Origin of the sequence: Actinomyces gaoshouyii, assembly GCF_002072175.1 — a bacterium.
GTDB lineage: Bacteria > Actinomycetota > Actinomycetes > Actinomycetales > Actinomycetaceae > Actinomyces > Actinomyces gaoshouyii.
In genome coordinates, this window is record NZ_MVIV01000001.1 from 57672 (window position 1) to 114924 (window position 57253).

47 protein-coding genes and 2 riboswitches (2 of these 49 only partly in view) are annotated in these 57253 nt (G+C 72.4%); of the genes, 16 read left to right on the forward strand and 31 right to left on the reverse strand.

What is annotated here, in order from left to right; all coding sequences use genetic code 11:
* A protein-coding gene (locus tag B1H50_RS00210; protein WP_080461800.1) for a malate dehydrogenase crosses the window boundary here: on the reverse strand, window positions 1-896 show its 5' portion. Its footprint begins 94 nt before the window's first position; 896 of the gene's 990 nt are visible here — the first part of the coding sequence; its start codon is at window positions 894-896; its stop codon lies off the left edge, out of view.
* Between the two features lie 202 nt (window positions 897-1098).
* On the opposite strand from B1H50_RS00210, the gene B1H50_RS00215 reads away from it, so the two are divergent.
* Together B1H50_RS00215 and B1H50_RS00220 are read left to right on the forward strand one after the other, a co-directional pair.
* Window positions 1099-2910 carry an ABC transporter ATP-binding protein/permease gene (locus B1H50_RS00215; RefSeq protein WP_080461801.1) on the forward strand — a complete coding sequence of 604 codons (1812 nt, stop codon included), beginning with the start codon at window positions 1099-1101 and terminating at the stop codon, window positions 2908-2910.
* Window positions 2907-4760, forward strand: coding sequence for an amino acid ABC transporter ATP-binding/permease protein (locus B1H50_RS00220; RefSeq protein WP_080461802.1), 1854 nt, complete (start codon window positions 2907-2909; stop codon window positions 4758-4760). Before B1H50_RS00215 ends, B1H50_RS00220 begins: the two co-directional genes overlap by 4 nt.
* A gap of 26 nt (window positions 4761-4786) precedes the next feature.
* Here B1H50_RS00220 and B1H50_RS00225 read toward each other — a convergent pair whose 3' ends face one another.
* From B1H50_RS00225 to B1H50_RS00245, 5 genes are all read right to left on the reverse strand, one after another.
* Window positions 4787-6136 (reverse strand): dicarboxylate/amino acid:cation symporter, encoded by a 1350-nt coding sequence (locus tag B1H50_RS00225; RefSeq protein ID WP_080461803.1) that lies wholly within the window; start codon window positions 6134-6136, stop codon window positions 4787-4789.
* Between the two features lie 149 nt (window positions 6137-6285).
* Entirely contained in the window at window positions 6286-6663 is a 378-nt protein-coding gene (locus tag B1H50_RS00230; protein WP_229657887.1) for a DUF3017 domain-containing protein, read from the reverse strand.
* Between the two features lie 105 nt (window positions 6664-6768).
* Window positions 6769-8556 (reverse strand): bifunctional phosphoribosylaminoimidazolecarboxamide formyltransferase/IMP cyclohydrolase, encoded by a 1788-nt coding sequence (purH, locus tag B1H50_RS00235; RefSeq protein ID WP_080461805.1) that lies wholly within the window; start codon window positions 8554-8556, stop codon window positions 6769-6771.
* 27 nt (window positions 8557-8583) lie between these two features.
* Window positions 8584-8673, reverse strand: a riboswitch (ZMP/ZTP riboswitch).
* 153 nt (window positions 8674-8826) lie between these two features.
* Complete coding sequence (gene prfB / locus B1H50_RS00240) at window positions 8827-9945, reverse strand: peptide chain release factor 2 (RefSeq protein ID WP_080461806.1); 1119 nt, start codon at window positions 9943-9945, stop codon at window positions 8827-8829.
* Window positions 9946-10026: 81 nt separating this feature from the next.
* Window positions 10027-10944 carry a LysR family transcriptional regulator gene (locus B1H50_RS00245; protein ID WP_080461807.1) on the reverse strand — a complete coding sequence of 306 codons (918 nt, stop codon included), beginning with the start codon at window positions 10942-10944 and terminating at the stop codon, window positions 10027-10029.
* 73 nt (window positions 10945-11017) lie between these two features.
* Between B1H50_RS00245 and B1H50_RS09485 the strand changes: the two genes are divergently transcribed.
* Window positions 11018-11449, forward strand: coding sequence for a CBU_0592 family membrane protein (locus B1H50_RS09485; protein WP_080461808.1), 432 nt, complete (start codon window positions 11018-11020; stop codon window positions 11447-11449).
* A 129-nt stretch (window positions 11450-11578) separates the two neighbouring features.
* On the opposite strand, the gene B1H50_RS00255 is transcribed toward B1H50_RS09485, so the two are convergent.
* The 7 genes from B1H50_RS00255 to B1H50_RS00285 are packed head-to-tail and all read right to left on the reverse strand — an operon-like array spanning window position 11579 to window position 16504.
* Window positions 11579-12127 carry a pilus assembly protein TadG-related protein gene (locus B1H50_RS00255; RefSeq protein ID WP_080461809.1) on the reverse strand — a complete coding sequence of 183 codons (549 nt, stop codon included), beginning with the start codon at window positions 12125-12127 and terminating at the stop codon, window positions 11579-11581.
* Window positions 12124-12603, reverse strand: coding sequence for a peptidase T4 (locus tag B1H50_RS00260; RefSeq protein WP_188640685.1), 480 nt, complete (start codon window positions 12601-12603; stop codon window positions 12124-12126). The genes B1H50_RS00255 and B1H50_RS00260 overlap by 4 nt, the downstream gene beginning before the upstream one ends.
* Window positions 12600-13073 (reverse strand): TadE family protein, encoded by a 474-nt coding sequence (locus B1H50_RS00265; protein WP_080461810.1) that lies wholly within the window; start codon window positions 13071-13073, stop codon window positions 12600-12602. Before B1H50_RS00265 ends, B1H50_RS00260 begins: the two co-directional genes overlap by 4 nt.
* Window positions 13063-13329 carry a hypothetical protein gene (locus B1H50_RS00270; protein WP_233129469.1) on the reverse strand — a complete coding sequence of 89 codons (267 nt, stop codon included), beginning with the start codon at window positions 13327-13329 and terminating at the stop codon, window positions 13063-13065. Before B1H50_RS00270 ends, B1H50_RS00265 begins: the two co-directional genes overlap by 11 nt.
* A gap of 51 nt (window positions 13330-13380) precedes the next feature.
* Complete coding sequence (locus B1H50_RS00275) at window positions 13381-14310, reverse strand: type II secretion system F family protein (protein ID WP_080461811.1); 930 nt, start codon at window positions 14308-14310, stop codon at window positions 13381-13383.
* Complete coding sequence (locus B1H50_RS00280; RefSeq protein WP_080461812.1) at window positions 14307-15158, reverse strand: type II secretion system F family protein; 852 nt, start codon at window positions 15156-15158, stop codon at window positions 14307-14309. The genes B1H50_RS00275 and B1H50_RS00280 overlap by 4 nt, the downstream gene beginning before the upstream one ends.
* Window positions 15158-16504, reverse strand: coding sequence for a CpaF family protein (locus B1H50_RS00285; protein WP_080461813.1), 1347 nt, complete (start codon window positions 16502-16504; stop codon window positions 15158-15160). Before B1H50_RS00285 ends, B1H50_RS00280 begins: the two co-directional genes overlap by 1 nt.
* Window positions 16505-16789: 285 nt before the next feature.
* Here B1H50_RS00285 and B1H50_RS00290 point away from each other — a divergent pair, with 285 nt between their 5' ends.
* Window positions 16790-18073 carry a phosphotransferase gene (locus tag B1H50_RS00290; protein WP_229657886.1) on the forward strand — a complete coding sequence of 428 codons (1284 nt, stop codon included), beginning with the start codon at window positions 16790-16792 and terminating at the stop codon, window positions 18071-18073.
* A 69-nt stretch (window positions 18074-18142) separates the two neighbouring features.
* On the opposite strand, the gene B1H50_RS00295 is transcribed toward B1H50_RS00290, so the two are convergent.
* Entirely contained in the window at window positions 18143-21538 is a 3396-nt protein-coding gene (locus tag B1H50_RS00295) for an ATP-dependent helicase (protein ID WP_080461814.1), read from the reverse strand.
* Window positions 21535-25116, reverse strand: coding sequence for a PD-(D/E)XK nuclease family protein (locus B1H50_RS00300; RefSeq protein WP_229657885.1), 3582 nt, complete (start codon window positions 25114-25116; stop codon window positions 21535-21537). Before B1H50_RS00300 ends, B1H50_RS00295 begins: the two co-directional genes overlap by 4 nt.
* Before the next feature lie 233 nt (window positions 25117-25349).
* Here B1H50_RS00300 and B1H50_RS00305 point away from each other — a divergent pair, with 233 nt between their 5' ends.
* Window positions 25350-25565, forward strand: coding sequence for a DUF3107 domain-containing protein (locus tag B1H50_RS00305; protein WP_080461815.1), 216 nt, complete (start codon window positions 25350-25352; stop codon window positions 25563-25565).
* A 61-nt stretch (window positions 25566-25626) separates the two neighbouring features.
* Here the strand turns inward: B1H50_RS00305 and B1H50_RS00310 are convergent, their stop codons facing one another.
* Window positions 25627-26307: a ferritin-like fold-containing protein gene (locus B1H50_RS00310; protein ID WP_080461816.1), complete on the reverse strand. Its 681-nt coding sequence runs from the start codon at window positions 26305-26307 to the stop codon at window positions 25627-25629.
* A 363-nt stretch (window positions 26308-26670) separates the two neighbouring features.
* Here B1H50_RS00310 and B1H50_RS00315 point away from each other — a divergent pair, with 363 nt between their 5' ends.
* Window positions 26671-28362, forward strand: a complete 1692-nt coding sequence (locus B1H50_RS00315) for a DEAD/DEAH box helicase (RefSeq protein WP_095532441.1) — start codon at window positions 26671-26673, stop codon at window positions 28360-28362.
* A 74-nt stretch (window positions 28363-28436) separates the two neighbouring features.
* Here the strand turns inward: B1H50_RS00315 and B1H50_RS00320 are convergent, their stop codons facing one another.
* A complete protein-coding gene (locus tag B1H50_RS00320) occupies window positions 28437-29279 on the reverse strand; it encodes a PHP domain-containing protein (RefSeq protein ID WP_080461817.1) in 843 nt (280 codons plus the stop codon).
* A gap of 129 nt (window positions 29280-29408) precedes the next feature.
* Between B1H50_RS00320 and B1H50_RS00325 the strand changes: the two genes are divergently transcribed.
* On the forward strand, window positions 29409-30542 hold the full coding sequence (locus tag B1H50_RS00325; RefSeq protein WP_080461818.1) for a Gfo/Idh/MocA family protein: 1134 nt from the start codon (window positions 29409-29411) through the stop codon (window positions 30540-30542).
* 83 nt (window positions 30543-30625) lie between these two features.
* Window positions 30626-32248 carry an aminopeptidase P family protein gene (locus B1H50_RS00330; protein ID WP_080461819.1) on the forward strand — a complete coding sequence of 541 codons (1623 nt, stop codon included), beginning with the start codon at window positions 30626-30628 and terminating at the stop codon, window positions 32246-32248.
* Between the two features lie 160 nt (window positions 32249-32408).
* Here B1H50_RS00330 and B1H50_RS00335 read toward each other — a convergent pair whose 3' ends face one another.
* Window positions 32409-33179 carry a YflT domain-containing protein gene (locus B1H50_RS00335; RefSeq protein WP_080461820.1) on the reverse strand — a complete coding sequence of 257 codons (771 nt, stop codon included), beginning with the start codon at window positions 33177-33179 and terminating at the stop codon, window positions 32409-32411.
* Between the two features lie 740 nt (window positions 33180-33919).
* Here B1H50_RS00335 and B1H50_RS00340 point away from each other — a divergent pair.
* The 3 genes from B1H50_RS00340 to B1H50_RS00350 are packed head-to-tail and all read left to right on the forward strand — an operon-like array spanning window position 33920 to window position 37025.
* On the forward strand, window positions 33920-35212 hold the full coding sequence (locus tag B1H50_RS00340) for a magnesium transporter MgtE N-terminal domain-containing protein (RefSeq protein ID WP_080461821.1): 1293 nt from the start codon (window positions 33920-33922) through the stop codon (window positions 35210-35212).
* On the forward strand, window positions 35205-35837 hold the full coding sequence (locus B1H50_RS00345) for a DUF1003 domain-containing protein (protein ID WP_080461822.1): 633 nt from the start codon (window positions 35205-35207) through the stop codon (window positions 35835-35837). Before B1H50_RS00340 ends, B1H50_RS00345 begins: the two co-directional genes overlap by 8 nt.
* 45 nt (window positions 35838-35882) lie before the next feature.
* Window positions 35883-37025: an Mrp/NBP35 family ATP-binding protein gene (locus tag B1H50_RS00350; protein ID WP_080461823.1), complete on the forward strand. Its 1143-nt coding sequence runs from the start codon at window positions 35883-35885 to the stop codon at window positions 37023-37025.
* A 265-nt stretch (window positions 37026-37290) separates the two neighbouring features.
* On the opposite strand, the gene B1H50_RS00355 is transcribed toward B1H50_RS00350, so the two are convergent.
* Entirely contained in the window at window positions 37291-38067 is a 777-nt protein-coding gene (locus tag B1H50_RS00355) for a Sec-independent protein translocase family protein (RefSeq protein WP_080461824.1), read from the reverse strand.
* Window positions 38068-38274: 207 nt separating this feature from the next.
* Here B1H50_RS00355 and B1H50_RS00360 point away from each other — a divergent pair, with 207 nt between their 5' ends.
* Entirely contained in the window at window positions 38275-38910 is a 636-nt protein-coding gene (locus tag B1H50_RS00360) for an O-methyltransferase (RefSeq protein ID WP_080461825.1), read from the forward strand.
* Between the two features lie 282 nt (window positions 38911-39192).
* Here the strand turns inward: B1H50_RS00360 and B1H50_RS00365 are convergent, their stop codons facing one another.
* Both B1H50_RS00365 and B1H50_RS00370 read right to left on the reverse strand, forming a co-directional pair.
* Window positions 39193-39360: a DUF3117 domain-containing protein gene (locus B1H50_RS00365; protein WP_017177161.1), complete on the reverse strand. Its 168-nt coding sequence runs from the start codon at window positions 39358-39360 to the stop codon at window positions 39193-39195.
* A 116-nt stretch (window positions 39361-39476) separates the two neighbouring features.
* Window positions 39477-40229 (reverse strand): LOG family protein, encoded by a 753-nt coding sequence (locus tag B1H50_RS00370; protein ID WP_080461826.1) that lies wholly within the window; start codon window positions 40227-40229, stop codon window positions 39477-39479.
* Between the two features lie 151 nt (window positions 40230-40380).
* Between B1H50_RS00370 and B1H50_RS00375 the strand changes: the two genes are divergently transcribed.
* Window positions 40381-42126 carry a phospho-sugar mutase gene (locus tag B1H50_RS00375; RefSeq protein WP_080461827.1) on the forward strand — a complete coding sequence of 582 codons (1746 nt, stop codon included), beginning with the start codon at window positions 40381-40383 and terminating at the stop codon, window positions 42124-42126.
* Here B1H50_RS00375 and B1H50_RS09845 read toward each other — a convergent pair.
* The 6 genes from B1H50_RS09845 to B1H50_RS00405 form a co-directional block, all read right to left on the reverse strand.
* Entirely contained in the window at window positions 42086-43606 is a 1521-nt protein-coding gene (locus B1H50_RS09845; protein ID WP_095532442.1) for a metal ABC transporter permease, read from the reverse strand. The genes B1H50_RS00375 and B1H50_RS09845 overlap by 41 nt on opposite strands.
* On the reverse strand, window positions 43606-44403 hold the full coding sequence (locus tag B1H50_RS00385; protein WP_080461828.1) for a metal ABC transporter ATP-binding protein: 798 nt from the start codon (window positions 44401-44403) through the stop codon (window positions 43606-43608). Before B1H50_RS00385 ends, B1H50_RS09845 begins: the two co-directional genes overlap by 1 nt.
* A complete protein-coding gene (locus B1H50_RS00390) occupies window positions 44400-45605 on the reverse strand; it encodes a metal ABC transporter solute-binding protein, Zn/Mn family (protein ID WP_080461829.1) in 1206 nt (401 codons plus the stop codon). The genes B1H50_RS00385 and B1H50_RS00390 overlap by 4 nt, the downstream gene beginning before the upstream one ends.
* A gap of 90 nt (window positions 45606-45695) precedes the next feature.
* Window positions 45696-46880 carry a mannose-1-phosphate guanylyltransferase gene (locus B1H50_RS00395; RefSeq protein WP_080461830.1) on the reverse strand — a complete coding sequence of 395 codons (1185 nt, stop codon included), beginning with the start codon at window positions 46878-46880 and terminating at the stop codon, window positions 45696-45698.
* Window positions 46881-46899: 19 nt separating this feature from the next.
* Entirely contained in the window at window positions 46900-47985 is a 1086-nt protein-coding gene (locus tag B1H50_RS00400) for a YihY/virulence factor BrkB family protein (protein WP_080462059.1), read from the reverse strand.
* 41 nt (window positions 47986-48026) lie between these two features.
* A complete protein-coding gene (locus B1H50_RS00405) occupies window positions 48027-48581 on the reverse strand; it encodes a 2'-5' RNA ligase family protein (RefSeq protein ID WP_080461831.1) in 555 nt (184 codons plus the stop codon).
* 135 nt (window positions 48582-48716) lie between these two features.
* Here B1H50_RS00405 and galK point away from each other — a divergent pair, with 135 nt between their 5' ends.
* Both galK and B1H50_RS00415 read left to right on the forward strand, forming a co-directional pair.
* The gene (gene galK / locus B1H50_RS00410) at window positions 48717-50030 is read left to right on the forward strand and encodes a galactokinase (RefSeq protein ID WP_080461832.1); all 1314 of its coding nucleotides are present in this window, start codon (window positions 48717-48719) and stop codon (window positions 50028-50030) included.
* Window positions 50031-50358: 328 nt separating this feature from the next.
* A complete protein-coding gene (locus tag B1H50_RS00415; RefSeq protein ID WP_080461833.1) occupies window positions 50359-53187 on the forward strand; it encodes an MSCRAMM family protein in 2829 nt (942 codons plus the stop codon).
* An 89-nt stretch (window positions 53188-53276) separates the two neighbouring features.
* Here the strand turns inward: B1H50_RS00415 and B1H50_RS00420 are convergent, their stop codons facing one another.
* Window positions 53277-54122 (reverse strand): exodeoxyribonuclease III, encoded by an 846-nt coding sequence (locus tag B1H50_RS00420; protein ID WP_080461834.1) that lies wholly within the window; start codon window positions 54120-54122, stop codon window positions 53277-53279.
* 247 nt (window positions 54123-54369) lie between these two features.
* Between B1H50_RS00420 and B1H50_RS00425 the strand changes: the two genes are divergently transcribed.
* Complete coding sequence (locus B1H50_RS00425) at window positions 54370-54636, forward strand: acylphosphatase (RefSeq protein WP_229657901.1); 267 nt, start codon at window positions 54370-54372, stop codon at window positions 54634-54636.
* Between the two features lie 33 nt (window positions 54637-54669).
* Here B1H50_RS00425 and B1H50_RS00430 read toward each other — a convergent pair whose 3' ends face one another.
* From B1H50_RS00430 to B1H50_RS00440, 3 genes are all read right to left on the reverse strand, one after another.
* Complete coding sequence (locus tag B1H50_RS00430) at window positions 54670-55578, reverse strand: bifunctional methylenetetrahydrofolate dehydrogenase/methenyltetrahydrofolate cyclohydrolase (RefSeq protein ID WP_080461835.1); 909 nt, start codon at window positions 55576-55578, stop codon at window positions 54670-54672.
* Complete coding sequence (gene glyA, locus B1H50_RS00435; RefSeq protein ID WP_080461836.1) at window positions 55575-56885, reverse strand: serine hydroxymethyltransferase; 1311 nt, start codon at window positions 56883-56885, stop codon at window positions 55575-55577. Before glyA ends, B1H50_RS00430 begins: the two co-directional genes overlap by 4 nt.
* A gap of 45 nt (window positions 56886-56930) precedes the next feature.
* Window positions 56931-57017, reverse strand: a riboswitch (ZMP/ZTP riboswitch).
* Between the two features lie 175 nt (window positions 57018-57192).
* Window positions 57193-57253 carry the final stretch of a CobW C-terminal domain-containing protein gene (locus B1H50_RS00440; protein ID WP_080461837.1) on the reverse strand. Its footprint extends 1157 nt past the window's final position, so only the last 61 of its 1218 coding nucleotides appear in the window; its start codon lies beyond the right edge, outside the window — the gene reads right to left on this strand; it ends in the stop codon at window positions 57193-57195.

Sequence of the window (57253 nt, forward strand, 5' to 3'; positions counted from 1 at the left end):
AGGCCCTGGACGATCTTCCACTCGCCGTTCTCGGACGTGCAGGGGAAGGAGGAGATGAGTCCCTCGGGCACGCCGTAGGAGCCGTCGGACATGATCGAGGAGGAGGTCCAGGAGTAGCCCTTGACGCCCAGGCACCAGTCGCGAACGTGGTCGATCGCGGCCGAGGCGGCCGAGGCGGCCGAGGAGGCGCCACGGGCGTCGATGATGGCGGCACCGCGCTTGGCGACAGTGGGGGTGAAGTCCTCCTCCACCCAGACGCGGTCGGCGAGCAGGTCCGTGACGGGCCGGCCCTTGACGGTGGCCTGGGTGAGGTCGGGGTACTGAGTGGTGGAGTGGTTGCCCCAGACCGTGACCTTGTCGACGTCGGTGACGTGGCAGCCGGCCTTCATGGCGAGCTGGGCCAGGGCGCGGTTGTGGTCCAGGCGGGTCATCGCGGTGAAGCGGGAGGCCGGGACGTCGGGGGCGTGGGAGGCGGCGATGAGGGCATTGGTGTTGGCCGGGTTGCCGACGACGAGGACCTTGATGTCGTCCGCGGCGCCGGCGTTGATCGCCTCGCCCTGGGGACCGAAGATGCCGCCGTTGGCGCTGAGCAGGTCGGCGCGCTCCATACCGGCCTTACGGGGCATGGAGCCGACGAGGAAGGCGATGTTGGCGCCCTCGAAGGCCTGCTTCGCATCGTCGAAGATATCGATGGAGCCCAGCGCCGGGAAGGCGGAGTCGAAGAGTTCCATGGCGGTGCCCTCGGCGGCCTTGATGGCCGGGGGGATCTCGAGCAGGCGGAGGTTGACCCGCTGGTCCGGGCCGAGGAGGGTGCCGGAGGCGATGCGGAAGAGAAGGGCGTAGCCGATGTTGCCGGCGGCACCGGTGATCGTGATGTTCACGGGGGCGTTGGCCATGGGGTCTCCTTTGATTTCAATCGGGTGTGATGGGGACGGTACTGTGGCGGGACCGCCGCAGTACTGTCACCGCACTGTTGCGGCACTGGCCGCGCTCGGCCAGCCGTATGGGACGAGCCTACGAGCACCGGGCCCCATGAGGGCGGGACGATGGGGGTGCGATTCTGGCACTCACCCTATGACCCGCAGCACAATAGCCCGTATGCCCGTCTTCTCCGGCCCAGGCCCCTCCCCCACGCGGATCCCGCTGGCGACGCCGTCGTCCAAGCGGGCCAACTTGGCCTCCTTCTGCCTGACCGTCCTCGCCTCCCTGGCGCAGGGTTGGTCGCTCATCTCAGCCGGCCGGGCGCTCGGCGCCCTCATCGATGGCACGACCCCGGCAGCACTGCTCGCCTCGGCGCTCCTGTCCGGCACGGCCTCGGCCCTGGCGGCGGCAGGGGCGCGGGCGGTGTCGCTGGGCAGCGCTGCCCGCGAGGAGGCAGCTCTGCGCCGCAGGGTCCTCGCCCACCTCATGGGGCTCGGCCCGGCCCGCGCGGCCCGACAGCGCACCGGGTCGACCGTCTCGGTGCTGACCGACGGCGCCGAGCGAGTGGCCCTGTACCGGCAGACTTTCCTCGCCCCAACGATCGCAGCGGGGCTCGCCCCGGCCCTCGTGCTCGCGGAGCTGGCCATCGCGGTGGACCCGCTCCCCTCCACTGTGCTGACCCTCGCCGTCGTCGGCGTGCCCACGCTCATCATCGGCTTCCACAGAACACTGAGATCGTCGTCCTCGGGATCGCGCAGGAGCCGAGCGCGCCTGAGCGCGGAGTACCTCGACGCCATCCAGGGCCTGACCACCCTCACGCTAGCCCGCGCGGCGCGGCGCACGCACGAGCGGCTGTGCGAGGCCGGGGAGGGCAACCGTCGCGCGGTCATGCGCCTGCTGGCCGGCAACCAGCTCGTCATCCTGGTCACCGACTCCCTCTTCTCCCTCTTCCTCATCTCGGTGGCCGCGGTCAGCGCCGTGGCGCGACTGGGCTCGGGGGCCATCGGCGTCGGCGACGCGCTGGCGATCGTGCTGACCTCCTTCGTCCTGCTCGAGCCACTGGACCATGTGGGGGCGTTCTTCTACGTCGGCATGGGAGGCCAGGCCAACCAGCGGGTCATCCGCCGCATCCTGTCCTCCTCGGACCGGAGCGGCGCGGCGGCGCTGGGAGGGCCACGGCAGGCGGACGCGACGGGGGCTCGGGAGCCTGCGGGGCAGTCAGGACTGTCCGGGGCCCCGGGGGCGGGTCCCTCCGGGGCGATCCGCCTACGAGAGGCGAGCGCCGCATGGGGGCGCGCCGAGGTGCTCCACGGGATCGACCTCGAAGTGGCGCCCGGCGAACACGTGGCGGTCGTCGGTCCCTCCGGCTCGGGCAAGTCGACGCTCACGGCCCTGCTGAAGGGCGATCTCCTTCCCTCGGGTGGTGCCGTGGAGGTCGACGGCGAGGCGCTGGCCCCGGGGTCGGGAGCCGCCGAGCAGGAACGGGTCCGCGCCGCGAGCGCCCTGGTGGCGCAATCCACCTGGCTCTTCTCCGGCACCATCGCCTCCAACCTCCGGCTCGCGGCGCCCTCCGCCGGCGACGATGAGCTCTGGGAGGCGCTGACCATAGCCAATCTCGCCGAGGAGGTCCGGGGTATGCCCCAGGGCTTGGCGACCCGTGTGGGAGAGCGGGGCCTGGGACTGTCCGGGGGCCAGGCCCAGCGCGTCTCCCTGGCTCGGGCGGTGCTCGCCGACCGGCCCGTCCTGCTGCTCGACGAGCCGACGAGCCAGGTGGACCTGGCCGGGGAGGCCGTGATCATCGAGGCGATCGAGCGGGTCTCCAAAGGGCGCACCGTCATCACGGTCTCGCATCGCGCCGGCGCGCTGAGCGGGGCTGATCGCGTCATCACCATCGAGGGCGGGCGCCTCATCGCCACCGAACCCGGAGCGCGGTCGGGTACCGGGGCGGCCCCTGAGGCCGGACACGGGGCGGGAAGGGGCGAGCGATGAGCACGGGCGCGAGACGCGCGCGAGGCGCCCCGGGGGCACAGGACGCCCTGAAGACGCAGACCGGCCCTGGCGGAGCCACCGAGGCTGCCTCCACCCCGCCCTCCCCGCCGAGCCGCCGCGCGCTCATCGGCTGGCTCCTGAGCGTGACGCGGCCGGTCCTGGCGCCCCTGGTGGGCTCAACGCTGTGCCGCATCGCCGAGCTCCTCCTGGGCTGCGCCATCATGGCGATCGGCGCGGTCGCCGTCGTCCGCACGGGCGCGCAGGCCGCCTCCGGGGCTCCCATCGGCATCCCCTGGGACCTGGCGGGGCAGCTCGCGCTCGCCTCCCTGCTCAAGGCGGCGCTGCGCTACAGCGAGCAGTTCCTCGGGCACTTCGTGGCCTTCAAGGCCCTGGAACTGCTGCGCGGCGAGATCTTCGCCGCACTCATCCCCCGTGCCCCGAGAGTCATGCTGGAGGCGCGCTCAGGGGACCTGCTGGCGCGCGCCACGAAGGACGTCGACCGGATCGAGGTGTTCTTCGCCCACACCTTCGCCCCCGCCGTCAGCGCCGTCGTCGTGCCCCTGAGCGTGGTGGGCGTCGTCGGGGCGACGACGTCCTGGCCCGTGGCCCTGACCGCCCTGATCTTCCTCGCCGGGGCGATCGGGGCCGTGCCCGCGCTCGGGTGGCGGGCGTCGCTGGCCTCCTCGCGCGGGGCAGTGGCGGAGCGGGCCGGGCTGACTCAGCACGTCACGGACTCCATTCAGGGAATGGCCGAGGTAGTGGGCTACGGGCGCGTGGACGAGCGCCTCGAGGAGATGGGCGCGATCGACCGCGCCATCCAGACCGCCGGAGCCCCGGCGCGGCGCTGGACGTCCCTGCGGCGGGGCGGCGTCCAGCTGCTCACGCTCCTGGGCCCTGCCGCGATGATCCTCGTGGGCGCCGACGACGTGCGGGCGGGGGCCTTCTCCGCGGCCGCCCTGGCGGGAGGCGTGGCGGCAGTGGTGCGCCTGGCCGAGACCGCGCGGGGGGTGGAGGAGTTCGCCGCCGCGCTCACCACCTCCTTCGCTGCGGCCGAGCGGGTGTGGGCCACCGCCCACTCCCCCATCGAGGTCGTGGACGGGCAGGAGGAGCTCCCCCGGGCGGGCTCCCATGAGCTCGTCTGGGAGGGTGTCTCCTACGCCTATCCCGACTCGCCGGGGCTCGCGCTGGAAGGCGCCTCCGTGCGCGCGGCGGCGGGCCGGTGGACCTGCCTCGTGGGGGTCTCGGGCTCGGGCAAGACGACGATGGGCCAGTTGGCGCTGCGCTTCGACGATCCCGCGGCGGGCCGGATCCTCCTGGACGGCGTCGACATCCGGGACCTGAGGGGTGACTGCCTACGCCGCGAGGTGGCGCTGGTCAGTCAGAGCGCACACCTGTTCCGGGCCAGTGTCCTGGACAACCTGCGGCTGGCCGCGCCGGGCGCGAGCGAGGAGGAGGTGCGGCGGGCCTGCCAGGACGCCGGGATCCATGACGACATCATGGCCCTGGAGTCCGGTTACGGCACGATGATCGGCGAGCGCGGGGCCTCGCTGTCCGGCGGCCAGCGCCAGCGGCTCGCGCTGGCCCGGGCGCTGCTGGTCCAGCCCGGGGTCGTCGTCCTGGACGAGTTCACCTCGCACCTGGACCCGGCGCTCGACGCCCGGGTGCGCTCCCGCGTGCGCAAGCGCCTGGCGGGCACGACGGTCGTGGAGATCACGCACCGCCTGCAGTGGGTGGGCGAGGCGGACCACGTGGCCGTTCTCGACGGCGGACGCGTCGTTGAGCAGGGCGCCCCCGCCGCGCTCATGTCGGCCGGCGGGGAGCTCGCCAGGCTCATGGCCCGTCAGGCGTGAGGAACGGCTGCGGCCCCGACTCGGCCTCAGTCACCGGGATTGCCCGCGGCGGCGCTGGAGGCGGCCAGCTCCTCGGGGCTGACAACACCCTCGACGCTCACGCCGTCGAGGTAGGCCATGCCGTCGAAGGCGAGCTCACGGGCGTTCTCCGGGTCCCCCTCGTGGCCGAGGCGGCCATCGGCGAAGCGGTCGATGGTGATGGCGATGGCCGCGTCGCCAGTGACATTGGTGGCGGTGCCGAAGGAGTCCATGGCGATGTACGTGGCGAACATGAGGCCGACCTGGGCGTCGTTGAAGCCCAGCATGGAGGCGATGAGGCCCGAAGCCGCGGCGATGGCGCCACCGGGGACGCCGGGGGCCGCGACCATCGTGACGCCGAGCATGAAGATGAAGCCGATCCACTGGGCGGCGCTGATCGTCAGGCCCTGGGTGAAGGCGATGGCGAAGGCGAAGGCGAAGATCTTCGACGTCGAGCCGGCCAGGTGGATCGTGGCGCACAGGGGGATGACGAAGGAGGCGACGGCGTCGGACACGCCCAGCTTCTTGGTCTGGCGCAGCGTGACCGGGATGGTCGCCGCGGAGGAGGAGGTGCCCAGGGCCGTCATGTAGGCGGGCAGCAGCGTGAGAATGGCCTTGAGCGGGTTCTTGCGGCCGATGGCCCCGGCGGCGGTGTACTGGCAGGCCAGGATGACGACCTCGAGGACGAGAACGACGACGACCACGCGCACGAGGGTCCTCATGACCGCCCATGCCTCGCCCGTGTAGGCGAAGTTGAGGAAGATGCCGAAGATGTGCAGCGGCAGGAGGGGGATGATGATCGTCTCGATGAGGCGGGTGATGATGGCGCGGAACTCGATGAATCCCTTGCGCAGCACGCCGCGGGGCACGAGCGAGAGGCCGATGCCCATGACGAAGCTGAGGATGAGGGCGGTCAGGACCTCCACTGGCGGGGCGATCTCAAGAGTGAAGAAGCTCTCCAGGGCACTCCCGGGCTCGGAGACGTCGCCGAGCATCACCCCGGACAGGAGCGAGGGGAACAGGGCCGCGCAGGTCGCATAGGTGACGAAGCCCGCGAAGAGGGTGGAGGCGTACGCGACGGCGGTGGTGACGCCCAGCCACTTGCCGGCCCCGCGCCCGAGGTCGGCGATGGCCGGGGTGACCAGGCCGATGATGATCAGCGGGATCGCGAATTTGAGGAACTGGCTGAAGACCGCCGAGAAGGTGGCGAAGCCGCGGCCAACGGGGGCGGGGATGATGGGGTGGCCGCCCACGCGAATCGAGCCGAGGGCCACGGCAAGCAGGATCGCGACAATCACCCACAGGAGAATGCCGCCCTTCATGCGGCACTTGCGCGCGACGGGCTGTGCGTTGGACATGTTGGGGCCTTCCAGATACCGGGGGATCGCCGCGTGAGCGCGATAACCGTGACAGCGGGGCAGAATCGCATAGTCGGGCCTGCGCGGGCCGGGGCGTCTGCCATCCGGGATGGGATGCCGCCCGGTTGGCACCCTCCGGCCCGTAGGCCTCAGCCGGAAATGCGCGGGAGGTCCGCGTAGGGGGCCAGTACGAGGAGCGCCAGGGCGAGCAGTGCCCCGAAGAGGACGTCGAAGAGCCGCGAGCGCGCGGAGATCCAGGTGCCCTGGGGACGCTGGAAGCGCATGACGACGAGGGTGAGGAGCAGGGCCACCAGCGCGATAACGCCGAGCCGCTGGTGCCCCAGCAGGCTGCTGGCGGGAACGACGGTGAGGCTCACCGCCACGGTGACGACGCCGGCGATCCGGTAGGTCTGATGGGCGCGGCTGCACGGTGGAGCCACGCCCCGTCGGGGGCGCTCATCAGCGGGTCCCGCCGAGGACCCGCCCGTGGTGCTGGCGCCGGCGGCGCTGTCCCGCTCCTGGCTCACGCGCCCACCCTATCGCCCGTTCCGGTCGCGGCCCGGCCGCACCGGGCCGCGCCAGGCCGAACTGGGAGCGGCGGGTCCTGTCATGCCGGGGCGGGCGCCACGGCCTCAGTGGAAGAAGTGGCGCCGCCCGGTGAGGTACATGGTCACGCCCGCGGCCTTGGCTGCGGCGATGACCTCCTCGTCGCGGATGGAGCCGCCGGGCTGGACGACTGCGCGCACACCGGCGTCGATGAGGACCTGCAGGCCATCGGCGAAGGGGAAGAAGGCATCGGAGGCGGCCACGGCCCCCCGGGCGCGCTCGGGGGCGGAGCCGGTGAGGATCTGGGCGGCGTCGCCCCCGCCGACGGCCCCGGTCTGCCCGGTCGCGGCGGCGGGCGCCGCGGCGTCGCCGGTGGAGCGGGCGCCGAGCGTGTTGGCGCGCTCGACGGCCAGGCGGCAGGAGTCGACGCGGTTGACCTGGCCCATGCCCACGCCCACGGTGGCCCCGCCGGAGGCCAGCAGGATGGCGTTGGACTTGACCGAGCGGATGGCGCGCCAGGCGAAGCGGAGGTCGGCGAGGGTGGCCTCATCGGCGGGGCGGCCGGCGGCGAGGGTCCATGCGGCGGGGTCGTCGTCACCGGCCTGATAGGCGTCGCGCTCCTGGATGACGGCGCCCCCGGAGATCTGCCTGATCTCCCATCCCTCGCGCTCGGGCGCCTCGACGGCGAGGATGCGCAGGTTCTTCTTGGCCCTGAGGATCTCCAGGGCCTCGTCCTCGAAGGCGGGAGCGACCACGACCTCGGTGAAGATCGGCTTGATCTGATGCGCCATGGCGGCGGTGACGGTGGCGTTGGTGGCGATGACGCCGCCGAAGGCGGACACGGGGTCGCAAGCATGGGCGAGGCGGTGGGCCTGCGCGACATCACCACTGGGGCTGATGGCCACGCCGCAGGGGTTGGCGTGCTTGATGATGGCCACGCAGACCTCGCCGTCATGGTCGTAGGCGGCGCGCAGGGCGGCGTCGGCGTCCGTGTAGTTGTTGTAGCTCATGGCCTTGCCGGACAGCTGCCGGGCCTTGGCCACTCCTCCGCGCGCCCCCGGGGCGGTGTAGACGGCGGCGCCCTGATGGGGGTTCTCGCCGTAGCGCAGGGCGGCGAGGCGCTCGTAAGCGGCACCGACGTAGGCGGGGGGCGCGGCCGGGCCCTCGGCATCGGCCGCACTGCCGGGGCCGGCCTCTGCGCCGTCGGCCTCGGTCTGCTGAGCGAACCAGGTGGCGACGGCGGCGTCGTAGGCGGCGGTGCGGGCGTAGGCGGCCGCGGCGAGGCGGCGGCGCTGGGCGAGGGAGAATCCGCCATCGGCGATGGCCTGGACGGCCTCGGCGTACTGGTCGGGGGAGGTCAGGACAGCGACGCCGGGGTGGTTCTTGGCGGCGGCGCGGACCATGGAGGGACCGCCGATGTCGATCTGCTCGACGCAGGCGTCGAAGGGAGCGCCGGAGGCGACGGTGGCAGTGAAGGGGTAGAGGTTGACGACGACGAGATCGAGGGGGGCCACGCCCAGGGAGCCGAGCTGGGCGAGGTGGTCGGGCTTGCGGCGGTCGGCGAGGATGCCGGCGTGGATGCGCGGGTGGAGGGTCTTGACGCGGCCCTCGAGGCACTCGGGGAAGCCGGTGACCCGCTCGACGCCGGTGACCGCGATACCCGCGGCGGCGATGGTGGCGGCCGTGGAGCCGGTGGAGACGATCTCGACGCCGGCGGCGGCCAGGGCGGTGGCGAGCTCGACGAGACCGGTCTTGTCGTAGACCGAGACGAGCGCGCGGCGCACGGGGACGATATCGGGATTGACAAGTCCCTCGGTGGGGACGTGGGCGGTGGGCACGGTGGTCGAGGCTGCGGGGGCCGGTGAGGCGGTCACAAGGGGCTCCTGTGGTTCCGGGGGTCGGCGGGACGCCCAGGCGGGCGACGTCCCCTCCACATGGGGCGGCGGCCACTCCCCGGTGGTGCCCCACCCTCGCCAGTCGCGACCAGTCCCAGGCTAGCGCGCTCCCGCCCCGCCCCGCCACATCACGCCGAGGCCGGTCGAAAATAGGGGCGAGACCGGTTCCCCGCACCCTGCCAACCGGTCTCGATCACTATTTCGACCGGTCTCGGGTTAAGAGCGAAGGACAGGGGCACGGGGCGCGGATCAGTCCTCGGTCTGCTCCTGCTGCTTGCGCCAGCGGATGCCGGCGTCGATGAAGCCGTCGATGTCGCCGTCGAAGACGGAGTCGGGGTTGCCGACCTCGTAGTTGGTGCGCAGGTCCTTGACCATCTGGTACGGGTTGAGGACGTAGGAGCGCATCTGGTCGCCCCAGGAGGCCTTGATGTCCCCGGCGAGCTCCTTCTTCTTGGCGTCCTCCTCCTGCTGCTTGAGCAGGAGGAGCCGGGACTGCAGGACACGCATGGCCGCCGCACGATTCTGGATCTGCGACTTCTCGTCCTGCATGGAGACCACGAGGCCCGTGGGCAGGTGGGTGATGCGCACGGCGGAGTCGGTGGTGTTGACGGACTGGCCGCCTGGCCCCGACGAGCGGAAGACGTCGATGCGGATGTCGGTCTCGGGGACGTCGATGTGGTCGGTGGACTCGATGAGCGGGATGACCTCGACGGCGGCGAAGGAGGTCTGGCGGCGCCCCTGATTGTCGAAGGGGCTGATGCGCACGAGGCGGTGCGTGCCGCCCTCCACCGACAGGGTGCCGTAGGCGTAAGGGGCGTGGACCTCGAAGGTCACGGACTTCAGCCCGGCCTCCTCGGCGTAGGAGGTGTTGAGGACCTTGACGGCGTAGTCGTGGCGCTCGGCCCAGCGCGTGTACATGCGCAGGAGCATCTCGGCGAAGTCGGCAGCATCGACTCCCCCGGCGCCCGAGCGGATGGTGACGACGGCGTCGCGCTGGTCGTACTCGCCGCTCAGCAGGGTGCGGATCTCCAGGTCGGCCAGGTCCTTGGAGATGGCGGCGAGGTCGGCCTCGGCCTCGGCGAGGATCTCCGCGGCGTCGTCGCCCTCCTCCCCGGCGAGCTCGACCATCGTCCCGAGATCGTCGATGCGCTCGCCCAGCTCCTCGACGCGTTTGAGATCCGCCTGGGCGTGGGACAGGGCGGAGGTGACCACCTGGGCGGCGTCCGGGTCGTCCCACAGATCTGGGGCGGCAGCGGACTCGCTCAACTCGACGATGCGGGCGCGCAGGGCGTCGGGGTCGGTCACCGCGGCGATGGAGGCGTAGGTGTGTCGGAGTCGTTCGATCTGCACGGGGAAGTCAATGGCCACTCGGCAAGACTACAAGACTAGTCGATCCGGGGTCGGGCGGTGGCGGGGCCACGCGTCGCGGCGCGGGAGGCGCCGTCCGCATCAGCCCATGACGGTGCCCAGGGGGATCGTCTGCTCCAGCAGCGCTGCCAGGACCGCGCGCACCGCCGGCCCGGGCTCGGTGCGCGTGGCGCGATGGCGCACGACGAGCTGTCGGGCCCCGATGCCCGGCAGCCGAGTGATGTGCAGGTCATCGGGGATGACGCTGCTGCGCACGGCGAGCTCGGGGAGGAGCGCGTAGCCCAATCCCGCATGGGCCATGGCGAGCACGACGTCGTAGTCGTAGCCCACGTGCCGAGTGGCCAGGGGGACTCCGAGTTGCCTGGACAGGCGGGCGAGCGCGAACGCCCCGGCGGTGGAGGGATCAAGAGCGATCCAGGTGGCGCCGGTCAGGTCCGCCAGCGACGCCGGCACGGCGCTGCCCGGCGGGACGACGACGAGCCAGGACTCATCGAGGATCGGCACATCGCCGAGACCTCGGGGGGCCGGCGGAAGGGCACGGGCGTCGCGCTCCAGGAGGAGCAGGTCGAGCTCGCCGCGGCGCAGGCGGGCCAGGCCCGCGCGCTCCTCGACCTCCTCGATGATGACGTCGAGCCCGGGGCGGTTGACCTCCAGGTCGGCGATGAGGGGCAGGAGGATGGCGCGCACGGCGGTGGCGAAGGAGCCCACGCGGACTGTCCCCGTGGGGCTGGCGCCGTCGAGTCCGGCGAGCTTGCGCTGAGCCTCTGCGAGCTCTCCCTCGATGCGCTCGGCGGTCTCAGCCAGGACTCGGCCCGCCTCAGTGAGCACCGATCCGGTGGGCGCGCGATCCATGAGGCGGGCGCCGGTCTCCTCCTCCAGAAGGCGGACGTGCTGGGACACGGCGGAGGGGCTCATATGTAACGAATCCGCAGCTGCGACCACCCCTCCGGAGCGCTGGACGGCGAGGAGGACGGACATCCGGCGAGGCGACAGGTTCATGAAGTAAAACTACATCCCCTATACAGATACCTGCGATTGATCTTCATCGCGAAGGGGGCCAGGATCATCCCCCGTGACCCATCTCGTTCCCTCCCTCCTGTCCCTGGCCGGTTGGCTCGGCGCCGCCGAGCTCCTCTGGGCGTACGCCCTCATCTCGTCGGGCAAGCTGGCCGGTGATTCCCTCAAGTACCAGGCCCTCAACATCTCGGGCTCGATCATGCTCATGGTCAACTGCGCCTCCTCGGGCGCCTGGCCGAGCGTCGTCGCGAACCTCTTCTACCTGGTGGTCGGCATCAACGTGCTCCTGACCGTCAAGCGCGCCTACATCGCCGGCCTCGTGCGCCGCGAGGCGGCCGCCGTCTCCGCCCGCTGGCAGCGCCCGGGGCTGGCGGGCCCCGCCACCGCCCCGGCCGCACGGGTGCTTCCGGCACCCACGGCCGAGGCGACGGCGATGCCCACTGGTCAGGCGGCGTCGGCCGCCGCTCTCCTGAGCACCGCCGCCTGACCGAGCCGCCCATCGACTGGTGCGCGCTCCGCACCGGGCGGTGCCGCACGCGCCGAACGGTGTGAGCTGCCCGCACCGGTGGGTGCGAATGGCACCGGTGAGCGCGCATCGCGCGGTTCCCTGTCCGTCTCAGGGCCCCGTCGTCGTCCGGGCCGACCCAGTGGCACTGATGTCGAAGCCCTCGAAGGGCAGCAGCCCCCAGGGCAGGACGGGCGGGCGCGAGTGGCCGCTGAGGGTGACGACGGCGATCCTCCCATCCTCGGCGTGGGCATCGCTGACACCCACATCGCTCAGGCCCCCGGCGCTCGCCACTCCCAGCTCGGCCTGGGAGGCGAGGTCGTCGACGGCTGCGCTGCGCACGGAGGCGTCGTCCATGGCCACGGGCGCGGCGGGAAGGCCGCCCGCGTAATAGCCGCCGGGCGCGGTATTGCCCGCCCCCGCCACCGCGGCGGAGTCCGCCATGGCGGTCAGGCGCTTGACGTCCAAGTAGACGGAGGTCACCGACGCGATGCCGAGGATGAGGGCGAGCACGACGGCGATCATGCCGATCCCGAGCAGCATGGCCTGGCCGTCCTCGGCCGCGCAGCGACGGCGCAGCGCCCTGAGGCGCCGTCGCCAGGGGGCGGGCGCCGAGAGCGCGGGTGAGCCCGTGGCGGCACGGGCATTGTTGTGCCTCATCGATCACCCCCTGAGGCCGGGACGCCATTCTCGATAGTGCTCACGGGGCGCACGGCGGAGATCGTGACGAGATCGTCACCGATCCCGGTCGCGGACACGAGCGGCAGGTCGACTCCCACCTCCACGCGCACGGCCCTGGGCCGGGCGCAGGCGGAGTCCTCGCAGTCGAGGGCGAGCGCGGTGGCGGGGTCGTCGTCGAGCCCTTGATCGGCCAAGGCGAGGCCGACGGCGGCACGGGCGCGGGCCGGCCCCAGGCCATCGGCGTCACCCGCGCTGGACTCCATGGCGCGGGCGGCGGAGTCGGCGGCGCTGGCCACGGCAAATGAGGCCGCCTGGGCCTGGGCGAGGGCGACGATGAGGTAGAGGATCGGCACGACGATGACCACGCTCCATCCGATGAACTCGACCGTCGCACTGCCCCGCTCGGCTCCCCCGCCCGGCACGGTGAGCCACCGGGCCCTCGCCAGCCGGCTCATGGCGTCGCGCCCGCTCGGGCGAGGGCCGACTCATCGAGGGCGTGACCGCTCACGCGCAGGCTCCCGCCGGGGCCGAGCAGCCCGAGGACGGGCATGGGTGCGCTCGCCTCGACCTCCACCACGGGCAGACCATCGCGAACCACGCGGCGGACCCGCACATCCGTGACGTAGTCGTCGGCGAGGGCGGCGCCCGTCAGGGCGCGGACGCGCGCGGTAGCCTCCTCCTCGGTGCCTCCCGCCAGCGCGGCGCGCCTGGCGCCCTCGCCCGCGGCATCAGTGAGGACATTGCGGGCGTAGAGCCCCAGCGCGAGCTGGAGGAGGGCGATGGCCACCGCGATGACGAGGGCGCCGACCATGACGAACTCGGCGATCGCCGAACCCTCCTCACCGCTCCCCCGCCCAGGGGCACGGCGGCATCGGGGCAGGCGCGGGACGTCGAGCCGACGCGGGCCGCGGATCTCAAATCGCACCGGTCACCTTGTTCATCGCGGAGGTGAAGATGTTGACGAGCGCGGGACCGGCCACGGTCCACAGGGCGACGACGAGTCCGGCGGTCATGAGCGTGACGAGGACCCATCCGGGGACGTCGCCGCGCTCGGGCGAGAGCGCGCGGCCGGCTCGAACGGCAAGGGCCCTGGCGCGCCGGGCGCAGCCGAGCAGGGCGGCATCCAGTGAGTCGCTCAATCTGGCGGCGGCGCGCCGGACACTGCGGGAGGGGATGCTCATGGTGGTTCCTTTCTTGGATAGGGGCGGGGATTGGGCTGCGGCTCCGGGCGGTCAGATGCCCAGCCGCAGGACGACGAGCCCGGGATAGAGGGCGAACAGGATGGTGATGGGCAGGACGAGGAAGACGACGGGCACCATCTGGGCGATCTCGCGCTTACCGCCCTCCTCGATGAGGGCCCGCCGGGCGGCCTCGCGGGAGTCGGCGGCCTGGGAGCGTAGAACCTCGGCCAGGGGTGTCCCGCGCTCCATCGCCACGGTGATGGCCTCGCAGAGGCGGGACAGGGCCGGGCAGCCGCACCGCGCCTCCAGGCCCTCGAGAGCGGTGGCCAGGACGGTCCCCGAGCGAATATCGGCCAGGGTCATGCCGAGCTCGTCGACGAGGTCCCCGCGCCCTCGGCGGGTGACCCGCTCGATGGCGTCCACCGGCCCTTGACCGGCCCCGACGGCGAGAGCGAGGAGTTCGACGACGTCGGGCAGCTGCGCCTCGATCCTCGCGGTGCGCCGCTTCACGGCGCGCGAGAGCCACCAGTCGCGGGCGGCCACCCCGGCGATCGCCGCGATGAGGGCGCCTATCAGCACAGCAGGAACGCTAATGGGCCGCACGAACGAGGAGATGAGCCCCAGCCCGAGGGCGGCGGATAGGCCCGCGCCCGCCCAGACGAGCTGCTGGACCCTCAACTCGTCGTAAGTGAGGTGGGAGCCGGATCGGGCCAGGCGCCGTCGGACTGAGTCCGCGGACGACCCCATGGACTCCAGAAGCCCGCCGAGGTCGGCAACGGCGGCCAGCAGCAGGCCTGGAACGGTCTTCCCGCCAGGACCGGGGGCGCGCAGGAGCGCGGATCCGCGGGGCCGCTCCTGGACATAGGGTTCGAGACGGGCGACGAGGCCGGGGCGCCGCCGCGACAGGGCCTGAAGGACCAGGACGATGCCGAGCGAGGCGAGCAGGCCGATCAGGCCCCCGACAACGAGATGGTTGCTCATCGCAGCACCCGCTCCTCCTCGGGCAGGCGCCCGATCCTCAGCATGAGGCGGTAGGCGAACGCGCTGGCCATCGCCCCGATGAGCAGGACGAGGGCGCCGCCGCTCGTGGCGTAGGCGGCCGCGGCCTGGGGACGCGTGGACAGCAGGCCCAGGACGAGCCAGGGGGCGGCCACGGCCACCCGCGCGCCATTGACGGTCCAGGACTGGCGGGCCTCGAGCTCGCCGCGGGTGCGCATATCCTCGCGCAGCATCCGGGCCAGGGACCGCATGAGGTCGGCGAGCTCGGTGCCGCCGACCTCATGGGCGAGGTGGAGCGCCTCGATAATCCTGTCCGCGACGGGGTCGGCGAAGCGGGCCTTCAAACGGGCCAGGGACTCGTCGAACCGCGCGGTGGCCGCGTAGTCGACGGCGAAGGCGGAGAACTCGGCGCGCACCGCCTCCGGGCCCCGCTCGGCGAGGCTGGCCAGGGCCTCGGGCAGGCTCATCCCGGCCCGGATCCCGGAGACGAGCGTGTCGACCGCCTCGGGCCAGATCTCGCGCAGACGAGTGCGCCGGGCGCGGGCCCGCGAGGAGATGAGGAGGAAGGGGCAGAGGGATGCGATGACGCCGAAGGCGGCCGCGATGCTCCATGCCCCGGTGGCGCCGAGGAATCCGAAGGCGACGACGGCGCCGGCCCCGAGGCTCCCGGTCACGAAGGCGGCGGGGCTCGTGCGCCCGGCGCCGGCTCGGATGAGAAGGTCTCCCAAGCGCCGGGAGCGCTCGGATCGCCACTGCGGGGGCTCGCTCGTGCAGGCCTGCCAGATGAGGACGAGGCCCAGGCCCGCCAGGAGCCCTGCGATGGCACCCATCAGTGGCCCTCCCGCCCGGCGGGGGCCACGTGGGAAGCCGTGACGGCGGGGCCCGGGGAGGAACGCCGTCGGGCGAGCGCCGCGGTCCCCGGTGACGCGGCGTCGGGGAGGGACGGCGCCTGGTCGACGGCCAGGAGGCGGGAGAGGTCGTGCCCGGCGCGCTCGTAGCGCTCCCGGCCCGGCGGCAGGCCGGTGCCGCGAACGAGGCGGTCAGCCCGGTCGCGGTGGAAGAGGTCGGCCAGTTCGATGACGCCGTTCTCGACCCGGCCCGTGACGGCGTGGATCTCTCGCACGGTGCGGCGGCCGGCGGCGTCGAGGCCGAGGTGAACGACGAGGTCGATGGCGCTGGCGACCGTGGGCATGACGAAGGCGGCGGAGACGTTCTCCCCGGCGAGCAGAGGCAGGGTGCAGATCTTGACGACGGCCTCCCTGGCCGAGTTGGCGTGGAGGGTGGACATGGCCGGCAGGCCGGAGTTCATCGCGATGAGCAGATCGAGGGCCTCGGCCTCCCGGACCTCGCCGATGAGGAGGCGGTCGGGGCGCATGCGCAGCGCCTCCTTGACCAGGCGCCGCAGGGTGATCTCACCGGCGCCCTCAAGATTGGCGGGGCGGGTCTGCATGGCCACGCAGTCGCGGTTGCGCAGGGAGAGCTCGAAGACCTCCTCGCAGGTGATGATGCGCTGCCCGGCGGGGATGGCCCCGGCCAGGGCGCGGACCATGGTGGTCTTGCCAGCCTGGGTTGCCCCCGAGACGAGGATGTTGAGGCCCGCCTGCACGGAGGCGTCGAGGAAGGCGGCCGCCCTGGCCGGCAGGGAGCCGAGGCGGACGAGATCGGTCAGGCGGCCGGCGCGGGCCATGTGCTTGCGGATGTTGACCGCCCAGTGGGCGCCGGTGATGGGCGGGATGACCACGTGGAGGCGCTCGCCGCCGGGCAGCTGCGCGTCGACGAAGGGACTGGACATATCGAGGCGGCGCCCGGAGACGCGCAGCATGCGCTCGACGAGGACGCGCAGGTCGCCTTCGGCCAGGAGGGTGGTGGTCAGCTCGGGGCGGCCCGAGCGGGCCACGAAGACGCGATCCGCGCCATTGACCCAGATCTCCTCGACCTCGTCGTCGTCGAGGTAGCGCTGGAGGGGCCCCATGCCGGCCAGGGCGTCGATGATGTCGGCGGTGGCCGCCTCGGGATCGAGCAGGGGCGGGACGAGTCCGGCGTCAGCACGGGCGAGGTAATCAGCGGAGGCCTCCCTGACGAGACCGGCCAGGGATCCGGGCTCGGAGAGGGGATCGATGCCGCGACGGCGCACGAGCTCGCGGACCTCTGTGTGCAGCAGCGTCGCGGCGTCCATGGGGTTCCTCGGTGGTCGAGCGGGAGGAGGGGCGTCTGGCTCGGGGGACCAGTCGAGGTCAGGGGCCGGCGCTATGGTCGGATCGCGGCTCCGACCTGGGACGATCGGACGCGAACCGAGACTAAGCGAGGATCCGCGCCTCGCGCTACCCCATTCGGCGAACCTGTGGATAACCGCATGGATGGCGGGGATGGTGCTTGTAGGGGCGCCACTGGCCCGCTCACCAGGCGAGCGGGCCAGGCGCGGCGGCTGCGCGAGATGCCGCGCCTCGCCTACGGTTGGGTCATGACGCCCACGGACCCCGCCCCGGACCCGGCCATGGAGATGAACGCTGAGACGAGCGCTGAGACAGGCGCGGGGGCCTCCCCCAGCGCGCCGTCGGGCTCGAAGGGCGAGAGGCCCGGGCACGGGGTACTGCCCGACGGCGAGCAGGCCTCCCCCGAGGACGCCGACGAGGCGATCCCCTCCCCTGAGCGCGCCGAGGTCCCCGAGAGCGCGGGCGCGCCGGAGGGGACGCCGGTCGAGCACCGCTCAGCGCTGGCCTTGGCCGCCATGGCGTCGATCGCGGTGCGGGGCCTGGACCCGGCCCGCCTGGCGCTGCCCCAGTTGGATTCCGCGCATCTGAGGGTGGTCGGCGTCATCGACACCCGGGGGCGCCATTGGGAGGTCCACGAGGCCCTCGACGACCTCACCGGCGCCGAGCTGGTGGCCGAGGCGGAGGTGCTGCGGCGCATCGGCAGGGTCGTGGACGGCGGGCTCCTGTCCTTCGACGTGCCCCGGCCGGCCGGATTCCTCAGGCGCAACGGCGCCTGCATACAGGTCCGCTCCCATATGGCGGGCCGGCCGATCAATCTGATGTCCCTGCACCCGGGGCCGGGATTGTCGGCGGGGCTCGGCAAGGCGCTGGGTGAGCTGCATGAGCTTCCCACCGCCGTCGTGTCGGAGGCGGGTATGCCGGTGCACGACGCGAATGAGGTGCGGGGCTCGTGGCTGGCGCTGCTCGATGAAGCCGCGAGCACGGGCAAGGTGCCGTCCTCGGTGCTCTCGCGCTGGGAGCAGGCCCTGGAGGACGCGGCGCTGTGGCGCTTCCGGCCGGTGGTGGTCCATGGGGACATGGCCGCGGAGAACGTCCTGACCGCCGGGGGCACCGTGGTGGCGATGAGCGGGTTCGGCCAGGCGCATGTGGGCGACCCGGCGGAGGACCTGGCGTGGATCTACTCCTCGGCGCCCCTGGACTGCCTGGACTCGATCGAATCGGCCTACGACCTGGCGCGCTCGGAGGGGGTGGACCGCCACCTGCGCGACCGCGCGGAGTTGGTGAGCGAGATGAGCCTGGCGCGCTGGCTGTTGCACGGCGTCCACTCGGAAGACGAGTCGGTCACTCGGGATGCGGTGGCGATGCTGGAGGATCTGGCCGACCAGGTGGGCGACGATCCGATCGTCGACCATCATGAGCCGCGCCTCGCCTCGGTGCCAACGGACTCGGCGCTTCAGGCCGCCGGTGAGATGGAGGCGGTGACCTCCGAGGTCCCCACGCCCCTGCGGGCCGTGCCCCGCCCCGAGGAGTAGGGGCGAAGAGGCGGGGTTGGAGGATCGCTTTCCTCCCAACCGCTCCGTCGATGGCCGGATTCGTTGGAATCATGCGGTTGGGGCGAGGAGGCCCTCGACGGCATCCAGTGGCAGCAGATCCGCCGGCGTGAGCTCGTCGACCTCACCCAAGTCCACATAGGCGTAGGCGGCGCTCACCCGGTCCACCGCAATCCCCTGGCTGGCGGCCCAGGCATGGACGTAGACACTCAGCTGGCCCACGGGGACGCGGCGGCGCCCCGTCTTCCAGTCGACGATGAGCCAGGAGCCGTCCGGGGCGGCGAAGACGGCGTCGATCCGGCATCGCAGCGTTGTGCCGCCCAGCGTGAGCTCTCGCTCCACCTCGGTGGCGTGCAGGGCGCGGCCCTCCAGGAGGGGCAGGGACTCGGCAGTGGCGAGCCAGCGCTCGACGCGCTTCCGGTCGGCCGGGGGAAGGGCGTCGGGGACGCCCGCATCAGTGAGCGGGATGAGGGCCGCGCGACCCGCGAGGCGCTGGGCGATGGCGTCGTGGAAGACGGTGCCGAGCCGCCCGGCGATCCGTGGCTCGGGCGGCAGGGGGCGGCGCAGGTCGAGGGCGAAGGCGGCGGGATCGGCGCGCAGACGGTCCAGGCTTGTGGCCGCCAGGTGGGAGGGCATGCGCACCCCGGTAAGTGCGTCCTTGGTCCGACGGCGCTCGGCCAGCAGTAATTCGGCCTCGGCCTCCCATCGGGCCACGAGTGGATCCGTGGGCGGCACCGGATCCTCTCCGGCCTGCGGCACGGACGCGCGGCGGGCGGCGTCGACGGCACGGGCGGCCGCGATCCTCGCCGCGCGAGGGCTTCCGGGCCCGGCGGGGTGCTCCACCGGCCACCAGGCTGAGGCGGTGGCATCGTGGAGGGGGTTGGAGGCCCCGTCGCCGAGCTCAGTCAGGCCCGGGCCCCAGACGGTGGCGGGCGAAGCCCCTCCACCGTCGCCCAGGACCTCGGCGAGGAAGCGGGACATGCACCGCGGGGTCTTGCCTGTCTTGACGAAGTGCGATCCGGTGAGCAGCAGGTCGTGGCGGGCGCGGGTCACGGCCACGTAGGCCAGGCGCCTCTCCTCGGCGATGACGTGGCGGCCCAGGGCCCGCGTGTACCGCTCCCACATGTCCTTGACGTCCTCCTTGTCCACGTGCGGGGGCTCCAGGGCCCCCAGCTCGAAGGGCGGCAGCTCGCCGGCGTCGGCGCGCAGGGGATGGGGGAACTCCTCCGTGCTGGAGGTCCAGGAACCCGTCTTGATGGCGCCGTCCTCCTCGGCCTTGCCCCGGTAGGAGGGGAAGGCGGTCTCGGTCATGCCGATGACGGCGACGGCGTCCCATTCCAGGCCCTTGGCGGCGTGCATGGTGAGGAGCTGGACGGCGCCGGGCTCGGGAGCGGGCTCGGGGGCGTCGAGCCCGTTCTCCTCGGATTGGGCGACCTGGAGCCAGTTGAGGAACCCGGCCGGGGTCGGGGCCTCGGTGTCCGCGGCGTACTGCTCGGCCACGGCCCTGAAGGCGTCGACGGCGCGCCGGCCGCCCCACTGGGGGCCCATGGCGGCGATCTCAATATCGAGGTCGAGGGCCTGCTCGGCGATGTCGATGATGTCCGGCAGTGGTAGGTCGAGGGCGGTGCGGACCCGGCGCAGGGCGCGGGCCAGGCGCAGGGCGAGAGCGCGCCCGGCCTCGGACAGGCCCTCGATGGGACCGTCGCCGCCCGGTTCCTCGGCGCGCCGGGCGATGGTCTCCAGTGCCTCGGTGAGCAGCGGTGCCTCGGGGGCCTCCTCCTGGCCGTCGACCGGGGCCCCGGGCAGGGCGGGGTCGGCGATCCCGCCCCGGCGCTCCGCGGGCCGCTGCGGACCGCGGGTATGGCGGCGCGCCAGGGCGTGGAGGGCTCGCAGGTCGGCGGCGCCGATGTCCCCGGCGCTCAGCAGGCGCATGAGGCGGTCCCCCCGCTCGGGGTCCGCGGCCGCGGTGATGAGGGCACGGAGGTCCGCGACCTCGGGAACGCCGAGCATTCCGCCGATGCCGACGACCTCGTAGGGGATGCCGCGCGCCTGGAGCGCGTCGGCGATGGGGAGGAGCTGGGAGCGCGTGCGGGACAGGACGGCGAGCTCGGCGCGCGGCCCCCAGCACCGCGCCATGAACTCGGCTACCTCCTCGGCCTCTGCGAGGGGATCGGACAGGAAGGCGACGCGGACGGCGCCCTCGGCCAGACCCGCGGCCGCGGAGCGGGGGACGAGGCGCGTCACGGGGATGCGCTCCACGGCGGCGTCCCCCGGCTCGGGGCTGCGGTCGCGCAGGGGGGCGGAGATGATGTTGGCGGCATCGAGGATGCGCCGGTCATTGCGCCAGGCGGTGGATAGGGGCAGCACGGGCGTGGCGAGCGCGGGGTCCGCCCCCGCGGCCAGGGCCTCGGTGCCCGCGGGGTTGAAGCGGGCGTGGAAGGAGTCGAGGGCCCCGGCACTGGCGCCGCGCCATCCGTAGATCGCCTGGTTGGGGTCCCCGACAGCGGTGACGCCTCCCCCGGCGAAGAGGCGGGAGAGCAGGAGGGTCTGGGCCACCGAGGTGTCCTGGAACTCGTCGAGGAGGACGGCGGAGTACTGCTCGCCGAGCGCGCGGACGGCGCCGGGGACCTCCTCGACGATCCGGCACGCCAGGGAGATCTGGTCCCCGAAATCGACGAGCCCGTGGCGGCGCTTGTGCTCGCGGTACTCGGCGGCGAGCTCGAGGAGGGCGCGCTGGGTGGCCATGGTCTCCGCCCTGGTCTTGAAGATGCCGGCCAGGCCTCTCACACCGGCGAGTCCCGCGAAGAGGTGCTGGAGGTCATCCAGGCCCTCAGCGGCCTCCTCGACGTCGAGCAGGTTCTCCGACAGGGCGCTGTCGACGCGCAGGACGGCGCGCACGGTGGTGGGGGTGGGGTCGAGGGGCAGTGGCGTGACGCGCTCGGCCAGCATGTCGTCGACGATCTGCCAGGCGCGCGCCGCGGTGATGAGCGTGGCGTCGGGATCGACGCCGATGCCCAGGCCGTGGTCGCGCACGAGTGCGGCGGCGAAGGAGTTGTAGGTGGAGATCGTCGGCTCGCCGAGTTCGGCGGCGGCGCCGTCGGCCTCGGTCGCTCCGGGCAGGAGCCCCGCCTCGGCGAGCTGGCCGAGGCGGGCGGACACGCGCGAGGCGAGCTCGGCAGTGGCCTTGCGGGTGAAGGTGAGTCCCAGGACCTGGTCGGGGCGAACGGCGCCGCTGGCCACGAGGTGGACGACACGCTGACTCATGGTGGCGGTCTTCCCGCTGCCCGCGCCGGCGACGACGAGCAGGGGGGTCAGCGGGTGGGCGATGACCTGGGACTGCTCGGCCGTGGGCGGGGGCAGGCCGAGTGCCTCGGCCAGCGCCCGGGGGCTGGGGCCCGGCCTGGCGTCGGGCTGGTCGGTTCGGCCAGTGGTCCGGGGCTCGCTCATGGGAGCGTCCTCCTCCCCTCGTCGACGGCGGGACAGGCGTCCTTGACGGCGCAGAAATGGCAGTGACGGCCCGTAGTGGCGCGCAGGCGCGGGCCCCTGGCGGCCAGGGCGGCGCCGGCGACAAGGGCGGCGGCCCAGTCCTCGCCGGTCTCGGGGTCGGGGATGGGAGCGAGGGCGGCGGCATCCGGGGCGAGGCGCACGCCGCCACCATTATTCTTGCGCGGCTCGGCACCGAGGAGGACGAGCGCCCCGCCGTCGACCCGATAGCCCAGGGATTCCAGGGCCAAGCGGTAGGCGGTCAACTGCGGGTGGCGGGAGGCGTCTCCCTCGCCCGCGCTCTTGCCGGTCTTGAGATCAATGAGGCGCAGGCGCTGGCCCGTGCCGCCGGGCAGAGGGGCGCCCGGCTCACCGGCCGCGGGAGGGACCTCCCCCTCGATGACCTCGAGGCGGTCGATGCGGCCGCGCAGCCGCACCTCGATCGTCGCTCCGCCAGCGCCGCCCGATGTCGGGGCCCCGCCATCGCCCTGCCCCTCCCCAATGTCCGTGCCGGCAGGCAGCGGCAGGGCGAGGGTGGCGTCGATGGAGCGCTCGACCTCCACCTGACCGGGCACGTCCTCGAGGCGCGCGTTGAGGCGGCGGATCATCTCGCGGGCGCGCTCGGCCTCGAGGGAGCCCATCCAGGTGGACGGGAGGCCGAGCTCGGGCAGGCGCGCCTCGAGGGCCTCCATGAGGGCCTGCCCGCGCAGACCCTCGCGCTGTGCCCGCTCGGCGAGCGAGTGGATGAGGGTTCCGAGCGCCTGAGCGCCCGTGGGCGCGCCGCCGGCGCCGTTGCGCTGGAGGAACCAGCGCAGCGCGCAGGTGGTGAGGCCCTCGACGTCGGAGGGGCTCACGCGCACCGGCTGGCCGTCCGCCACGAGGGGCTCGGTGGAGGTGGGCTCGGACAGTCCGCCCCAGGTGGCCGGATCGGCGCCGGCCACGCCTGCCCCGGCCAGGCGCGCGAGCAGGGCGGCGGCGCGGGCACCCCGCTGGCGCGCCAGCGCCGTGGCCTGGGGCGATTGGGCGGCCAGGAGAGCGTGGCGGAGCTCACCGACCAGGCCGCGCAGGGTGAGATCGCCGGTATCCGGCGCGATGAGCGGGTCGCCGTCGGCATCGGTCAGGGGGCGGCCGGCGGCGACGGCGACCTCGATGAGGAAGGAGGAGGGCGAGTTGTCATCGTCCTGGACGGCGGTGGCGATGAGGCGGCGGGTGGCGCGGGTGAGGGCGGCCAGGAGCATGCGGCGCTCGTCGGCGCGCACCTGGGCGCGGGCGGCGGTGACGTCGAGCGCACCGATGGGGGCGCCGTCGGGGCCGACGGGCAAGCGGCCGGTGGCGGCGTCCACGAGGAGGCCGGAACGGGTGAGGGAGTCGCGCAGGCGCAGATCAGGCCAAGAATCGCGGCCCAGCCCCATGACGGCGACGGTGGCCCACTCGCGGCCTGCGGCGGCGGCCGGGGTGAGAACGGCAACGCCCTCGGGGCGAACCCCGGCGGGGGCCACGGAGTCGGAGGGGAGGACCTCGGCGGCCAGCTCGTCGAGGAAGGCGGTGGCGTGGGCGCCGGGATGCCGCTCGGCCCAGACTTCGGCTCGCTTGAACAGCGCGGTGACCACGTCGAGGTCGCGCTCGGCGGCACGGGCGAGCGGCGCCCCGTGATCGCCCGCCAGCGCGAGACGGCGCCAACGCTCGGCGCAACCCGAGGCGCTCCAGGCCGCCCAGAGCAGCGCCTCGGCGTCGATGCGCCCATCATCCGGCGCCTCCGCGCTCTCCGGCCCGTCATCGCACCGCGGGCCCTGGAGAGCGGCGACGCCGCGCAGGGCCTCGATGATCCGGGCGGCCCGGGCCAGACGCGCGGCCTGCTCGGCCAGGGGCTCCTCGGCGAGCTCCGCGGCGAGATCCCCACCGGCACTGGTGGAGGCGAGGGCGGCGAGCAGGTGCTCGTCCGGGACCGTCCGGGCGGGACGATCCTCGCGCAGACGGCGGCGCAGACGGCGCAGGTCCAGGAGGCTGAGGCCCACGAGCGGGCTGGTGAGCAGGTCGATCGCGGCAGTGCGCTCCGGTGGCTCGCCCACTGCCCCAAGACGACCGTCGACAGCGGCGCGGGACACCCGCAGGAGGGCTGCCGCAGCGGGCTCGGCGCGCAGCAGGACGGCGGGGGCGGAGGCCGCCAGGGGCACCCCTCGCCGCCCGAGCTCGCGGGCGACCGCACGGGCCCGCCCGGCGGAGCGCACGATGACGGCCATCTCCCGCCAGGGCGTGGCGTGGTGGATGTGCTCGGCGCGCAGGGCGCGCGCCACATGAGCGGCCTCCTGCGCGGCGGAGGAGGCGACGATCGGCTCGATCCCCGAGGGAGCGCCGGCATCCCCCGGCCCGGCCGGCGGTGCCCCGCCCGGCACCGGCTCGGTCGTAGCCGCGCCGCCGCCCCGCTCCGGGCTGAGGCTCGGGTGGCGGTGGGTGGCTGATCCCGTGACGGGCAGCCGCCCGGCCTGATCCGCCCACAGGGCCGCGAGCGCGGGCGTGCCGCGGTGCAGGGTGCTCAGGCGCAGGCGGCGCGCCGCGAGCCCGGAGCGGTCCTCGGCGGCCGGCAGAAGGCTGGGAGAGCCGCCGCGGAAGGTCTCGACGGCGACGTCCGGGTCCCCCAGGACCACCACCTGGGCGCGGTGCCCGCGCTCATCGGAGCGGGCGAGTGCGGTCAGGAACCGGGCGGTGGCGGCGGTGCAGTCCTGGTAGTCATCCACGATGACCAGGCCGGGCACGGGCCGGGGGACGGCGACGCCGTCGGCGTCCCAGGAGGCCAGGGCCTCAGCGGCGCGGTCCTGGAGGCGGGCGGTGTCCATGCGGCGGGTATCGGCGCGGCGCTCCGCGGTGGGACGGCCCTGGGCGTCCCAGGTGCGCAGGAGCGCGGAGGCCGGCCCCCACAGGGGGACGTCGAGGGCACGACCCAGCCCGGCGAGGTCGTCGGCGGTGACGCCGAGCTCCCCGGCGCGGGCGAGCAGGTTGCGCAGCTCGGTTCGGAAGGCGCGCGATCCGACGGCCTCGGGCGGCAGGCCGGGCCACTGCTCGGGGCGGATGAGGGAGGCGAGCGCGGCGTCCTCCTCCGCGCCGGCCAGCAGGATCGGGGCGGGCAGCGGGTCCGGGCGCTGAGTGAGGGATGCGGTGAGGATGGTCAGGGCGAGGGAGGCGGGCGTGCGGGCACGGACCACCCCCCCGCCGCGGGCGCCGAGGAGGGATGCGGCGCGTTGGCGCAGGCGGTCCGCGCGGGCGCGCGTGGGGGCCAGGAGGACGGCGTCGGTCCCCCGCCCGACGGCGCCGGCGAGCATCCGCAGGGCGAGGCTCGTCTTTCCGGTGCCGGGGGCGCCGAGCACAACGATGTTGTCCCCGCCGGCGACCGCCTCGAGGACGGCGCGCGCGGACGCATCCGGCTCCGGCAGGGGCTCGGGGGCGGGAGCCGGCAGGAGGCGCGGCGACGCGATGATCGCCGGATTCGCGGCGCTGGCCATACTGCCGGCACTGCCGGTGCTCGGGGTGGCCTCCTGGATCCGCATGGGTCTATCTCACCACGCCTCACCGACACGCATAGGCGCGCGCAAGGCCCCGGCTCAGCGCTCCGGCCCTCCCCCGACCGCGCCCCGTCCGCGCGGCGCGAAAACCGACGCCGCCGGACCCGCGCTGTCGCCGTCGTCGACCACGGGCGCCCTACGATCGGGGCAGCGACGCGGGACCCTTCGGGGCCGCCCGCGCACAATCCGCCCCCCGATCCGCTCTTCAAGGAGTCACCATGCAGGTCAGCCTCGGCTTCAAGCACGCCGCCCGTCAGATCGAGATCGAGACCTCCGCCTCCCACGACGAGGTCCTGGGCGCGCTGTCCGACTCGGCGACGAAGGATGTCGTCCTCACGGATGACCGGGGCCGCAAGGTGCTCGTGCCCGCGGGCTCCCTGGCCTACGCCGAGCTCGGGGCCGCTGAGCAGCGCCGAGTCGGCTTCGGGATCTGAGCCTGCGCCGCCCGCGCGACGCCTGCCGGGAACGGCCCGCCCGCCCGCGATCCTACCGGTCTCAGACGCGCAGCCCGAGGCCCTTCATGCGGCTCGTCATGCCGGAGGACAGGACGGCGCTCAGGCGCGCCGCGCCCTGCTCCCCGCCGGCGAGCTCGGGGAAGCGGGCGAGCATGAGCTGGATCGCGCCGATCTCCTCGCCCGCCACCCGGCGACCCCACAGACCCAGGCGGGCGGCGAGTTGGGGGTCGCCGTCGAGATCGGCCATGAGTTCGGCGGCGGCGAAGGAGCCGAAGCGGTCCTCGGACAGGGCCTCCAGGACGGCGCCGCGCACACGCGGGGGCAGGGAATCGGTCAGGGCCATGCCGAAGTCGACGAGCAGCCCGAAGGATAAATAGGTCTTGACCAGCCGCTCGACCCAGTCGTGGGGGCGCAGGCGATCGTCGACGTCGCCCAGGGAGCCGAGGAAGCGCTCGGCGGCCGCCGGCACGTCCACGCCCTCATCGGCGCCGATGCGGATGATCGCATCGAAGGCACTCACCTTGGCCGCGCTCATGCGCAGCAGCTCGACGCGCAAGGGCATCGCCGGGGCCCTGTCCGCGTCCTTGGCGTAGCGCGTGCAGGCCACGGAGCAGCTGTAGCCGACGACGCCGAGCACGGCGGCCATGAAGGCATCGGGCGCGCTGGGGGCGGGGGTCGGGGGCGGCGGGGCGGGGACCGGGTCAGGAACGGAAGGGCTCATGGGCAAAGCGTAGAGCGAAGGCCCCGCTCCCGCGGCCGCCTTGGCGAAGGCGCGTGATGTGCCCCACCTACCGGAGGCAATCGCCGTCGCATCACCGCCGCGAGGGCGAATGACCGGTAGTCTGCCGACGTCCACGGTTGCCCGGTCGTCCAGCAGCCTGGTCCCGCCTGCCCGCGAGCCGCGCCCAGAGCGCGGCGGCGCCCCTGGCCCCTGAACGGGACACGATTCACGATCGGCTGCCACACATACGACCGCAAGCGCGGCCCAGGGCCCCGCCGGCCCGGGCGGCGGGGCCCTGTCGGCCCGCGCAGGACCCCCCTCCGCGCCGGGCACTGGGCCGCGGTCCACATCCGAAGGAACGTCGTGACCGACGAGAACCCCGTCATCACCAGCCCCGCCGAGGCCGGCTCGGCCGCCAGCGCCCCCAGCCCGACCAGCCCCGCGAGCACCCCCGCCTCGGGCCTCATCGAGACCGCGGGTGCCCACGCCCCCGTCCTGGACGAGGCAGCCCCCGACATCACCGATGAGGGCGCCCAGGCGGACCTGAGCATCAAGTCCTTCGCGGACTTCGGCGTCGAGTCCGAGATCTGCGAGGCACTGGCCGCCAAGGGCATCATCCACCCCTTCCCCATCCAGGCCCTCACCCTCCCGGTGGCCCTGGAGGGCAACGACATCATCGGCCAGGCCAAAACCGGCACCGGCAAGACCCTGGGCTTCGGCATCCCACTGCTCATGGACACCCTGGGCCCCGGTGAGGAGGGCTGGGACTCCGATCCGGCCTCCGGCAGCCCGCAGGCCCTCATCGTCCTGCCCACACGCGAACTGGCCAAGCAGGTCGCCGTCGAGCTGGAGCAGGCCGCGGCCAAGCGCACCGTGCGCATCGTGCAGGTCTACGGCGGTCGCGCCTACGAGCCGCAGATCGAGGCCCTGGAGAAGGGTGCCGAGATCGTCGTGGGAACCCCGGGGCGCCTCATCGACCTCATGGACCGCGCCGTCCTGGACCTCGCCCACGTGACCACCGTGGTGCTCGACGAGGCCGATGAGATGCTGGATCTGGGCTTCCTGCCCGATGTGGAGAAGATCCTGGCCCGCACCCGCGCCGACCGCCAGACGATGCTGTTCAGCGCCACGATGCCGGGTGCCGTCGTCGCCCTGGCCCGCCGCTACATGACTCAGCCGACCCACATCCGCGCCCAGGACCCCGGGGATGAGTCGATGACGGTCAAGTCGGTGGCGCAGGTCGTCTACCGCACGCACGCCCTGAACAAGGTGGAGGTGGTCGCCCGGATCCTCCAGGCCGAGGGCCGGGGCCGCACGATCATCTTCGCCCGCACGAAGCGCACGGCGGCGCGAGTGGCCGACGACCTGGCCTCACGGGGCTTCGCCACCGGTGCGCTGCACGGCGATCTGGGACAGGGGGCGCGCGAGCAGGCCCTGCGCGCCTTCCGCAACGGCAAGGTGGACGTGCTCGTGGCCACCGATGTCGCCGCCCGCGGCATCGACGTCGACGACGTCACCCACGTCATCAACTACCAGTGCCCCGAGGACGAGAAGGTCTACGTCCACCGCATCGGGCGCACGGGCCGCGCCGGGAACGCGGGCACGGCCGTGACCTTCGTGGACTGGGATGACATCCCGCGCTGGCGGCTCATCGCCAAGGGCCTGGGCCTGCCGGTGACCGAGCCGATCGAGACCTACCACACCAGCGCGCACCTGCACTCCGACCTGTCGATCCCCGAGGGCACCACGGGCACGTTGCCGCGCTCCAAGCGGACACTGGCCGGCCTCGACGCCGAGGAGATCGAGGACCTGGGCGAGACCGGCAAGCGCAGCGGGCGCGATGACCGACGCGATCGCCGCGGCGGGGCCAGGGGCCGCGATGGGCGGGGCTCGCGCTCCCGAGGCGGCCGGGGCGGCGGCGCTTCGCGGGCTCCGAAGGACGGCGAGCGCCGGCAGCCCTCCGGGCGCGTCTGCGACGGCGAGGCCCCGCTGCGCGCGAGGAACCGCAAGCGGACGCGCGGCGGCAAGCCGATCGACTCCGCCGGCCAGGACTGAGCCGGGTCGCCGCGGCCAGCGGGCCGCGGCGACCGAATACGGCAGAGGCGGGGAAGGTGCGGGCGCCCCTGGTATCAGGGGGCGACGAGCGGGAGGGTCCCCTCGTCCACGATCCGCTCGAGGAGCTCGGGGGGCATGAGATTCTCCCCGAGTCGATTGGGCTTTCCGGCGCCATGGTAGTCGGAGGATCCCGAGACGCCCAGGCCGAGGCGATCGGCGAGGTCCTGCGCGGCGCGGCGGTCGGCGGGCCCGTGGTCGCGGTGGTCGACCTCCAGGGCGGCGAGCCCGACCTCGGCCATCGCGGCGAAAGTCTCATCGGGCACGAGCCGGCGCTGGCGCTCGGAGGCACGGGGATGGGCGGCAACGGGCACGCCCCCGGCAGCCCGCACGAGGGCGCAGGCCTCGACGGGGTCGAGAGCCCAGTAGGGCACATAGTAGGGACTGGAGACGGCCAGGGGACCGGCGAAGACTGCGTCCCGGTTCTCGAAGGAGCCCGCGGCGACGAGCGCATCGGCGATATGGGGCCGGCCGATGCTGTGGCCGACCGACTGGACGAGCACGTCCTCCCACGTGATGGGGTAGTCGACGGCGATGCGCTCGACCATGTGCTGGGCGCGGGTTCCCCGGGAGTCGCGGGCGTGGGCGAAGGCCTTGGCGAGGTCCGCGTTCTCGGGATCGAAGAGGTAGGCGAGCAGGTGGAGGGTGACCCCACTCGCGGCGCAGGAGATCTCGGTGCCGCGTAGGAGGGTCACTCCTGTGGACTGCACGGCGGCCTCGGCCTCCTCCCAGCCGATCGTCGTGTCGTGGTCGGTCAGGCCGACGACGTCGAGGCCCGCTTGGGCGGCTGCCCGCATGAGCTCCGCCGGGGTGTCCGTGCCGTCGGAGCAGGAGGAGTGGGTGTGGGGGTCGATGCGCACCGGCCAAGTCTAGGAGGGCGTGCCGGGCGGCGCAGGAGCACGCCCGCCGGCGGGGCACGGGCCGGCCGGGTACGCGCCCCGCCGGCCACAGCCGGTGACAGGGCGCCGGCTCAGTGGAACAGTGGGGCCATGAGCACAGCGAGCACCGGCCGTCCCTCCCCCGTCGTCGCATCTGGCGCGCCCCTCCCCCATACCCGCACCGGGCCCTCCGCGAGCGCTGGGCGCCCGGTGCGCTTCGGCGTCGTCGGCGCGGGATTCATCGCCGCCTGGTTCGCCCGCGCCGTGGCCGCCGAGCCCGCCGCCGAGATCGTCGCCGTCACCTCGGCCAGGCCCGAGCGCGCCGCCGCCTATGCCGCCAAGCACGGCGTCCCCCACGCCCATCCCACCCTCGAGGCGATGCTCGCCGAGCACGGCCCGGACTGCGCCGCGCCCATCGACGTCATCTACATCGCCTCGCCCAACTCCCTGCACGCATCCCAGGCGATCGCAGCCTTGGAGGCCGGATACGGGGTGCTCGTGGAGAAGCCCTTCGCCCTGACTCCCGCTCAGGCCCGGGCCATGGCCGTCACCGCGGAGCGCACCGGCGGCTTCCTCATGGAGGCCTGGCAGACCGCCTTCGAGCCCGGCGTCGCCGCCATCCGCTCCGCTTTTCCCCGACTCGGGGAGCTGCGCCGAGCCGCCTTCGTGCGCGAGCAGTTCTCCTCGCGCATGAACGCCTACCGGGCCGGCGAACTCCCCCCGGCCTTCAACCCGGCGCTCGGCGGCGGCTCGCTCATGGATCTCGGCATCTACCCCGTCAGCCTGGCCATCCATCTGTTCGGGCGCCCGGACCGCGTCACCGCCACGGCGCAACTCCTGGACTCCGGCGTCGACTCCCACGGCACGCTCACCCTCTCCTACGGCACCGGGGAGCACGCCGGCCTCGAAGTGGCCTGCCTGCACTCCAAGACCTCCGCCAATGCCCTGGGCAGCCAGATCTCCGGCGAGTCCAGGGCGATCCTCCTCGACCACTGCCAGTGGCCCGAGCGCATCAGTCTCATCACCGCGCCGGGCTCCCCCGAGGAATCCCATGAGGACCTGTCCGTGACGCGCTCGGCCGAGGTGATGGGCCCCCTCCTGGCGGAGGTCTGCCGGCTCGTGAGCGCCGGCGCGCGCGGCTCCGAGCTCCACCCCGTGTCCGCCTCGGTGGCCGCGATCGAGGTCCTGTCCGAGGCCCGCTCGCAGATCGGGGTCCATTTTCCCGACGACGGCGCCGATGCCTGAGCCTGCGGCTTGAGGGAGCACGGCCCGCCCAGCCCGGCCGTCCGGGCTGGGCGGGCGCCTGGCCGCGGTGGGAGGATGCCCCCATGAGCCAGTCCTCCCCCGCTAGCCGCCCCCAGGCGCCCGCCGCCCCCGAGATCACTGCGGGCGCCCCCGCCCCGAAAGCCCCGGTTGTCGCCGGGCAGTCCCTCGCGCAGCGGGGCGGAAACCGCTCCCGCCAGCCCACCAACCAGGCGTTCCGGGATTTCATCGGCTCCGGCTGGGGGCCTCGCCCGGCCGGGCTCCCTCCGCGCTCGGAGGCCGCCGACTGGGCCGTCGCGCGCCGCGCCGCCCTGGGTGCCCAATTCCCCGGCGAGCGCCTCGTCTTCCCCGCCGGCCCCCTCAAGGTTCGCAACAACGACTGCGACTACCGCTTCCGCCCGCACTCCGCCTTCTGCCACCTGACGGGCACCGGCACCGATTTCGAGCCCGACGCGGCGCTCGTCCTGGAGCCCCTCACTCCGCCCGGCGCCCCCGCGCCCGAGGGAGAGCCCACGCATGAGGGCGTCCTGTACTTCCGGCCCCGTGCTTCACGGATCTCCCAGGAGTTCTACGCCGACCCCCGCTACGGCGAGTTGTGGGTGGGGCCGCGTCCCTCCATCGAGGAGGTCGAGGCCGTCACCGGGATCCGCTGCGCCCATATCGATAGCCTCGGCGATGCCCTGGCCAAGGACGCCGGGGCCGACGGCGTGCACCTGCGCGTCATCGCCCAGGCCGATGAGGCCATCACCGCACTCGTGGACCAGGTCCGTCAGGCCTCGGGGCTGGCCAGTGGGCGGGCCGCCACCGAGGTGGACGACCGCCTCCTGGAGGCGGCCAGCGAGCTGCGCCTGCGCAAGGACGCCTGGGAGATCGCCCAGATGCGGGCCGCCGTCGACGCCACGAAGGCCGGATTCGATGACCTCATCCGCTCCATCCCGCGCGCGGTGGGTCACTGGCGCGGCGAGCGCGTGCTGGAGGGGGCCTTCGCCGCCATCGCCCGTGAGGAGGGCAACGGCCTGGGCTACGACACGATCGCCGCGGCCGGGGACCACGCCAACACCCTGCACTGGATCAACAACGACGGCCCCGTGCGCCCCGGCGAGCTCGTGCTCGTGGACGCCGGGGTGGAGATCGATTCCCTCTACACTGCGGACGTCACCCGCACGATCCCGGTCGACGGCGTCTTCACCGGCCCGCAGCGCCGCGTCTACCAGGCGGTGCTCGACGCCGCCGATGCCGCCTTCGCCCGCGCGAACCAGCCAGGCTGCCGCTTCAAGGACGTCCACAGCGCCGCCATGGAGGTCATCGCCGCCCGTCTGGAGGAGTGGGGGCTGCTGCCCGAGGGCGTGACCGCCGCGGACTCCCTGGGCCCCGACGGCCAGTATCACCGCCGCTGGATGGTGCACGGCACGAGCCATCACCTGGGCCTTGACGTGCATGACTGCGCACAGGCCCGCCGTGAGATGAGCATGGACGCGCTACTGGAGCCGGGCATGGTCTTCACGATCGAGCCGGGCCTGTACTTCCGCGCAGATGATCTGCTCGCCCCCGAGGAGCTGCGCGGCATCGGGATCCGCATCGAGGACGACGTCGTCGTTCGCCCCGATGGGAGCGTCGAGCGGCTGACGGCGGGCATCCCTCGCACGGTCGAGGAGGTCGAGGCCTGGGTGAGCGGCCTCATCGCCTGAGGCGCCCGAGCCGCGGGCCGTCCGAGCTCCCGGCCCCGGGCTCGGGCGGCCCTGCGAGGCGGCGCCCATGGCGCCGGCCCGCGTGGGACCCTCGGGGCCGCTCTCCATGCGGGGATGCGCGACATCGTGGGGCGGCCGCTCTCCACGATGGGGCGCCTCGTCAGCGGCGCAGGTAGGGGTCGTGGTCCTCGGGAACCGGAGTCCCGCCCCCACTGGGCCGAGCGGCCCCGCCCGCCTCAGTTCCCCCGGCAGGACCGGCAGCGCCGGAGGCCCCGGAAGTGGCGGCAGCCCCGCCGCCCGAGACCGCGCCGTCGGGCTGGATGCGCACGCCGAAGCGGGGCTGCTCGTCGGGGCGCGATCCGAACGCCGTGGGCCCGTCAGCGGACTCCGCGCGGGCGCGACGGCGCTCCTCGGCGCGGCACGCGGCCTGGCCGCCCCGGCTCAGGTTGCCCGGCGCGTCCGCCAGCGCCCGAGCCGCCTCCTGGACCCGGTCCGCGGCGAGGATCGAGTAGCGCGAGGCCACCACCTGGCTGATGGAGGTGAAGTCCCGGCGACCGCGCGTGAGCGCGTATCCGACCACCTGGAAGAGGATCCCCCACACAACGCCCAGCAGCACGGCGCCGAGGAGCATCGGGGACGTCGAGGCACTGCCGATGAAGTTCATCATGAGGGCGAAGAACACGCCGATCCACAGCCCGGACCCGGCGCCGCTGGCCACCGCCCGCCCCCAGCTCAGGCGGCCGGTGATGCGCTCGACCTGCCGCAGATCGGTGCCGATGATCGACAGCAGTTGGACGGGGAAGCCCTCGTCCGACAGGGAGTCGACGGCGTGCTGCGCCTGCGCGTAGGTGGCGAAGGAGGCGATCTCCTCCCCCTGGGGCAGCGCGCCCCCGCGACCGACGATCGTGTCAGGACCCATCTGGATGCTCATGACCCCATCGTCCCATGCCGACCGCCGCGGAGACGAGCCGGTCCGCCCTCCGTCGCCCCGATCCGCTCTCAGCGACCACGGGGCGGCGGGGGAATATCGGTCCGATGGCGCCCCTCAGGAATCAGCAGCGAGTGAGTGCCTGGCCACTCGATTCCAGTCAGGAGTATTCATCAGACCTCCGCCGCGCCGACCGCGCTCTCGATTCCGAAGAGGCACATGCAAAACCATAGGGTCGACAGCAGGAGGAATAAGCCAATGCAATGCATCACGAACTCGCAACGACCGCATCGCGCCATGGAACCACTATTTACGCGAAGCCATGCCCACAGGTAATCTAGTGGTCGCGAACACAGCCGAAGGCATATGGGGCCATCATGACCGCTCAGAAGAGCGCGCGACTGCGGAATAAAACGGCACTTCAGTTCCTCTGGGGACTCCTTGTGATGAAGATCATCACCTGCTGCATCCGGGGGTTGCCCCTCTCAGCGCTCAGCACATGGGCGGACCTCACAACCTGGATGTACTCGCTTGTTCCAGCCATGATCTTCACCGTCAGCTACTACCGCTTCTCGATAAGCCGTCACAATCCGTCTTAGGGCTCAGGACAGCGCGAGGCGGCGCTGAGTAGGCGAGCGTCGGAGCCGGCGGGCACGAGGATTCGCCGAGGGCTCTTCCAGCGGGCCGTCCTCGCGCCCGCCGGCTCACGGGCCCGCCCTCTCGGATGCGGCTAGGCTGTGCCCGTGGAGAGCAGCAGGGCGCGCAGCGCAAACAGGGTCTTCGTGGCGCGGCTCGTCGGCACGACCGTCTTCGACCCCCTCGGGGATCCCGTCGGCCGCGTCCACGATGTCGTCGTCCTCATCCAGTTGCGCGGCGAGCCCCGGGCGGTGGGCTGCGTCATCGAGGTGCCCGGACGGCGCCGCGTCTTCCTGCCGCTGTCGCGCATCACGGCGATCGAGCCGGGCGCGGTCATCACCACGGGAGTGGTCAACATGCGCCGTTTCGAGCAGCGCAAGGTCGAGACTCTCGTGGTCGGCGAGCTCCTCGACCGCGTCGTCACCCTCAAGGACGGCACGGGCACCGTGGAAATCCGCGATGTGGCCATCGAGCGCGACGCCGGCATGGATTGGAAGGTCACCCGCCTGTTCGTCCAGCGCGCCTCGTCGGGCCCCCTGGGACTGCGGCGCGGGGAGACCGCCATGGTCCGCCCCGACGAGGTCACGGGCCTGGCAGGCGGCATGGAGCAGCAGGGCGTCACCGCCCTCCTGGCCACCCTGGAGGACCTCAGGCCCGCGGATCTGGCCGAGGCGCTGCGGGACCTCCCTCCCACCCGCCGCGTCGAGGTGGCGCGCGAGCTGCCCGACGACCGCCTCGCCGACGCCGTCGAGGAGCTGGGCGATGACGACGCCGTCGCCCTCTTGTCCGCCCTGGAGTCGGCCCGCGCCGCCGACGTCCTGGAGGCGATGCAGCCCGACGACGCGGCCGACCTCGTCGCCGAGCTCCCCCAGCTCAAGGCCAACGAGCTCCTCGAGCTCATGCAGCCCGATGAGGCCGCCGACGTGCGCCGCCTCATGCGCTACGACGAGTACACCGCCGGCGGCCTCATGACCACCGAGCCGATCATCCTGCCGCCCGAGGCGAGCGTGGCCACCCTGCTGGCCCGGGCCCGCAAGGCGGAGGTCCCCCCGGCCCTGGCGGCGGTGGCCTTCGTGTGCCGCCCGCCACTGGAGAGCCCGACGGGCATGTACCTGGGCATGGTCCACCTCCAGCGCGCCCTGCGCGAGCGCCCCCAGCAGATGGTGGGGCGCATCCTGGACAAGGACCTCGGCGCCGTCGGACCCACCGACTCCATCGGCACGATCACGCGCCTGCTGGCCACGTACAACCTCACGGCCATGCCCGTGTGCGATGAGGCCGGTCGCCTCGTGGGCGCGGTGAGCGTGGACGACGTGCTGGACCACCTCATGCCCGATGACTGGCGCGAGGCCGACGACGCCGTCACCGACGAGATGATCGAGAGGAGCGCCAATGCCTGAGCAGCTCGATCAGCCGTTGGACCAGGGACGCGGTCGCCGGCTGCGCGGGCTGCGCCCGCGCCGGTCCTCGCGCTCGGACGCCTTCGGGCGCTTCGCGGAGGCCACCGCCCGCTTCATGGGTTCGCCGAGGTTCGTCCTGTACATGACGGTCTTCGTCATCACCTGGATCGTGGCGAACATCGCCCTGGCGAGTGCTTCCAAGGCCTGGGACCCCTACCCGTTCATCCTGCTCAACCTGGCCTTCTCCACCCAGGCCTCCTACTCCGCCCCCCTCATCATGCTGGCGCAGAACCGCCAGGACGACCGCGACCGCGTCACCGCCGAGCAGGACCGCCAGCGCGCCGAGCGCAATCTGGAGGACACCGAGTACCTCACCCGGGAGATCGCCGCGCTGCGCCTGGCGATGAACGACGTCGCCACTCGTGACTTCGTGCGCGGCGAGCTGCGGGACATGCTCTCCGAGATCCTCGCCGAGGAGCGCGCCATCCGCGAGGAGATCTCCGAGCTCGGCGATGACGAGCACGCCGAGGGCGACGAAGCGCCCGTCCTGGCCGAGACGGCCTCCCCCGAAGGCTCCCACGGGGCCCGACCCTCACCGCCGCTCCCACTCGCCCCCTCCCCCTGATCCGACACGGTGGGCCCAGAGCTGACGAGCCCGTAGGATGAGGGCATGCCCATGCCCACTGAAGAGGCCGTCCGCGATGCTCTCGCCCGCGTCAACGACCCTGAGATCCGCCGTCCCATCACCGAGCTCGGAATGGTGGACTCCCTCGAGATCTCACCAGACGGCGTCGTGAGCGTCCATGTCCTCCTCACCGTGGCTGGCTGCCCGCTCAAGGACACGATCACGGAGGACACCACGCGGGAGGTCGGCGCCGTCGAGGGCGTCACCGGTGTGCGCGTGAGCCTGGGCGTCATGACCGATGAGCAGCGGGCGGCCCTGCGCTCCCAGCTGCGCGGAGGGGCGGCGGAGCCCGTCATCCCCTTCACCCAGCCCGGCTCGCTCACCCGCGTCTACGCGGTCACCTCCGGAAAGGGGGGCGTCGGCAAGTCCTCGGTGACGGCCAACCTCGCCGCCGCCATGGCCGCGCAGGGCCTGAGCGTCGGCGTCGTCGACGCGGATATCTACGGCTTCTCCATCCCCCGGATGCTGGGCTCGGAGCAGGTGCCCACCCAGCTCGATGGCATGATCGTCCCGCCCATCGCTCACGGCGTGAAACTCATCTCGATCGGCATGTTCGTCGATGACAAGCAGCCCGTGGTGTGGCGCGGCCCCATGCTGCACCGCGCGGTCCAGCAGTTCCTCTCCGATGTCTTCTGGGGGGACCTCGACGTCCTCCTCCTCGACCTGCCCCCCGGCACCGGGGATGTGACGATCTCCGTGGCGCAGCTGCTGCCGGGCGCGGAGATCCTCGTGGTCACCACGCCCCAGCAGGCGGCGGCCGAGGTGGCCGAGCGCACGGGTCTCATCGCCACCCAGACCAAGCAGCGGGTGGTGGGCGTCATTGAGAACATGTCCTACTTGACGCAGCCCGACGGCTCTCGCCTGGAGATCTTCGGCTCCGGCGGCGGCCGGGCCGTGGCCGGCTCCCTAACCGAAACGCTGGGCTACGACGTGCCGTTGCTCGCCCAACTTCCCCTGGACATCAAACTGCGCGAGGGCTCCGACACCGGCGTACCGGCGACCATCGGCGGGGGCGGCCGCGCGCCCGCGGACGCCCCCGCCGCCCAGGAGCTCTCGGCGGTGGCGCAGAGGCTGTCCCACCGCTCCCGGGGCCTGGCCGGACGCCCCCTCGGCGTCACCCCCGCCTGATTCTCTCTCTCCCCCCGCACCGAGACCGGTCGAAAACAGCATCGAGACCGGTCGATATTAGAAACGAGACCGGTTCGGGGCGGGTGGCGCGACGCGATCGGGGCGCGCCGGGGCCCCTCGCCGGGCTTCAGCAGTGATGGATGGGCCGAGCGCTGTGGGCTGCGGTGAGAACGCGCCCGGAGGCGCTCATCGCGACCATCGGTGCGGAGCATCATCGCCGACGCACCGTTCCACGGGCTGAGCCCAGTCGAATGACTGAGGGGGCTCAGTCGACGGGCGCTGACGCCGCGGCCACGCGGCTGCGAGAGGCCTCCTTGGCGGCCCGCACGATGTCGCGCGGCGAGAGTGGGCGCGGCGCGCTGGATGCGGCCGCCGACGCGGCTGCGGGATCCTCCACCAGCGAGGCCGGCACGGCCACCGGCTCGGTCATCGGGTCAGCGGTGGGCGCGACGACGGCGGGCTCTGGAGCGGCGGGATCAGCCGTCACGGGCTCGACAGGCGTGGGCTCCCCCGCCGACTCGGCCTCATCCCTCTCCTCGGCACCGGCCGCCGGATCGGCCTGGGACGCCTCCACCTGCGGGAGCTCGGCGGTGGAGGCCTCGCCCTCCTTCACGGCCCGGGCAGCGGCGAAGGCCTCGGCCTTCTTCTCCTCGATCTTGTTGGCCAGGGAGTTCGCCCGGTCCTTGTCCCGAGCCTCCTTGACGGAGGCGTCGATGGCGTCGGTGGTCTCCTTGGCGGCGTCCTTGACCGCCTTGAAAGGCGACTGGAGGTCCTTCTTGATGGCGTCGAGGTCCTCGCCCAGGGCGTCGCGCACGATCTTACGCGGGTCGTACTGGCGCGGGTCGAGGCTGGACAGGTCGAGGTCGGCGAGCTCGGGGCCGACCTCCTCGGCGATCTGCGTCTTGGTGCTCTCCAGGAAGACGCGCAACTGACGGACCATCTGAGTGAGTTTGCGAGTGTACTCGGGCAGCCTCTGGGGGCCGATGACCACGACGGCCACCAGCAGGAAGACCACGAACTCAGATGAGGAGAATCCCAGCACGAGGCGAGTATAGAGAGCGCGGGCCGCGATACCCTCATGCCTCCGCTCCCGGCTCAGCGTGTCCCGGCCCAGCGCGCCGCACGCCACACTCCGGGCAAGACGGCGGGTCGGGCGAGGAATTCCCCATGGTCCTGGGACAATTCGGTTGCCGCGCGGATGGCGCGGCGAACTCGAGCGCACGCTTCACCGCCATGGAAGGGACTCACTGTGAGCGCGGACAAGACTCTGACCTGGTCCTACACCGAGGAGTTCCCCTTCGAGGACGAGGCGACCTCCCAGGCCCGCCTGCGCGGCATCGAGCTCGGCATCTCGCCGGTCTCCCCGGCCACTGGCGCCGCCCTGCGCGCACTCGCCGCGGCCGCGGGCGCGAAGTCCGTGGCCGAGATCGGCACGGGCACGGGGGTCTCCGGACTGTGGCTCATGGCCGGCATGGGCGCCGACGGCGTGCTGACGACCATCGACGTCGAGGCCGAGTTCCAGCGGGAGGCGCGACGGGCCTTCGACGCCGCCGGGTACTCCGGCCACCGCACGCGCATCATCCAGGGCCGGGCCTCCGACGTCATGCCCCGTATGGCGGCGGGCTCCTACGACATGGTGGTGCTCGACGTCGACCCGCAGGATGCCGCCGACCTCCTCCCGGACGCTTTGCGGATGCTGCGCGCCGGAGGGTCGCTCATCATCACCCACGCGCTGTGGCGCGACCATGTGGCCGACCCCGCGCGCCGCGACGCCGTGACGGTGGCCGCCCGAGAGCTGGGCAAGACCCTGCGGGACGCCGACGGGCTCCTGACTTCCCTGCTTCCCGTGGGCGATGGCTTGCTCGTGGCCGTGCGCCGGAGCTGAGGGCGGCTACGGCATCACCCGCCCCGAGGGGCGCCAGCCGCTCCCACTGGTAGGTCCTGCCCGCGCCTGTCGGCGCAAGTGGCACCTCCCGGGGCGAGAGGTGGCTGTCGGGGCAAGACGCACCACTCAAAGCGAGGTGCGCCCTAGGAGCTGACGGAGACGGAAGAAGGACCGCCCCGATCCGGGAACGGTCCTTCTCCTGTGCGATACGGCCATTCGGCCCCTCCGACGGTGGACGGGTGAGCGGCCGACCAGTTCCGGCGCTCGGCGCCGGGGCATGGCTCAGATCTTGACAGTGGCCAGCGCCTCGCTGAGAGCCTTGATCTCATCAGGGGTGATCTCAACGACCAGGCGGCCGCCGCCCTCGAGGGGCATGCGCATGATGATGGCGCGTCCCTCCTTGACGACCTCCAGGGGGCCGTCCCCAGTACGGGGCTTCATGGCAGCCATATGCATCCCTTCCATCGTGCTCGCGCGGTTCCGCCCGCGGTGCTGCCTCTCATTCTAAGGCATGATTCTCGACGGCACGATAAGTAGGACACAAGGCTCACGGTCCGGCGCCCGACTCATTCCGGTGACGTGGGACGGATCCTCTGGGCGCCCGCGACCACGTACTCGACCGCCTCGGCAGCGGTGTCGACGACGCGCAGCAGGTCGAGGTCCTGTGACGCGATCATGCCCGATCCCAGGAGCGAGGAGCGGATCCAGTCGACGAGCCCGCCCCAGTATTCGCGCCCGACGAGCACCACGGGGAAGGAGTCGACCTTGCGAGTCTGAACCAGTGTGATGGACTCGAAGAGCTCGTCAAGGGTGCCGAAGCCACCGGGCATGACGACGAATCCGTCGGAGTACTTGACGAACATCGTCTTGCGGGCGAAGAAGTAGCGGAAGTTGATGCCGAGGTCGACGTACTCGTTCATGGATTGCTCCATGGGCAGCTCGATGCCGAGTCCCACGGACAGGCCGCCGGCCTCATGGGCTCCCTTGTTGGCGGCCTCCATCATGCCCGGACCGCCGCCGGTGATGACGCCGTAGCCGGAGCGGACCAGCCCAGTGGCGATCTCCTCGGCGAGGCGGTAGGCGGGATCTTCCCGCTTCGTGCGCGCCGAGCCGAAAACGCTGATCGCGGGTCCGATCTCCGCCAGGGCGCCGAAGCCCTCGACGAACTCGGACTGAATGCGCAGCACCCGCCAGGGGTCGGCGTGGAGCCAGTCGGAGCGCTCGGTCGCGGAAAGGAGGCTCGCGTCGGAGGTCTGCCGGGGGATCTGCGTCCCCCGCAGGAAGACAGGGCCCTTGCGATAGGTCTGGCGATCAGTCATGCCCGCATTGTGTCATCACGTGTGCGACGAGCCCTAGGTCACAGGTGTTCCATAGCCTCTGACCAGCAACATCAGATGTTGTGGGAGGTGCCACGCATGAACGCCATCACCTTGTCCACTAGAAGGAGAGCCCGACCGGTACGGTCAAGTCATGACCCACTCCCCCAAGGCTGCCCCGACCACCGGGGTTGTCCGTACTACCGTCGCGCAGTGGATCGCCGAGGACCCCGATGAGACCACTCGCGAGGAGCTATCCGAGCTGCTCGCCCTCCATGAGGCGGGGGATCCCGCTGCCACAGCCACCCTCGCCGAGGCCTTCTCCGGTCCGCTGACCTTCAGGAGCGCGGGCCTGCGCGGCAGGCTCGGCCCTGGTCTAGGCAGGATGAACCGGGCCGTGGTCATCCGTGCAACGGCAGGCCTGTGCGCCTATCTGCGCGAGGAGATCGGGGACGGCTTCATCGTCGTCATCGGCTACGATGCCCGCCACTGCTCCGACGTCTTCGCCCAAGACGCCGCCGCCGTGGTCACCGGCGCTGGGGGCCGAGCCCTCCTCATGGACTCCCACTGCCCCACCCCCCTGCTGGCCTTCGCCCTGCGCGCGCTGGACGCGGACGCGGGCATCATGGTCACCGCCTCGCACAATCCCGCCCAGGACTCCGGTTTCAAGGTCTACCTCGGTGGCCGGGCCACCGACGACTGGGACCGCGGCGCACTGATCGCCCCGCCGCAGGACGCGGCCATCAGCGAGGCCATCACCGCCCTGGGCGCCCTGGACTCGATCCCCCGCGCGGACTCCGGCTGGGAGCTCGTCGGGCCCGAGCTGCGCGAGGACTACATCGAGCGCGTAGTCACCGCCGCTCGGACGCGCGCGGCCGCGAGCCTGCGCATCGTCCTGAGCGCCATGCACGGCGTGGGCGGGCGGATCTGCCTCGAGGCGCTGCGCCGGGCGGGCTTCGACGACGTCGTCGTGGTCCCCGAGCAGTTCGAGCCGGATCCGGGATTCCCCACCGTGGACATCCCCAATCCGGAGGAGGCCGGCGCTATGGACCTCCTGCTGGACCTGGCCCGCCAGGAGGGCGCGGACCTGGCCATCGCCCTCGATCCCGACGCGGACCGCTGCTCGGTGGCCGTCCCTGATGAGACCGTGCCCGGCGGCTGGCGCCAGCTCACGGGCGACGCCGTCGGGATCTTCCTGGGCGAGCAGGCGGCCGAGCTGGCGGCCTTCACCGGCACCGGCGTGCTGGCCTCCTCCATCGCCTCGGGCCGGATGCTGCGCAAGATCGCCCAGGACCACGGGCTGGCGCACCGCATCACCCCGACGGGCTTCACCTGGATCAGCCGCGTGCCCGGGCTCGTCTTCGGTTACGAGGAGGCCATGGGCTACTGCGTGGACCCCGCCTCCGTGCGGGACAAGGACGGCATCGCGGCCGCCGTGCGCATGGCGCTCCTCTCATCGGTCCTCAAGGCGCAGGGGCGCTCCCTGCTCTCGCTCCTGGATCGGCTCGCCCAACGGCACGGCCTGCACCTGACCGGGCAGATGAGCATCCGCGTCGACGACATGGCGATCATCGAGCGCATCATGCGGCGCCTGCGCGAGGGAGGGGCCCCCACAAAGCTGGCGGGCTCGCCAGTGGTGGACGTCTTCGACCTCATGGATGGGGCCAGCGACGGCAATGGCGCGCAGTTGCCGCCCGCGGACGGGATCATCATCAAGACCGCCGCGGACGACCGCGTCGTCCTTCGGCCCTCGAGCACCGAGCGCAAGCTCAAGTGCTACTGCGAGGTCGTCATGGAGATCCCCGACGGCGAACCGGTCCCGGCCGTCCGAACCGCGGCCGCCGAGCGCCTGGAGCTCATCAGGGCCGATCTGCGCGAGGCACTGGGGATCCGCGCCTGATCGCCCGCCAGCAGGCCGCCACCAGGTAGACCGCGGCGACGATGGCGGCGATCATGCCGCCCACGGAGAGCCTCAGCGCCACGCCGAGCACGAGGCCCACCAGCGCGCTCGCCGCACCGAGCAGGGGAGCCCCGATGAGGAGCCCGCGCGCGCTGCGCGCCGAGGGCGCCAGAGCGGCCGCGGGGGCGGCGATGAGGGCGATGGGCAGGATGGTGCCGACGGCGGGCACCAGCACCACGATGGTGGAGGTGATGAGGACGAGCACCGCGCCCTCGGCCCAACCGGCTCGCAGGCCCGCCGCGCGGTGGCCCACCGGGTCGAAGGCATGGAAGACGAGGGCCCGATCCGTCAGGGCGACCACCGCCACGGCCACCACCAGGACCGCGCCCACGGCGGCTACGTCCACGCGCCCCACGTTGAGCACGGAACCGGTGAGGAAGGAGTCGATCTTGAGCGGCAAGGGCTTGAACCAGCCGGCCAGGAAGTAGCCCAGGGCCGAACCGATGGTGAGCACGATGCCCGCCGCCGACTGGGGCCCCAGCCCCTCCACGCGTGCCAGCGCGCGCATGAGCGCGGCCATGGGCAGGCACATGAGGGCCGCGCCCACGAGCAGCATGGCGCTCAGCAGTTCGAATCCGGGGCGCCCGTGCCCGAGCGCCGCGGCGATCCAGGTGGCGACGACGACGCCGATGATCGCCCCGGGAAAGGTCGCGTGGGTGAGGGACTCGGTGAAGAAGACGCGGCGGGACAGCAGGGCCAGGGCGCCGACGACGAGCAGCGTACCCACGGCGGTGGAGGCCGAGACGACGACGGCCGCGATGGCCGCGTTGAGGGCCAGGTCGAGGGCGAGGAGCCGGTGGCCGGCGGCCCGGGCCCCCACGGGGTCGAAGGCGTAGGCGACCTGCCCCCGCCAGGTGACGGCCACGAGGATGATCGCCATGAAGCAGGCGATGAGGGCATGGGCGAGCCCGGCGTCGGTGACCTCCAGGAGCCGCCCGAACATGAGGGCCTCCAGCTGCCCGGACATATCCCCCTCGGCCAGGGACAGGATGATGCCCACGGAGAAGAAGCCTGTGAGCACGACGGCGGTACCGGCCTCGGCCCCGCCGCCCCCGGCCGAGCGGCGGGCCCCGGCGATGCGCCCCGAGTGGTGGGTGAGAATGGTCAGGCCTGCCGCCGCGATCATGGCGACGGTGGAGGCCGCGGGGGTGATCGCCTCGATTCCCCAGAAGACGGCGCCGGCCACGATCCCGGGGAAGACGGCATGGACGAGGGCCTCGGCGCTGAACTCCGCGCCCCGCAGGTTGACGAGCACCCCGACGACGCCCGAGACGATCCCCAGCAGGACCACCATGACCAGGGGCCGGAAGAAGAAAGGGGCGCCGGCCAGGGGCACGAGGCCGGGGACACCGACAAGCGCCAGCCGAAGCTGCTCGACAGCGCCGGCCACGAGGGCGGTGAGCGGATCCATGGCGGTCATCAAGCCTCCTCCGCCTTGAGCAGGAGGTCGTCACGACCGCTCGCGCCGGCCCCGTAGGCCCGTTCGATGAGGTCGGGGACGAGGACCTCCTCGCGGGGCCCGAAGGCGATCTGACGCCCGGCGAGCAGGGCCGCCTGCTCGCAGCACTCGCGGGCGATGACGAGGTCGTGGGTGGAGATGACCAGGGCGACGCCGTCGTCCTTGAGGGCGGCGATGATGCGCAGGAGGGCGTCGCGGTTGGGCTGGTCGAGGCCGTTGAAGGGCTCGTCGAGGGCGATGAGCCGGGGGCGGGTGGCGATGCAGCGGGCCACGAGGACGCGCTGCTGCTGGCCGCCGGACAGGGTGCCGAAGCGCCGTCCCACGGCCTCGGCCAGGCCCACGGACTCCAGTGCGGCCAGGGCGCGCCCCCGGGCCTCGCGGCGACGGTCCCCGAGCAGCGGGAGCGCGCCGAAGCGGGCCGCGGAGGCGGTGATCCCCATGAGGACGACATCGAGGACGGTGACGGGGAAGGTGGGGTCGAGATCGGCGACCTGAGGGACGTATCCGATCGAGCCCCTCCGGGCCCGGCCGGGCGCTCTCCCGCAGACCTCGATGCGCCCGGCGGCGACATCGACCATGCCGAGCAGCCCCCGCAGCAGGGTGGTCTTGCCCGAGCCGTTGGGGCCGATGAGGGCGAGCGCGGTACCGGGCCCCACCTCACCGGTGACGCCGGTGAGCGCCACGGTGCGCCCGTAGACGAGGGCGGCGCCATCGCAGCGGACAACAGCGCCCCCACCCTCGGGATGCCCGGGGATCACTGCGCCACCGCCTTGGGAGTCCAGGCGGCCAGCGAGGCGGGGATGGGGGCCACGGTGCCGCCCCAGGCATTGGTGAGCACGGTGATGTTGTGGAGGATGGATCCGATGTAGGTCTCACCGTCGGATCCGGGCTCGCCCAGCGAATCGCCGTAGAGGGCCTCGTCGCCGATGATCGCCTTGACGCCCGCGATCTGGGCCACCTTGCGCACGGAGGCGGGGTTGTTGGAGTTCTCGGCGAAGATGGCCACGGCGCCCGAGGCCCTCACGGCGTCGGCGGTGCTCTGGATCTGCTGGGCCGTGGCGTCCTGCTGGGCGTTGAAGTCGGACAGGGCGGCACCCTCGAACCTCAGTCCGTAGGCCTTCGACAGATAGCCGAAGGCATCGTGGCTGGTGAACAGGACGCGCTTGTCCGCCGGCACGGTCTCGAAGCTGGAGCGGGCCCAGGCGTCGAGCTCGGTGAGCAGGGAGACATAGGCCTCGGTGCGCTCGTTGATGATTGCGGCGCCGGCCGGGGAGGCCTTGGCGAGGGCCTCGCCGATGTTGCGCACCTGGATCATGGCGCCGGCCGGGGAGGTCCAGACATGCGGGTCGAAGCGGAACTCGGCCTCGGACTCGCTCTCCTCGGGGGCGAAGGGCCAGGGAGCGGCGTCGACCTTCTGGCTCCCGCGCTCGACGGTGTAGGGCAGGTCCTTCTCCTTGGCCTTCTGAGCGTCGAGGTCATCGATATCGGCGGCTCCGTAGACGCCGGAGGTGATGACCATGGTGCCCTTGAAGCCGGTGGAGACGACGGCGTCGTCGAGGAAGTGCTCCAGGTCCACCCCCGAGACGAGGAAGAGATCAGCCTCGGACAGGGCCTTGGCCTGCGCAGCGGTGATGTCGTGCTCGTGGGTGGAGGCGTTGGGGGCGAGCAGGCAGGTGAGGTTGATTCCGGCACCGGCCTTGGCGCCTTCAGGGCCCAGGTGGGTGGTGATGCCGTCGGCGCCGGTGCGGTCAAGGGCCAGGGAGTCCGAGTCGGAGGGATTGCCCCCGGTGACGATCTGGGTGACGTAGTCGCAGATCTGGGTGGTGGAGGCGACGACTTTGATGGCTCCGGTCCGGCCGCCCGGGGAGGCCCCGGCGCAGGCGGTGAGAGCGGGGATAGCGAGAGCGAGGGAGGCGAGCGCGATGGCAGCCCGGCGCCCGGGGCTGGGGAGGATTCTCATGAGAGCCGAGAATAGTTTCGGCCACCCGAAGTTCGCAAACCCGAAATTTCTCGCGCGCGCTTCGCGCGGGGCTGGCGGCTCGCGGGCGGCCTACAGCAGGCCCGTCCGGCCGTCCTGCTTGAGACGGTCGACAGCTCCCTTGACGTCCTGGGCGCGCTCCGGCATCGTCACCAGCAGGGCGTCCGGGGTGTCGACGACGATGAGTCCGGGCACACCGAGCAGCACGATCCTCCGCCCGGTCGTCGTGGCGACGATCGCCCCCGAGGAGCCCACGGCCTCGACGTCGGCGGCGGGGCCTCCCTGGCCGGCGCCGTCGAGCACGGCAACGCCCTCGGCGCTGCCCTCGGCCTCGACGGGGACGATGGCGGACAGCGCGTCGAAACCGCCGACGTCGTCCCAGCCCATGGCGGCCGGGACGGTGGCCACTCCCCCTGCGGCGGCGACGGGCTCGGCGATGGCGTGGTCGATGGCGATCCTCTCCAGGCCCGGCCAGACGCGCTCCAGGACCGGCTCCCGCTCGGGGGTGTCCCAGGCGGCGGCGATCTCCTCCACGCCCACGGCGAGCTCAGGGCGCTGGGCGGCGAGGTGGTCGAGGAGGACCCCGGCGCGCACGACGAACATGCCGGCGTTCCAGCGGTACTCGCCGGTGGCGAGGTACTCGGCGGCGGTGGCGGCGTCGGGCTTCTCGGTGAAGCCGAGGACGACCCGGCCCTCGGGGGCCCCGGGCACGGAGGTGGGGCCGCCGGCGTGGATGTAGCCGAAGGCGGTGGAGGGGTGGGTGGCCTCGATGCCGATCGTCACCACCCAGCCGTCCTCGGCCAGCGCCGCGGCCTGGCGCACGGCCCCGACGAAGGCGCCCTCGTCGGCGATCACCTGGTCGGCGGCGAATGAGCCGACGACGGCATCCGGTGTGTGGCGTCGGGCGATGACGGCCGCGGCCAGGCCGATAGCGGCCATGGAGTCGCGGGGGGAGGGCTCGGCGAGGATCGACTCGGCGGGCACGCCCGGCAGTTGCGCGGCGACGGCCTCGACATGGGCGGCGCCGGTGACGATCGTCGTCGTGGCGGCCACGGGCTCCAAGCGGGCGACGGTGCCCTGCAGGAGGGTGCGCCCGGCGCCGGTGAGATCGAGGAGGAATTTCGGGCGCTCGCGGCGACTGAGCGGCCAGAGCCTGGTGCCCGCGCCGCCGGCGGGGATGATGGCGTGGATGGGCTTGCCCTGACAGGTCGGCGCTGCGGCGCGCCGGGCCTCGGCACTGGCGGGGGAATCGGTCATTGGCCCAGGTTAGTGGGGATCAGCCCTCGGGAGGAACGTCCCGGTCGACAGGGCGCCCCCGACCCTCGGTCGGCGCGGGGACGCGCTCCCCGGCCGGCGCGGGCGGCCGGTAGTCGGGGTGCTCCGTGGGATCGACCTCGACGGTGCCGGTCAGGGACTGCCGGGGCCAGGCCAGTGTCTCGGGGACGGACAGGGTCACGTAGTTGGGGCGCGCCCTGGCATGGACCTCATCGGGATGCTCGATGAGGGCGGGTCGCGGGGGGTTGGCGATCCAGGCCGCGACGAGGAGGAGGATGCGGCTGGCCAGGTGCAGCCAGAGGATGAGGATGACGATCGCGGTGAAGGAGGCCAGGAGGGGGTTGTGCCAGCTCGACCCGACGGCGCGCGAGCCGATTTCGCGCAGTGCGCCGAAGGCGAGGGCTCCCAGGCACACGCCCCCGGCCAGGTCCTTGCGGGGGACGCGGATGCCGCAGGCTGCCAGCAGGAGGGCCAGCACGGCGGCGTCGATGAGGAAGGAGATGACGACGACCGCCAGGTGGGTGCCGGCACCGCTGAGCCAGGCGGGCAGCCCGATGAGGCTGGCCGTCGAGCCGGCGAGCGCCGTCGTCAGGGCGGACGCGGTGGCGGTGGCGAGCACGCCGGCCATCATGACGAGCAGCGCCGCGAGGTTCCACGCCCATGCCCTCACGGGATTCTCCGGGAGACGGGCGATGCCGAACATGGCGCGCAGGGCGGTCTTGAGGACCCCCATGAGGGCGACGGCGGAATAGAGGAGGACGCCGCCCGCGGCGAGAGAGCCGATGTTGAGCACCGAGCCGAGGGTGAGCTGGTCGACGGTCACCAGGCCGCCCGAACCGGTGTCGATGACACCGGGGAGGGCCTGTCCGATCTGCTCAAGGACCCGGTCGCGCAGGGCCGGCTGGCTGCCGAGCAGACCCATGAGGATCGTGACGCCGATGGCCAGGGCGGAGAACACGGAGAACAGGCCCGTGTAGGCGATCCCCCCGGCCAGGAGCGCGCCGCGGGCCATGGAGTACCGGGTCAGCGCCCGCCCGAGGCGGCTGGACTTGTAGCGGTTGACGAGCGCGGCGGCGCCTGCGCGCATCGTGGTGATCGCGCTCGCCATGCCGTTGCCGCCCTGACGTCTCACGCCGGCGCTGCCCCGCCCAAGGGGATGCGCGCCAGGAGCGCGCAGTGGTCCCGGTTCAAGGTGTGCAGGAGCATCTGCCCGGCGACGAATGCGGCGTCGAGGGCAGCCCCGGCCCGCATGGCGGCGTCGAGCGCGGCCTGGCCCACCTCATGGGCGAGGGTCACGTGGGGGTGGAAGGGGAAGCGCAGAGGGGCGCCGAGCGGGCCGGAGGCATTGCGGATGTCCTGCTGGAGGGAGCGCAGTGCGTCGCCGCCGCCGATCACCTTGAGATAGGCGACAGCGCTGACGGGCAGGAAGGTCGCGGCACCCGACAGGCGCAGGTCGATCGGCGCATGGGCGCGGGCGACGTCGGCCAGGTGCTCCTTGATGGAGTCGAGCCGGTCGGTCGGCACCGCCGTGGGCGGCACAAGGGTGATGTGGGGGGCGATCCGGGCAGCGAGCGGGTCTCCCGCGTCGCGGCGGATATCGCGGATCGTGGCGGCGAAGGGCTCGGGAACGGGCACGGTGACACCGACCACGCTCTCGCGGTCGGCAGGCTCAGGGACCTCCATGACCCTCCTCTCCGTGCGTTAGGGGCGCACTCGGCGGTCTCATCGGGTGTCCGCGGCGGCGGGGTCCGCCACGGGCCGGCCAAGCCTAACCCGCATCGCCCCCAAAGGCATCACCCGCATGGCACGATGTGCGTTATGAGCGACCTCACCACCGACGCTGACGCCGTCACGCCCCCCGCCGCCCCTGATTTCTCCCCCGCCTTGACGAATGAGGAGGGCATCGCCCAGGCCACCGCCCTGTTCCACGAGGCCTTCGACTCCGACCCCGACGGCGTCTGGTACGCGCCGGGGCGCGTCAACATCATCGGGGAGCACACCGACTACAACGGCGGCCTGGCGCTGCCCATCGCTCTGCCGCACCGCGCCTTCCTGGCGCTGCGCCGCCGGGACGACCGCACAGTGCGCCTCATCTCCCCGCAGACGCGCGAGGCCGTGGACGTGCTCGACCTGGACGCCATCGGCCCCAAGGGAACCCCCGGCGAGATCCCCCAGTGGGCCTCCTACATCGCGGGGGTCGCCTGGGCCCTCGAGCGCGACGGCCTCGGCCCCCTGCCGGGCTTCGACGCCGCCCTGGTCTCCTGCGTGCCACTGGGAGCGGGCCTGTCCTCCTCGGCCGCCCTGGAGTGCGCCACGAGCGTGGCCCTCGATGAGATCGCGGGGCTCGCACTGGCCGGGCCCGCCGACGCGCCCGCGGACGCCGGCCGCGCCCGCCTGGTGACCTCCTGCGTGCGCGCGGAGAACGAGATGGCCGGAGCGCCCACGGGCGGCATGGACCAGTCGGCCTCCCTGCGATGCCGCGCCGGCCACGCCCTCGAGCTCGACTGCCGCGACGGCGAGGTCGTTCACGTCCCCTTCGACCTGGCCGCCGAGGGATTGGCCCTGCTCGTCATCGACACCCGCGCCGAGCACTCACTGGCCGATGGCCAGTACGGCGCGCGCAGATCGGCCTGCGAGCGCGCGGCGGAGATCCTCGGCGTCGAACTCCTGGCGGATATCGCCCCCGAGTGCCTGGAGGAGGCGCTGGCCGCCCTGCGCGAGCGCGGCGGCGAGGAGGCGGAGGTCCTGGTGGCCCGCACCCGCCACGTCGTCACCGAGATCGCCCGGACTGTCGAACTCGTCTCCCTCCTGTCCGACGGCCGCCCGCTGACCGGGGAGAAGCTGACGAAGGTCGGGCAGCTCATGGACGCCTCGCACGAGTCGCTGCGCGTGGACTACGAGGTGACCTGCCCCGAGCTGGACGTGGCCGTCGAGGCGGTGCGCGCGGCCGGCGCCCACGGCGCCCGTATGACCGGCGGCGGGTTCGGGGGCAGCGCGATCGCCCTGGTGGACGCCGATCGGGTGGACGATGCGGCGCGCGCCGTCGTCGCCGCCTACGGGCGCGAAGGCTTCGCTCTCCCTGCCTTCCTCGACGCCGTCCCCAGCGCTCCCGCGGGGCGCGCGAGGGGCTGAGGGGCTCCGCCGAGACCGGTCGATATCAGGATCGAGACCGGGCGCGCCCCCCGCTCGTCCGCCCCGTCATGGTCCCTGCCGCGGAAACATGGTTTCCGAACACACCCTCACGATCTCGGCCGTTTGGAGCGATAACAATGCCATTGCGCTGGTGGCGCCCGCACCCCTGAGGTTGCTATTGTCGCTTGCGTTCGCCGAGGTATGGCGAATTCCCATCGCCACCTCGATCCCTTCCTATCAGGACAAACATTCCCACACCCCGCCGCCCCACCCTCATCTGTCGGCGAGGCAGGGAGTGCCACGTCCGATTCACAACGAAGAGTGACTCATGGCATCCGGTTCCCACGCTCTGCCGCGCATCAACCGCATCACCCGATGCGCGATACTCGCTGTCTGCGCGTTTGCCCTCATCTGCGTTGACGCGATCAGCATTCCCCGCCCCCTCGGCATCATCGCGACCGCCCAGGCGGCGGACGGGATCTTCGACTGCTCTCCCGGGTACGTGTACGGCCTGGACCGGGATGGGCGCATCAGCAGGATCTCCCCCGACGGCACCGTCTCGGAGGTGGCCGGCGACGACATTCCCTGGGACTGGTTCTTCGATGGGTACCGGGCGAACAGCCTGGGCATCGAGAAGAACGGGACCGGCGCCTACTACGTCATCCAGAGCCAGCCGGACGGCGGCTCCCGGACCATCAGGATCGCCCGTTACACCAATGAGGGATGGACGTCCACGGAGCCTGTGGACTCCGCCGAGCGCGGCCTCCTCTCCGGAGGGACCTATATCGCCGGCGGCGTCCAGCCCTCGACCGGCGACTACTACTTCGGTGGCTACCAGGAGCACGAGGACGAGCAGAGCGGCAAGACCCACCTGCGTTTCCGCATCTGGAAGCTTCCCCACGACTCCGGGATGAACGCCGATCGGATCCAGGAAGTCGGGTACGTCGACGTCGGCGAGCAGCACCCCCTCGGCGACGGCAACGGCGACCTGGCCTTCGACGACAACGGGAACATGTTCATCGTCCGGAGCGTGAGCACCTCGGGCCTCACCCGGATCTACTCCGTCACCGCTGAGGCTCTCGCCACGGCCAACGGCAGCGACTACAGCATCCCCTCGAACGCCACCAAGGCCGACATCGTCTCAGCCAATATGGCCATCAACGGCATCGCCTTCGACTCCGAGGGGAAGCTCTACCTCTCCGACGCCTCCAACGTGGGCACCTACGATCCGGTCAGCTTCGACGCCATCGAATCGAAGATCAATAAAACAACCCTCACTAACAACTACGACCTGGCGAGCTGCGGCTCGCCCGCAACATTCATCCTGAAGAAGGACATCGTCAAGCGGGACAAGCCCGGCGACCAGTTCCGCCTCTCAGTGAGCTACGGGGAGCCGAACGATGAGATCGCCTCGGTTGACACCACGGGTAGCAGGACTGGCGTGCAGAGCGAGCTCATCGGCCTCTTCCCGGTGAGGATCGGCGGCTCCTTTTCCTTCTCGGAAACCGCCGTCAATGGCGCCGTCCTCTCCAACTACTCCTCGTCATGGAGCTGCACGAAGAACGGGAGCAGCACCCCATTCGCCCAGGGCATTGGAACCGGGAGCACGATCAAGATCCCTCAGGAGAACGGCGTCGCAGTGGAGTGCACACTCACCAATACCGCCCTCACCGGCTCCCTGTCCTGGGACAAGACGGCCAGCGACGCGCCGTCCCAGTATCTGCCCGGCTCCGAGTGGTCTCTCTCCGGCCCTCACGGCACCGCGCTGGCGGTGAAGGACTGCGTTTCCCCTGGGCAGTGCGATGGCACGAACGACGCCGACCCCGCCCCTGGCAAGTTCCGCGTCGAGAATCTCCCCCTGGGCGACTACTCCCTCACCGAGACCGTCCCTCCCGAGAACTATAAGAAGGCCACGACCGCCTGGAGTGGGAGGATCACGAGCGACCAGCTCGATGCGCGCATCAGCGACGTCACCAACGATCGCCTCGAAGCGGCCCTCACGATGACCAAGAAGGCCCTCGCGGTGGACGGGACTCCGCTGCCCGCCTCCCGCAAGGGCTGGGAGCTGACCGCCGCCGCCCAGGACTCCTCCACCGTGGTGGGCGGCACCCAGACCACGGGGGACGATGGCACGGTCACCGATCCTTGGACCGTCACCGTTCCCTCCGGCAAGAGCACCGGCACCGTCACCATCAGTGAGGCAGCCGTCGAGGGCTGGGAGAACAAGGCGATCTCCTGCACGGCCGAGGACGGTTCCTCCCTCCCCGTCACCCCCACCGGCAAATCCGGCGAGGGCACGATCACCGTCTCGCCCGGCACCACAATCGCCTGCGAGTTCACCAACCAGCGCAAGCCCGGCACCCTCACCTGGACCAAGACCGACGCCGGCACCGCGGAGGAGATCCCCGGATCCTCCTGGACGATCAAGAGCGCGAGCCCCGGCGCCGCAGAAGTGACCGTGTCGGACTGCGTTGAGGACGGGAAGTGCCAGGACGGCATCGCCGACTCCGATCCCGCTCCCGGAAAGTTCAGGGTGACGAACCTGCCCTGGGGCCGCTACACCGTGACCGAGGCCACCGCTCCCAGTGGCTATGTCCTGGACGCCACCGTCCGGCCCGCGGAGATCTCGGGCACGGCACTCGACGTTGATCTTGGAGCCATCGCGAACACCCGGACCACTGGCGCAGTGACCTGGAAGAAGGTCGATGGCGATAGCAACAAGGCCCTGGCGGGCTCCGAATGGACCCTCACCGGACCCTCCTTCCCCGCAGCGACTGTGATCACCGACTGCGATTCCGGCGATTGCAAGGCCAAGGCCGCGGGCGCGACCTACTACGACGCCGACCCGGCTCCTGGCGCCTTCAGGGTCGAGGGCATTCCCGCCGACGGCGCAGCCCTGGCACTCACCGAGTCCAAGGCGCCGGCCGGGTACTGGCTCGACAATACGGCGCAGGCCTTCAGCATCACGATCGGAGCGGACGGCGCCGTCGTGAACCACGTGTTCGACGATCCCTTCCCGAACTACAAGAGCCCGGTGCCCGCGCTCCCGGTGACCGGCGGAATAGGAGCCGATTTCTTCTACCTCGGAGGACTCGGCCTGGGCCTCACCGCGGTCATCGCGCTCGTCACCAGGCGGCTGCGCCGCCGTCGGGCCTGATCTCGCTACAGCCGAAGACGGCCCCAGGGCGGCCGAGACCAGGTCAGAAGCCTCCACCTGGTCTCGGCCGCCCTGGGGCCGCGCCCGGGCTACAGCCGGTAGTCGACGACGAGCGGGGCGTGATCGGACCAGCGCTTCTGGTAGTCCTCGGCGCGGTCCACGCGCAGGCTCTTGGCGCGCTCGGCCAGGCCGGGCGTGACGACCTGGTAGTCGAGGCGCCAGCCGACGTTGTTATCGAAGGCCTTGCCGCGTTGGGACCACCACGTGTATGGGCCCTGAGCGTCGGGATGAAGGTGGCGGGAGATGTCGATCCACCCGGCGTCGAACCAGGATTCCAAGTGGGCGATCTCGTCATCGAGAACGCCGGCGACCTTGTTGTGGTTGGGCTTCCAGTTCTTGATGTCGCGCTCGGAGCGCACCACGTTGAGGTCACCGGCCATGAGGATCTCACGGGCGCCATCGCAGGCCGCGCGCTCGGCCAGGAGGGCGGCCATACGGGCGTCGACGAGCTCGAGATGGGCGTACTTCTGCTCCATCTTCTCCGTGCCGATCTGGCCGGAGTGCAGGTAGGCGGAGATGACCGTGAGGAGGCGGGAGGCGCCCGGGGTGGCGTCGGGGAGGGCGAGGTCAGCCTCCAGCCAGCGGCCGGAGTCGACATCGGGCTCGTCGCTCCCGGGCACGGCGACTCCCAAACGGGTCCGCCCCACCGTGATGCCGCTGCCCTCGCGCACGGCGACGGCGACTCCCGCGCGACCTTTGATGCGGCAGGGCCAGATGATGGGCTCGTAACCGGGTAGGAGCGGGGCGGCGATCTCGGGGTCGGCGCGCACCTCCTGCAGGAGGAGGACATCGGGCGCGGCGGCCTCGAGCCAGTCCCCCATTCCCTTGCGGGCGGCGGCCCGGATGCCGTTGACATTGACGGTGGCGATTCGCATGGCGACCAGGGTAAGGCGAGCGGCGGCGCCCTAGCGAGCACCGGCGAGCCGCGGCAGAGCGCAGCTGAACGAGGCGGGTTGAGGCCCGGCGAGGCGGATGACCGCCTGCGACAATGGGAGCATGAGATTCATCGGCGGCAAGGGCGGCAGAGCGGCGAGCGTTGGAGCACAGGATGAGGCGGACACGGGGGCTGACAGGGCGCCGAGCACCGGGACGGGCGCTGACGGCGGAACCCGCGCGCGCACGATCCACGCCCTGGTCTCAGGGCGGGTCCAAGGCGTCGGCTTCCGCTGGTCCTGCATGGAGGAGGCAGAGCGCCTCGGCCTGGTGGGCGAGGTGCGCAATCTGCCCGATGGCGATGTGGAGGTCCTCGCGCAAGGCCCTGCCGACGACGTCGCGCGCCTCATCGCCTGGCTCTACCGCGGCCCGCGCTGGGCCTCGGTGAGCGCCGTCGTCATCACGGACCTGGAGCCCGGGAGTCTGAGGAAGCGCGCCTTCGTCATGGGCAACTGACTGACCGTCCCCCTCCCCTCTCACCGAGACCGGTCAAGGGGCCACACGGGCGGTGCGCTCGGCGGCCTCCACGACGTTGGCCAGCAGGAGGGCGCGGGTCATCGGACCCACCCCCCCGGGATTCGGGGAGAGCCACGAGGCGACCTGGTCGACGCCGTCGGCGACATCCCCGGCGATCCGGCCCTTGCCAGTGCCGGGGTCCACCACGCGCGAGACGCCCACATCGAGCACGACGGCGCCCGGTGCCACCATCGCAGGAGTAATGATCCCGGCCGAGCCAGCCGCGGAGATGACAACGCCTGCGCGGCGCACGTGCGCTGCGAGGTCGGCGGTGCCCGTATGACACACGTCCACCGTGGCGTTGACATCCTTTCGGGCCAGCAGGAGGCCGATGGTGCGCCCCACGGTGACGCCGCGGCCGACGACGCACACGTCCTTGCCGGCCAGGTCGATGCCATGGCGGGCCATGAGCTCGATGCAGCCGCGCGGCGTGCACGGCAGCGGCGAGTCGATGGGCCCGGAGCCGCGCAGGACGAGTCGGCCGAGGTTGGTGGGGTGGAGCCCGTCGGCGTCCTTGTCGGGGTCGATGCGCTCCAGGATGGCATTGGTGTCGATGCCGCGCGGCAGCGGCAGCTGAACGATGTAACCGGTGCAGGCGGGATCGGCGTTGAGGCGATCGATCGCGGCCTCGATCTCCCCCTGGGCGGCGGTGGCGGGCAGATCCACTCGGATGGACTCGATGCCGGCCTCGCGGCAGTCCGAGTGCTTGCCGGCCACGTATTTCACGCTGCCCGGATCCTCACCGACGAGCACTGTGCCCAGCCCGGGCACGACCCCACGGGCCCGCAGCACCGCCACTCGCTCGGCGAGCTCGGCCTTGATGGCGGAGGCGGCGGCCTTGCCGTCCAGGACGCGGGCGGCGCCCTCCCAGGGGGCCCTCACTGAGCCAGGCCCGGGTAGAGCGGGAAGGCGTCGGTCAGGGCCGTCACCCGCGAGCACAGGCCCGTGAGCAGATCCTCAGTGGCGTTGCCGGTGGCGCCCGCGGTCAGCGCGGTGGCGATGATCTCGGCGACCTCGGTGAACTCGGCCTCGCCGAAGCCGCGGGTGGCCAGAGCGGGGGTGCCGATGCGCAGTCCGGAGGTGACGCGCGGGGGGCGGGGGTCGAAGGGCACGGCGTTGCGGTTGACGGTGATCCCCGCAGCGTGGAGGAGGTCCTCGGCCTGCTGGCCGTCGAGAGCGGAGTCGCGCAGGTCCACCAGGACGAGGTGGACGTCGGTGCCGCCAGTCACCAGGCTGATACCCGCGCCGCGCACGTCGTCGGCGAGAAGGCGCTCGGCGAGGATCCGGGCACCGGCGAGGGTACGGGCCTGCCGGTCGGCGAACTCGGGGGTCCCGGCGATCTTCATGGCTATGGCCTTGGCGGCGATGACGTGCATGAGGGGCCCGCCCTGCTGGCCGGGGAAGACGGCGGAGTTGAGCTTCTTGCCCCACTGCTCGGCGCGGTTGGACAGGATCATGCCCGAGCGCGGCCCGCCGAGGGTCTTGTGAACGGTGGTGGACACGACGTCGGAGGCGGGCAGGGGGCTGGGGTGCAGGCCTGCAGCGACGAGTCCGGCAAAGTGCGCCATGTCGGTCCACAGGGCGGCGCCGACCTCGTCGGCGATGGAGCGGAAGGCGTCGAAGTCCAGATGGCGGGGGTAGGCGGACCAGCCGGCGATGATGACGCGGGGACGCTCGCGCAGGGCGGTCTCGCGCACCTGCTCCATCTCGATGCGATGGGTGGTCTCATCGACGCCGTAGGCGGTGGCGTGGTAGTTCTTCCCGGAGAAGTTGATTCGCATGCCGTGGGTGAGATGCCCACCGTGGGCGAGCGACAGGCCGAGGATGGTGTCGCCGGAGTCGGCCAGGGCGTGGAGAACGGCAGCGTTGGCCTGGGCCCCGGCGTGGGGCTGGACATTGGCGTACTCGGCGCCGAAAACGGCCTTGGCGCGGTCGATGGCGAGCTGCTCGGCGACGTCGACGACCTCGCAGCCGCCGTAGTAGCGCTTGCCGGGGTAGCCCTCGGCGTACTTGTTGGTGAGCACGCTGCCCTGGGCCTGGAGAACAGCGCGGGGCACGAAGTTCTCCGAGGCGATCATCTCGAGCGTTCCGCGCTGGCGGTCGAGTTCGTCGTCCAGAACGGCGGCGATCTCGGGGTCGAGCTCGGCCAGGGGGAGGTTGTTGAGGCAGACGGTGGCTGGGGCGGTCATGCTTCTCCTGCGAGTACATCGGGCGCGCGTGCGCTGCGGCGGGCGATCCGCGGCCCAGGCGGGCGACCCCGGATCTGCGTGTCATGCCGCTCCCCGGTGGTGATCCACCCGGCGCCAGTCGCGACGGCCATACCCTATCGCGCCCGACGGCACGACGCGCGGCGACACCAAGGAGACGACGGGGGACGGCGCGCGCCGGTCGGCCAGTGCTATCCGCCCCGAGTGGCGCCATTCTCACCGAGTGGTGCGTCCTGCCCGCACCGGTGGGTGCGAGCCGCACCGGTCGGCCCGCCGGCCCCACGGCTCCTCAATCTCCGCCGAACCAGTCATCCATGGCATCGCCGTCGGGGCCGCTCCAGGCCAGGGCC

Excerpts from the sequence above, each read along its gene's own strand:
- B1H50_RS00215 (WP_080461801.1), top strand. The coding sequence starts at position 1,099 with ATGCCCGTCTTCTCCGGCCCAGGCCCCTCCCCCACGCGGATCCCGCTG.
- B1H50_RS00220 (WP_080461802.1), top strand. The coding sequence starts at position 2,907 with ATGAGCACGGGCGCGAGACGCGCGCGAGGCGCCCCGGGGGCACAGGAC.
- B1H50_RS00225 (WP_080461803.1), bottom strand. The coding sequence starts at position 6,136 with ATGTCCAACGCACAGCCCGTCGCGCGCAAGTGCCGCATGAAGGGCGGC.
- B1H50_RS00245 (WP_080461807.1), bottom strand. The coding sequence starts at position 10,944 with ATGAACCTGTCGCCTCGCCGGATGTCCGTCCTCCTCGCCGTCCAGCGC.
- B1H50_RS00255 (WP_080461809.1), bottom strand. The coding sequence starts at position 12,127 with ATGAGGCACAACAATGCCCGTGCCGCCACGGGCTCACCCGCGCTCTCG.
- B1H50_RS00260 (WP_188640685.1), bottom strand. The coding sequence starts at position 12,603 with ATGAGCCGGCTGGCGAGGGCCCGGTGGCTCACCGTGCCGGGCGGGGGA.
- B1H50_RS00270 (WP_233129469.1), bottom strand. The coding sequence starts at position 13,329 with ATGAGCATCCCCTCCCGCAGTGTCCGGCGCGCCGCCGCCAGATTGAGC.
- B1H50_RS00275 (WP_080461811.1), bottom strand. The coding sequence starts at position 14,310 with ATGAGCAACCATCTCGTTGTCGGGGGCCTGATCGGCCTGCTCGCCTCG.
- B1H50_RS00280 (WP_080461812.1), bottom strand. The coding sequence starts at position 15,158 with ATGGGTGCCATCGCAGGGCTCCTGGCGGGCCTGGGCCTCGTCCTCATC.
- B1H50_RS00285 (WP_080461813.1), bottom strand. The coding sequence starts at position 16,504 with ATGGACGCCGCGACGCTGCTGCACACAGAGGTCCGCGAGCTCGTGCGC.
- B1H50_RS00290 (WP_229657886.1), top strand. The coding sequence starts at position 16,790 with ATGACGCCCACGGACCCCGCCCCGGACCCGGCCATGGAGATGAACGCT.
- B1H50_RS00295 (WP_080461814.1), bottom strand. The coding sequence starts at position 21,538 with ATGAGCGAGCCCCGGACCACTGGCCGAACCGACCAGCCCGACGCCAGG.
- B1H50_RS00300 (WP_229657885.1), bottom strand. The coding sequence starts at position 25,116 with ATGCGGATCCAGGAGGCCACCCCGAGCACCGGCAGTGCCGGCAGTATG.
- B1H50_RS00305 (WP_080461815.1), top strand. The coding sequence starts at position 25,350 with ATGCAGGTCAGCCTCGGCTTCAAGCACGCCGCCCGTCAGATCGAGATC.
- B1H50_RS00310 (WP_080461816.1), bottom strand. The coding sequence starts at position 26,307 with ATGAGCCCTTCCGTTCCTGACCCGGTCCCCGCCCCGCCGCCCCCGACC.
- B1H50_RS00325 (WP_080461818.1), top strand. The coding sequence starts at position 29,409 with ATGAGCACAGCGAGCACCGGCCGTCCCTCCCCCGTCGTCGCATCTGGC.
- B1H50_RS00330 (WP_080461819.1), top strand. The coding sequence starts at position 30,626 with ATGAGCCAGTCCTCCCCCGCTAGCCGCCCCCAGGCGCCCGCCGCCCCC.
- B1H50_RS00335 (WP_080461820.1), bottom strand. The coding sequence starts at position 33,179 with ATGAGCATCCAGATGGGTCCTGACACGATCGTCGGTCGCGGGGGCGCG.
- B1H50_RS00345 (WP_080461822.1), top strand. The coding sequence starts at position 35,205 with ATGCCTGAGCAGCTCGATCAGCCGTTGGACCAGGGACGCGGTCGCCGG.
- B1H50_RS00350 (WP_080461823.1), top strand. The coding sequence starts at position 35,883 with ATGCCCATGCCCACTGAAGAGGCCGTCCGCGATGCTCTCGCCCGCGTC.
- B1H50_RS00365 (WP_017177161.1), bottom strand. The coding sequence starts at position 39,360 with ATGGCTGCCATGAAGCCCCGTACTGGGGACGGCCCCCTGGAGGTCGTC.
- B1H50_RS00370 (WP_080461826.1), bottom strand. The coding sequence starts at position 40,229 with ATGACTGATCGCCAGACCTATCGCAAGGGCCCTGTCTTCCTGCGGGGG.
- B1H50_RS00375 (WP_080461827.1), top strand. The coding sequence starts at position 40,381 with ATGACCCACTCCCCCAAGGCTGCCCCGACCACCGGGGTTGTCCGTACT.
- B1H50_RS09845 (WP_095532442.1), bottom strand. The coding sequence starts at position 43,606 with ATGACCGCCATGGATCCGCTCACCGCCCTCGTGGCCGGCGCTGTCGAG.
- B1H50_RS00390 (WP_080461829.1), bottom strand. The coding sequence starts at position 45,605 with ATGAGAATCCTCCCCAGCCCCGGGCGCCGGGCTGCCATCGCGCTCGCC.
- B1H50_RS00395 (WP_080461830.1), bottom strand. The coding sequence starts at position 46,880 with ATGACCGATTCCCCCGCCAGTGCCGAGGCCCGGCGCGCCGCAGCGCCG.
- B1H50_RS00400 (WP_080462059.1), bottom strand. The coding sequence starts at position 47,985 with ATGCGCGCAGGCGCCGCCGCGCTCGTCAACCGCTACAAGTCCAGCCGC.
- B1H50_RS00405 (WP_080461831.1), bottom strand. The coding sequence starts at position 48,581 with ATGGAGGTCCCTGAGCCTGCCGACCGCGAGAGCGTGGTCGGTGTCACC.
- galK (WP_080461832.1), top strand. The coding sequence starts at position 48,717 with ATGAGCGACCTCACCACCGACGCTGACGCCGTCACGCCCCCCGCCGCC.
- B1H50_RS00415 (WP_080461833.1), top strand. The coding sequence starts at position 50,359 with ATGGCATCCGGTTCCCACGCTCTGCCGCGCATCAACCGCATCACCCGA.
- B1H50_RS00420 (WP_080461834.1), bottom strand. The coding sequence starts at position 54,122 with ATGCGAATCGCCACCGTCAATGTCAACGGCATCCGGGCCGCCGCCCGC.
- glyA (WP_080461836.1), bottom strand. The coding sequence starts at position 56,885 with ATGACCGCCCCAGCCACCGTCTGCCTCAACAACCTCCCCCTGGCCGAG.